This window comes from Roseibium sp. JB4-4 (genome assembly GCF_055693425.1).
On sequence record NZ_CM146333.1, the window covers coordinates 286,655 to 344,325 of the forward strand.

Annotated in this window: 51 protein-coding genes, 1 tRNA gene and 3 pseudogenes (2 of these 55 running past the window's edge); 35 read left to right on the top strand and 20 right to left on the bottom strand. The window is 53.7% G+C overall.

The genetic code is table 11. The features are described from left to right. Both ACZ1HV_RS01360 and ACZ1HV_RS01365 read left to right on the top strand, forming a co-directional pair. Positions 1-724 carry the 3' portion of an efflux RND transporter periplasmic adaptor subunit gene (locus ACZ1HV_RS01360; RefSeq protein WP_298821933.1) on the top strand. 440 nt of this gene lie to the left of the window's left edge, so 724 of the gene's 1,164 nt are visible here — the last part of the coding sequence; its start codon lies off the left edge, out of view; its stop codon occupies positions 722-724. Then, positions 725-3,873, top strand: a pseudogene (locus ACZ1HV_RS01365) (efflux RND transporter permease subunit). Positions 3,874-4,112: 239 nt separating this feature from the next. Here ACZ1HV_RS01365 and ACZ1HV_RS01370 read toward each other — a convergent pair. Beyond that, positions 4,113-4,188, bottom strand: a tRNA-Lys gene (locus tag ACZ1HV_RS01370). A gap of 371 nt (positions 4,189-4,559) precedes the next feature. Here ACZ1HV_RS01370 and ACZ1HV_RS01375 point away from each other — a divergent pair. From ACZ1HV_RS01375 to ACZ1HV_RS01385, 3 genes are all read left to right on the top strand, one after another. Then, positions 4,560-4,853, top strand: coding sequence for a hypothetical protein (locus ACZ1HV_RS01375; protein ID WP_152501642.1), 294 nt, complete (start codon positions 4,560-4,562; stop codon positions 4,851-4,853). 193 nt (positions 4,854-5,046) lie between these two features. After that, the gene (locus tag ACZ1HV_RS01380) at positions 5,047-6,075 is read left to right on the top strand and encodes a TAXI family TRAP transporter solute-binding subunit (protein WP_472717081.1); all 1,029 of its coding nucleotides are present in this window, start codon (positions 5,047-5,049) and stop codon (positions 6,073-6,075) included. Between the two features lie 148 nt (positions 6,076-6,223). Continuing rightward, complete coding sequence (locus tag ACZ1HV_RS01385) at positions 6,224-6,964, top strand: cytochrome c biogenesis CcdA family protein (RefSeq protein WP_298821931.1); 741 nt, start codon at positions 6,224-6,226, stop codon at positions 6,962-6,964. Between the two features lie 83 nt (positions 6,965-7,047). On the opposite strand, the gene ACZ1HV_RS01390 is transcribed toward ACZ1HV_RS01385, so the two are convergent. Both ACZ1HV_RS01390 and ACZ1HV_RS01395 read right to left on the bottom strand, forming a co-directional pair. Further along, a complete protein-coding gene (locus tag ACZ1HV_RS01390; RefSeq protein ID WP_472717082.1) occupies positions 7,048-7,572 on the bottom strand; it encodes a hypothetical protein in 525 nt (174 codons plus the stop codon). Further along, positions 7,517-8,275, bottom strand: a complete 759-nt coding sequence (locus ACZ1HV_RS01395; protein ID WP_472717083.1) for a hypothetical protein — start codon at positions 8,273-8,275, stop codon at positions 7,517-7,519. Before ACZ1HV_RS01395 ends, ACZ1HV_RS01390 begins: the two co-directional genes overlap by 56 nt. Before the next feature lie 182 nt (positions 8,276-8,457). Here ACZ1HV_RS01395 and glmU point away from each other — a divergent pair, with 182 nt between their 5' ends. From glmU to ACZ1HV_RS01410, 3 genes are all read left to right on the top strand, one after another. Further along, the gene (gene glmU, locus ACZ1HV_RS01400) at positions 8,458-9,813 is read left to right on the top strand and encodes a bifunctional UDP-N-acetylglucosamine diphosphorylase/glucosamine-1-phosphate N-acetyltransferase GlmU (protein ID WP_472717084.1); all 1,356 of its coding nucleotides are present in this window, start codon (positions 8,458-8,460) and stop codon (positions 9,811-9,813) included. 120 nt (positions 9,814-9,933) lie between these two features. Continuing rightward, complete coding sequence (gene glmS / locus ACZ1HV_RS01405) at positions 9,934-11,760, top strand: glutamine--fructose-6-phosphate transaminase (isomerizing) (protein ID WP_472717085.1); 1,827 nt, start codon at positions 9,934-9,936, stop codon at positions 11,758-11,760. 3 nt (positions 11,761-11,763) lie between these two features. After that, positions 11,764-12,201: a GNAT family acetyltransferase gene (locus ACZ1HV_RS01410; RefSeq protein ID WP_472717086.1), complete on the top strand. Its 438-nt coding sequence runs from the start codon at positions 11,764-11,766 to the stop codon at positions 12,199-12,201. 6 nt (positions 12,202-12,207) lie between these two features. Here the strand turns inward: ACZ1HV_RS01410 and ACZ1HV_RS01415 are convergent, their stop codons facing one another. Next, positions 12,208-12,603 (bottom strand): YbaN family protein, encoded by a 396-nt coding sequence (locus ACZ1HV_RS01415; protein ID WP_472717087.1) that lies wholly within the window; start codon positions 12,601-12,603, stop codon positions 12,208-12,210. Between the two features lie 142 nt (positions 12,604-12,745). On the opposite strand from ACZ1HV_RS01415, the gene ACZ1HV_RS01420 reads away from it, so the two are divergent. After that, positions 12,746-13,483 carry a DUF502 domain-containing protein gene (locus ACZ1HV_RS01420; protein WP_152501649.1) on the top strand — a complete coding sequence of 246 codons (738 nt, stop codon included), beginning with the start codon at positions 12,746-12,748 and terminating at the stop codon, positions 13,481-13,483. On the opposite strand, the gene recG is transcribed toward ACZ1HV_RS01420, so the two are convergent. Further along, positions 13,484-15,586 carry an ATP-dependent DNA helicase RecG gene (gene recG, locus ACZ1HV_RS01425; RefSeq protein WP_472717088.1) on the bottom strand — a complete coding sequence of 701 codons (2,103 nt, stop codon included), beginning with the start codon at positions 15,584-15,586 and terminating at the stop codon, positions 13,484-13,486. It abuts the gene before it with no gap. 229 nt (positions 15,587-15,815) lie between these two features. Between recG and ACZ1HV_RS01430 the strand changes: the two genes are divergently transcribed. Both ACZ1HV_RS01430 and mfd read left to right on the top strand, forming a co-directional pair. Next, entirely contained in the window at positions 15,816-16,142 is a 327-nt protein-coding gene (locus tag ACZ1HV_RS01430; RefSeq protein WP_472717089.1) for an FAD assembly factor SdhE, read from the top strand. A gap of 19 nt (positions 16,143-16,161) precedes the next feature. Next, positions 16,162-19,647 carry a transcription-repair coupling factor gene (gene mfd / locus ACZ1HV_RS01435; RefSeq protein ID WP_472717090.1) on the top strand — a complete coding sequence of 1,162 codons (3,486 nt, stop codon included), beginning with the start codon at positions 16,162-16,164 and terminating at the stop codon, positions 19,645-19,647. Positions 19,648-19,651: 4 nt separating this feature from the next. Here the strand turns inward: mfd and ACZ1HV_RS01440 are convergent, their stop codons facing one another. Beyond that, positions 19,652-20,305 (bottom strand): protein-L-isoaspartate(D-aspartate) O-methyltransferase, encoded by a 654-nt coding sequence (locus ACZ1HV_RS01440; RefSeq protein WP_472717091.1) that lies wholly within the window; start codon positions 20,303-20,305, stop codon positions 19,652-19,654. A 124-nt stretch (positions 20,306-20,429) separates the two neighbouring features. Here ACZ1HV_RS01440 and ACZ1HV_RS01445 point away from each other — a divergent pair, with 124 nt between their 5' ends. The 11 genes from ACZ1HV_RS01445 to ACZ1HV_RS01495 all read left to right on the top strand — a co-directional run bounded on the left by ACZ1HV_RS01445 (position 20,430) and on the right by ACZ1HV_RS01495 (position 29,464). Continuing rightward, the gene (locus ACZ1HV_RS01445; RefSeq protein ID WP_298963168.1) at positions 20,430-20,771 is read left to right on the top strand and encodes an FtsB family cell division protein; all 342 of its coding nucleotides are present in this window, start codon (positions 20,430-20,432) and stop codon (positions 20,769-20,771) included. A gap of 174 nt (positions 20,772-20,945) precedes the next feature. Continuing rightward, a complete protein-coding gene (gene pdhA, locus ACZ1HV_RS01450) occupies positions 20,946-21,995 on the top strand; it encodes a pyruvate dehydrogenase (acetyl-transferring) E1 component subunit alpha (RefSeq protein WP_472717092.1) in 1,050 nt (349 codons plus the stop codon). A gap of 14 nt (positions 21,996-22,009) precedes the next feature. Beyond that, positions 22,010-23,392, top strand: coding sequence for a pyruvate dehydrogenase complex E1 component subunit beta (locus ACZ1HV_RS01455; protein WP_472717093.1), 1,383 nt, complete (start codon positions 22,010-22,012; stop codon positions 23,390-23,392). Positions 23,393-23,408: 16 nt separating this feature from the next. Then, positions 23,409-24,731: a pyruvate dehydrogenase complex dihydrolipoamide acetyltransferase gene (locus ACZ1HV_RS01460; protein WP_298981647.1), complete on the top strand. Its 1,323-nt coding sequence runs from the start codon at positions 23,409-23,411 to the stop codon at positions 24,729-24,731. A gap of 72 nt (positions 24,732-24,803) precedes the next feature. Then, a complete protein-coding gene (gene lpdA, locus ACZ1HV_RS01465) occupies positions 24,804-26,252 on the top strand; it encodes a dihydrolipoyl dehydrogenase (RefSeq protein ID WP_472717094.1) in 1,449 nt (482 codons plus the stop codon). A 61-nt stretch (positions 26,253-26,313) separates the two neighbouring features. After that, on the top strand, positions 26,314-26,781 hold the full coding sequence (locus ACZ1HV_RS01470; protein ID WP_298821916.1) for a hypothetical protein: 468 nt from the start codon (positions 26,314-26,316) through the stop codon (positions 26,779-26,781). Between the two features lie 15 nt (positions 26,782-26,796). Further along, a complete protein-coding gene (locus ACZ1HV_RS01475) occupies positions 26,797-27,045 on the top strand; it encodes a GlsB/YeaQ/YmgE family stress response membrane protein (RefSeq protein ID WP_298821915.1) in 249 nt (82 codons plus the stop codon). A 22-nt stretch (positions 27,046-27,067) separates the two neighbouring features. Continuing rightward, entirely contained in the window at positions 27,068-27,307 is a 240-nt protein-coding gene (locus tag ACZ1HV_RS01480) for a GlsB/YeaQ/YmgE family stress response membrane protein (protein WP_298821914.1), read from the top strand. Positions 27,308-27,527: 220 nt separating this feature from the next. After that, positions 27,528-27,950, top strand: coding sequence for an acyl-CoA thioesterase (locus ACZ1HV_RS01485; protein WP_298821913.1), 423 nt, complete (start codon positions 27,528-27,530; stop codon positions 27,948-27,950). A 56-nt stretch (positions 27,951-28,006) separates the two neighbouring features. Then, positions 28,007-28,981, top strand: coding sequence for a lipoyl synthase (lipA, locus tag ACZ1HV_RS01490; protein ID WP_298963157.1), 975 nt, complete (start codon positions 28,007-28,009; stop codon positions 28,979-28,981). A 30-nt stretch (positions 28,982-29,011) separates the two neighbouring features. Beyond that, positions 29,012-29,464: a type II toxin-antitoxin system RatA family toxin gene (locus ACZ1HV_RS01495; protein WP_298963154.1), complete on the top strand. Its 453-nt coding sequence runs from the start codon at positions 29,012-29,014 to the stop codon at positions 29,462-29,464. 6 nt (positions 29,465-29,470) lie between these two features. On the opposite strand, the gene ACZ1HV_RS01500 is transcribed toward ACZ1HV_RS01495, so the two are convergent. The 4 genes from ACZ1HV_RS01500 to ACZ1HV_RS01515 all read right to left on the bottom strand — a co-directional run bounded on the left by ACZ1HV_RS01500 (position 29,471) and on the right by ACZ1HV_RS01515 (position 33,015). Beyond that, a complete protein-coding gene (locus tag ACZ1HV_RS01500) occupies positions 29,471-29,905 on the bottom strand; it encodes a hypothetical protein (RefSeq protein ID WP_472717095.1) in 435 nt (144 codons plus the stop codon). A 101-nt stretch (positions 29,906-30,006) separates the two neighbouring features. Continuing rightward, positions 30,007-30,483 carry a hypothetical protein gene (locus ACZ1HV_RS01505; RefSeq protein WP_472717096.1) on the bottom strand — a complete coding sequence of 159 codons (477 nt, stop codon included), beginning with the start codon at positions 30,481-30,483 and terminating at the stop codon, positions 30,007-30,009. Positions 30,484-31,225: 742 nt separating this feature from the next. Next, on the bottom strand, positions 31,226-31,735 hold the full coding sequence (locus tag ACZ1HV_RS01510) for a CinA family protein (RefSeq protein WP_298821909.1): 510 nt from the start codon (positions 31,733-31,735) through the stop codon (positions 31,226-31,228). A gap of 26 nt (positions 31,736-31,761) precedes the next feature. After that, entirely contained in the window at positions 31,762-33,015 is a 1,254-nt protein-coding gene (locus tag ACZ1HV_RS01515) for a bifunctional 2-C-methyl-D-erythritol 4-phosphate cytidylyltransferase/2-C-methyl-D-erythritol 2,4-cyclodiphosphate synthase (RefSeq protein WP_472717097.1), read from the bottom strand. A 168-nt stretch (positions 33,016-33,183) separates the two neighbouring features. Between ACZ1HV_RS01515 and dusB the strand changes: the two genes are divergently transcribed. The 11 genes and pseudogenes from dusB (at position 33,184) to hflX (ending at position 45,018) form a co-directional block, all read left to right on the top strand. Then, positions 33,184-34,191 (top strand): tRNA dihydrouridine synthase DusB, encoded by a 1,008-nt coding sequence (gene dusB / locus ACZ1HV_RS01520; RefSeq protein WP_472718387.1) that lies wholly within the window; start codon positions 33,184-33,186, stop codon positions 34,189-34,191. Beyond that, positions 34,188-35,339: a two-component system sensor histidine kinase NtrB gene (locus ACZ1HV_RS01525; protein ID WP_298821907.1), complete on the top strand. Its 1,152-nt coding sequence runs from the start codon at positions 34,188-34,190 to the stop codon at positions 35,337-35,339. The genes dusB and ACZ1HV_RS01525 overlap by 4 nt, the downstream gene beginning before the upstream one ends. 2 nt (positions 35,340-35,341) lie before the next feature. Then, positions 35,342-36,210 (top strand): annotated as a pseudogene (locus tag ACZ1HV_RS01530) (sigma 54-interacting transcriptional regulator); the annotation flags it as partial. 36 nt (positions 36,211-36,246) lie between these two features. Continuing rightward, a complete protein-coding gene (locus tag ACZ1HV_RS01535; protein ID WP_472718388.1) occupies positions 36,247-36,780 on the top strand; it encodes an AAA-type ATPase lid domain-containing protein in 534 nt (177 codons plus the stop codon). A gap of 342 nt (positions 36,781-37,122) precedes the next feature. Further along, positions 37,123-38,190 (top strand): hypothetical protein, encoded by a 1,068-nt coding sequence (locus tag ACZ1HV_RS01540; RefSeq protein WP_472717098.1) that lies wholly within the window; start codon positions 37,123-37,125, stop codon positions 38,188-38,190. 17 nt (positions 38,191-38,207) lie between these two features. After that, positions 38,208-39,386, top strand: coding sequence for a sensor histidine kinase (locus ACZ1HV_RS01545; protein ID WP_472717099.1), 1,179 nt, complete (start codon positions 38,208-38,210; stop codon positions 39,384-39,386). Then, the gene (gene ntrX, locus ACZ1HV_RS01550; protein ID WP_472717100.1) at positions 39,376-40,743 is read left to right on the top strand and encodes a nitrogen assimilation response regulator NtrX; all 1,368 of its coding nucleotides are present in this window, start codon (positions 39,376-39,378) and stop codon (positions 40,741-40,743) included. Before ACZ1HV_RS01545 ends, ntrX begins: the two co-directional genes overlap by 11 nt. 50 nt (positions 40,744-40,793) lie before the next feature. Beyond that, positions 40,794-42,170, top strand: a complete 1,377-nt coding sequence (gene trkA / locus ACZ1HV_RS01555) for a Trk system potassium transporter TrkA (RefSeq protein ID WP_298821903.1) — start codon at positions 40,794-40,796, stop codon at positions 42,168-42,170. Between the two features lie 102 nt (positions 42,171-42,272). Next, positions 42,273-43,136 (top strand): D-amino-acid transaminase, encoded by an 864-nt coding sequence (locus tag ACZ1HV_RS01560; protein WP_472717101.1) that lies wholly within the window; start codon positions 42,273-42,275, stop codon positions 43,134-43,136. A 187-nt stretch (positions 43,137-43,323) separates the two neighbouring features. Then, positions 43,324-43,581, top strand: a complete 258-nt coding sequence (hfq, locus tag ACZ1HV_RS01565) for an RNA chaperone Hfq (protein WP_173006241.1) — start codon at positions 43,324-43,326, stop codon at positions 43,579-43,581. Next, on the top strand, positions 43,582-45,018 hold the full coding sequence (gene hflX / locus ACZ1HV_RS01570) for a GTPase HflX (protein ID WP_472717102.1): 1,437 nt from the start codon (positions 43,582-43,584) through the stop codon (positions 45,016-45,018). It abuts the gene before it with no gap. Positions 45,019-45,075: 57 nt separating this feature from the next. Here hflX and ACZ1HV_RS01575 read toward each other — a convergent pair whose 3' ends face one another. From ACZ1HV_RS01575 to aptA, 9 genes and pseudogenes are all read right to left on the bottom strand, one after another. Beyond that, the gene (locus ACZ1HV_RS01575) at positions 45,076-46,335 is read right to left on the bottom strand and encodes an MFS transporter (RefSeq protein WP_298963140.1); all 1,260 of its coding nucleotides are present in this window, start codon (positions 46,333-46,335) and stop codon (positions 45,076-45,078) included. Positions 46,336-46,470: 135 nt separating this feature from the next. Continuing rightward, entirely contained in the window at positions 46,471-47,298 is an 828-nt protein-coding gene (gene mazG, locus ACZ1HV_RS01580) for a nucleoside triphosphate pyrophosphohydrolase (protein ID WP_298963138.1), read from the bottom strand. Between the two features lie 76 nt (positions 47,299-47,374). Beyond that, positions 47,375-48,520 (bottom strand): ABC transporter permease, encoded by a 1,146-nt coding sequence (locus ACZ1HV_RS01585; protein WP_472717103.1) that lies wholly within the window; start codon positions 48,518-48,520, stop codon positions 47,375-47,377. Next, complete coding sequence (locus ACZ1HV_RS01590) at positions 48,517-49,440, bottom strand: ABC transporter permease (RefSeq protein WP_472717104.1); 924 nt, start codon at positions 49,438-49,440, stop codon at positions 48,517-48,519. Before ACZ1HV_RS01590 ends, ACZ1HV_RS01585 begins: the two co-directional genes overlap by 4 nt. A gap of 66 nt (positions 49,441-49,506) precedes the next feature. Continuing rightward, positions 49,507-50,346 (bottom strand): ABC transporter ATP-binding protein, encoded by an 840-nt coding sequence (locus ACZ1HV_RS01595; protein ID WP_472717105.1) that lies wholly within the window; start codon positions 50,344-50,346, stop codon positions 49,507-49,509. A 95-nt stretch (positions 50,347-50,441) separates the two neighbouring features. Next, positions 50,442-51,899 carry a dihydropyrimidinase gene (gene hydA / locus ACZ1HV_RS01600; RefSeq protein WP_472717106.1) on the bottom strand — a complete coding sequence of 486 codons (1,458 nt, stop codon included), beginning with the start codon at positions 51,897-51,899 and terminating at the stop codon, positions 50,442-50,444. A gap of 56 nt (positions 51,900-51,955) precedes the next feature. Next, the gene (locus tag ACZ1HV_RS01605; protein ID WP_472717107.1) at positions 51,956-52,714 is read right to left on the bottom strand and encodes an endo alpha-1,4 polygalactosaminidase; all 759 of its coding nucleotides are present in this window, start codon (positions 52,712-52,714) and stop codon (positions 51,956-51,958) included. A 19-nt stretch (positions 52,715-52,733) separates the two neighbouring features. Further along, on the bottom strand, positions 52,734-53,990 hold the full coding sequence (locus tag ACZ1HV_RS01610; protein ID WP_298821891.1) for a Zn-dependent hydrolase: 1,257 nt from the start codon (positions 53,988-53,990) through the stop codon (positions 52,734-52,736). A 48-nt stretch (positions 53,991-54,038) separates the two neighbouring features. Further along, positions 54,039-55,384 (bottom strand): annotated as a pseudogene (gene aptA / locus ACZ1HV_RS01615) (omega-aminotransferase AptA). A 484-nt stretch (positions 55,385-55,868) separates the two neighbouring features. Here aptA and rutR point away from each other — a divergent pair. Both rutR and arfB read left to right on the top strand, forming a co-directional pair. Continuing rightward, positions 55,869-56,549, top strand: a complete 681-nt coding sequence (rutR, locus tag ACZ1HV_RS01620; RefSeq protein WP_298821888.1) for an HTH-type transcriptional regulator RutR — start codon at positions 55,869-55,871, stop codon at positions 56,547-56,549. Further along, positions 56,546-57,007 (top strand): alternative ribosome rescue aminoacyl-tRNA hydrolase ArfB, encoded by a 462-nt coding sequence (gene arfB / locus ACZ1HV_RS01625; protein WP_298821887.1) that lies wholly within the window; start codon positions 56,546-56,548, stop codon positions 57,005-57,007. The genes rutR and arfB overlap by 4 nt, the downstream gene beginning before the upstream one ends. Before the next feature lie 113 nt (positions 57,008-57,120). On the opposite strand, the gene ACZ1HV_RS01630 is transcribed toward arfB, so the two are convergent. After that, positions 57,121-57,671: the end of a helix-turn-helix domain-containing protein gene (locus ACZ1HV_RS01630; RefSeq protein WP_472717108.1), read on the bottom strand. It continues 1,300 nt past the right edge of the window; the window shows 551 of its 1,851 coding nt (coding positions 1,301-1,851); the start codon falls outside the window, past its right edge; it ends in the stop codon at positions 57,121-57,123.

Sequence of the window (57,671 nt, forward strand, 5' to 3'; positions counted from 1 at the left end):
GGCAACACTCGCGCAAAAGCAGCAGGCCGAAGCTTCTGTCGAGGCTGCGCAATCCGCTCTTCAGCAGGCTGAACTCAACCTGAGCTATACCGATGTGTCTGCACCGTTTCCTGGCCAAATCGGTAAATCGACCTACAGCGTTGGGGAAGTCGTTGGTCCGAGCACACAGCCGCTCGCAAAGCTTATCCGGCTTGCGCCTGTCTATGTAAATTTCTCGGTTTCAGAAGCGCAGTATCTGGACGCGGTGAAAACACATGGCATCAAACCGGCAGACATCAGTCCGGAAGAGTCACCCGACATCAATCTGATTCTCCCGAATGGGGAGGCATACGGAGAGAAGGGCAAAATTGTCTATATCGACAATCAGGTAGATCCAACCACGGGCACAATATCCTTTAGAGGCCAATTCCAAAACAAGGATGTGCGCCTGTTGGCGGGTACCTATGTCACCGTTGTGCTTGAGGCTCCCAAAACTGAAACGGCGCTTGTTGTCCCGCAAGCTGCCATTCAGCGCGACCAGCAGGGAGCTTTTGCGCTCGCGGTTACCTCCGACAAGAAGGTCGAGCAAAAATATGTCGAACTCGGACAGCAAATCGAAACGAATTTTGTGGTGACCAAAGGACTGGCGGAAGGCGATGAGGTTATTATCGAAGGCTTGCAGAAAGTCAGGCCTGGTGTCGAAGTAACCCCCGATCTTGCAGCCAAGCCGGCGGAGCAAAGCTAAATGTTTTCAAAATTTTTCATCTACCGGCCAAAATTTGCGCTGGTTATTTCTATTGTGATTACGATCGCAGGGATCCTGGGTTACCTGGCGCTTCCTGTTGAGCAGTTTCCAAATATTACGCCGCCTGTCGTCAACGTATCTGCAACTTATACCGGAGCGAACGCTGAAGTCCTGGAAGAAACAGTAGCTGCTCCGATTGAGGGGCAGGTCAATGGCGTCGACGACATGATCTACATGCAGTCGACGAGCAATGACAGCGGCAACTATTCCTTGAACGTGACATTCAATGTCGGAACGGATCCTGACATTGCGACGGTCAATACCCAGAACCGTGTGAGCCAGGCGACCAGCCAGCTGCCGAGTGAAGTCACCGCAAATGGCGTGACGGTCCAAAAGGCCAGCACCAACATGCTTCTGGTTGTCACGCTTTATTCGCCGAAAGGCACCTATGACGAAGTTTTTCTGTCGAACTATGCCTCGATCAACCTGAAGGATGCGCTCGCGCGCGTTCAAGGTGTTGGCCGCGCCGATGTCATGACCGATTTCGCTTACGGCATGCGGATCTGGCTCGATCCGGATAAGCTGACAAGCCTTGGAATGACTCCAACGGACTTTATCAACGCGGTTCGTGATCAGAACATTCAGGTTGCCGCGGGCCAGATCGGGGCACCGCCGGTCCCTGATGGACAACAGTTCCAGTACACAATCAAAGCCAAGGGCCGGTTGTCGACACCCGAAGAGTTTGAAGAGATTGTACTTCGAACCGGAAGTGATGGGGCCACAGTCACGATTGGTGATGTCGCCCGGGTCGAGCTCGGTGCGCAGTTTTATAATGCATCCGGCGAGTTCAACGGACAGCCGTCAACCGTCCTAGCGATCTACCAGGCCCCAGGCGCAAACGCCTTGCAAGTGGCCGAGGATGTCTTGAAACGTCTGGACAGCCTGTCAGAGACGTTTCCTCCCGACATGGCCTATGGCGTGCCGTTCAACACTACCGACTTTGTTCAGGCATCGCTGGATGACGTGATTGCAACGCTCTTCCTGACCTTTCTGCTGGTTGTCTCGGTCGTGTTTGTGTTCCTTGGCAATTGGCGGGCCACGATCATTCCCACCGTCGCCATCCCGGTCTCGTTGATCGGAACGTTTGCTGTCCTGCTTGCACTCGGCATGTCACTCAATACCATTTCGCTTTTTGCTCTCGTCCTAGCGATTGGTATCGTGGTCGATGATGCGATCGTCGTTGTTGAGAACGTGGAACGCATCATTGCAGATGAAGGATTGCCGCCCAAAGAAGCAACTGCGAAAGCCATGGAACAGATCACCAGTCCGGTGATAGCCACCACCCTGGTTCTGCTTGCTGTTTTTGTACCGACAATCTTCATGCCAGGCATTACTGGGCGGCTCTATTCGCAGTTTGCGGTGACGATTTCCGTGTCGGTGGTGATCTCCTCAATCAACGCCTTGACCCTGTCTCCAGCGCTTTGCGGCCTAATCCTAAAAGCGCGTTCTGGCCCGCCGCGCGGCATCATGGGAATGTTTGATCGCGGCATTACATCGATCAGGGATGGCTATACCGCAGTCGTGCGCAGACTTGTACGTGTTGCATTTGTCGGCGTTGCAATTGTTGCCGGTGTCATAGCTGTGATTGTGACACTCGGTGGGACTTTGCCTCAGGGCTTTCTGCCTTCCGAGGACCAGGGTTACCTCATGGTCGACGTGCAGTTGCCTGACGGTGCCTCGCTCCAGAGGACCGAGAGCGTCACAGAGCGTGTTGTCGAGCTGACTTCAAACACCCCTGGTGTTGAGAACGTCGTTATTGTGAACGGGTTTTCTATTCTGAACGGTGCCACTTCTTCGAATGCGGCGCTTGTGATTGCAACAATGAGCAATTGGGAAGACCGCCAGCAGCCGGACCTCAAGATCGATGCGATCCTTGGAAAGTTCTGGGCGGAGTTTTCAACAATCCCGGGCGCAAATATCATTGCCTTCAACCCGCCGCCGATTCCCGGCCTTGGCACAACAGGCGGCGTCCAATTGATGCTGCAACAGACTGCGGACGGAACTCCGCAGGATCTCGCGTCAGCAGTGGGCTCCATGGTCTACTCTGCCAACCAAAGTGCAGAGATCGCACGTGCCTATTCGACCTTCAGGGCGAACGTTCCTCAGGTGTTTGTTGACCTGGACCGGCAGAAGGCCAAGACCCTCGGGGTCAACGTCTCCGATGTCTTTACGACCTTGCAGGCCTATCTTGGCTCCTACTATATCAACGATTTCAACATATTCGGCCGTGTTTACAAGGTTATGATTCAGGCTGAGGGACAGTTTCGGGATCGTGTTGAAGACATTGGCGCTCTCTATGTCCGGACCGACGATGGAACGATGGTGCCAATGCGCAGCATCCTGACCACTGAGAACGTCCTCGGACCGCAGATCCTGACACGATACAATATGTTCCGCTCGGCTGCCGTAATGGCTGACCCGGCCCCCGGTGCATCGACGGGCGTCGTCATCAACGAGGTACAGACAGCCGCACAGGAAGCCTTGCCGCCCGGATATACCTACGAGTGGACGGGCACTGCACTTCAGCAGCTGGGGTCGGGCAACATTGTGATGTTCATTCTCATGTTGTCGGTGCTTTTCACCTATTTGTTCCTGGTTGCTCAGTACGAGAGCTGGACCATGCCGGTCGCCATTTTGATGTCTGTTTCGTTCGCAATTCTGGGTGCCCTGGTTGCGGTTTTTGTGACGGGGGGGATGTCAATCTCTATACACAGATCGGAATGATCATGCTCGTGGGCATGGGGGCCAAGAACGCGATTCTGATTGTCGAGTTTGCTATGGAACAGCGTGACAGCGGCAAAGGTATTCGCGACGCGGCTGTTGAAGCAGCGCACTTGCGTTTCCGCGCCGTCATGATGACCGCATTGTCATTCCTGCTGGGCGTTGTACCGTTGATGACAGCTTCGAGCGCCGGTGCAGCCAGTCAGAAAGCCATTGGCTTTGCCGTATTCGGAGGCATGCTGTTCGCAACCTCGATTGGTGTTCTCCTGATCCCAATTCTTTATGTGAGCCTTCAGACGCTCCGCGAGAAGGTGAAAGGCCTTTTAGGTGGCGAAACGCACATTCAGAAAGAAAACCCGGTCGGTTAGGGCCGAATTTCAGCTTTCTTGCTTATCGAAGTCTTAAGCAGCCAATACCTGGAAATGACCTAGCAAATGGGTCGGTTCTTAAGGGTTATTGAGAGTGATGAGGGCCGGCGCTTGTTAAAGGGTCGGCTCTTTTTCATTTGCGTTCAACAAACCGCAAAAGGCATCGCGTCAGCGTTCAATCGCCACGCAGATAAATCTCGCTCAAGATTTTGGATGTATCGCTAAGCCTTTGGAAATATTGGTGAGCCGACAGGGGTTCGAACCCTGGACCTACTGATTAAAAGTCAGTTGCTCTACCAGCTGAGCTATCGGCTCTCACCAATTTCCGGTGCAACAACACGGTTCGCTATGGTCGCCACCGCGTTGGTGGCGTGTGTTTAGGCCGACAAAGAGGACATTGCAAGAGGCAATTTCGATTTTTTCAACAGCCTCGAAAAAAACATAACGAATGCTGTTTGAACGCTGAATAAACGCCCATGAGAACTCAAGCGTGAAAGAAAAATCAAATAAAAAAATCTATTAGTAGCGATGAAAAATTGAATATACAGCTATTCATTTCAAATACATTTTAAATGCTAATCAAATAGATTCAAATTTAAGAAAATAATGATCATTCTCCTGCAAAAACTGTCAGGTGGCGCAATAAAGCTTTGTGGGGTAACGTCTTTGGGCACTTGAGAGGTTACATGCAATCAACAACGATGGACACACACACGAGCTCGGTGGAGTTCGATTTCGTGAAAGGGCACATCGCGGCAACGATGACCCTCATTCACGGACTGATTGATCAGGGCTTGATAGACAGGCAACAGCTGGATGCGTTTTTCGCATCCTTCGTGGGTGATCTTCCACATAGCCGTGAGACGCTGGGTTTGAGACTGATACTTGATCAGTGGCGCCAGGGTTTGAGGGACGGTGCCGATCAGGAGACCCTGGAAGGACAGCTGTTCGAAGTCATAAACGGAGGGAAGGCAAACTAGACGTGTGGATATGACCGGCCTTGGGTTGGGGGCCGGAGCATGTTCATTCAGGCAGAAGTCTGAGTTCAAACGGGCGCTTGAGCGCCTTTTTTGTTGTCTGTGACAAACTGCTTCTGTCCAGCGGAACCAGGCAAGGTGAACTGGTCAGAAACCTTTTGATTTGGTATTCGTTGCCCGGCAATACGGTGCGAGCATGTCGAGGAGATGGGTTTATTTTTTTATTTCTTCAAAATCTGGGTCAGGAACGGGATTCCGGTCATCTTGTCTTGCCGTTGTTACACTCGCGCTTGCTTTAAGCACGGCCACTAGCTCCGCCTTGAGCGACGATCAGTATTTCGTCACGATCGGCACGGCCGGAGTAACTGGGGTCTACTACCCTTCTGGTGGAGCGACTTGCAGGATTGTCAATCTGGGCCGACACGATCATGGTGTCAGGTGCTCGGCTGAAACCACGCTTGGGTCTATCTCCAACATTGATCAGTTGAGGGAAGGGAACCTTGATTTTGGCTACGTTCAATCGGATTGGGCACACCACGCCTATCACGGGAGTTCCATCTTCGCGTCATCGGTACCTTTCGATGATCTCCGGACCGTTTTCTCGCTGCATCCGGAAGTCGCCACTGTCGTTGTGAAGCGAAGTTCAGGGTACGAGAAGTTCGATGATCTAAAGGGCGCCCGGATCAATGTCGGAAGCAGCGGATCCGGTTCCGCGGCTTCCTGGTCTGCCATTATTCGCAGGATCGGTTGGACAGATGAAGACCAAGGCAATCTTTCAAACCTGAAGACATCCCAACTGGCCGACGCGCTCTGTTCTGACACCATCGATGCATATTTCGTACTTATCGGTCATCCGGCAGCGTTGATTGAAGAAACGCAGCAGCAATGCGGCGTCAGGCTACTCGGTATTGAGAGTTCTGCAGTCGATGCGATCCTTCAACAGTCTCCATATTACAGAAGGGCCGACATACCTGCTGATACCTATGGCAATGAAACTGCGATCGAATCGTTCGGCGTTGTTGCGACCTTTATGACATCGGCAAAGATGCCGGATGAAATCGTTGAAACTCTTGTGAAGGCGGTTTACGAGAACTTTGAAGGTTTCAAGGAGTTGCACCCGGCACTTGGTGCCTTGAGTTCTGGCAATATGACTGACTTTGGCGCAGCGGCACCGCTACATCCTGGCGCATTGCGCTTTTTTCAGGAACAGGGCTTATTGCCTTGAAAATTGACATCGGCTGACTGAGATGAGGCACCTCGCTAAAAGGTGAGCGGCTTTTGTCTTTTTGCAAGCAGTCAGTGCAGTTAAACAGGTTTGTAGACAACAACCCGGCTACGGTCGGACCTCAATCCAAACTAAGCCGGAAATTTAGATGATCCAGGATGTGACAATTGTTGGCGCCGCATTGGCAGGTGTCCTGTCATTCGTCTCTCCATGCGTGCTGCCTCTGGTGCCTCCTTATCTCGGTTTTCTTGCTGGCGTTTCGCTTGAAGAACTCACAGGCGAGGACGACGACAAGCATGCTGCTACCCGGCGCGTATTCTTCAGCGCGTTGATTTTCGTGCTGGGGTTTTCAACCGTATTTGTCTTGCTGGGTGCAACGGCAAGTTTTCTTGGCCAGTTCATCCGGGCCTATCTTGACTATCTCGGGTACATCGCTGGCGTTGCGATCATCATCATGGGTCTCCACTTTCTCGGGGTGTTTCGAATAGGTCTTCTTTATCGAGAAGCGCGAGTCCACGTCGACAGGAAGCCCGCAGGTCCGTTGGGCGCTTATGTCATCGGCCTTGCTTTCGGATTTGGCTGGACGCCGTGTGTCGGTCCGATCCTTGCTGCGATCCTGTTTGTGGCAGGCACTGAGGATACCGTCGGTCAAGGTGCGCTTCTGCTGAGTGCTTATGCGGTCGGGCTGGGCGTTCCGTTTCTGATTGCAGCCCTTTTCGCGGGTCCGTTCCTGAATTTCATGAAACGTTTCCGCAAGCACATGGGGGCGGTGGAAAAAACCATGGGTGGTGTGCTTGTTTTGACCGGGGTGCTGTTTTTGACCGGGCAAATGGCCGTATTCTCATATTGGCTGCTGGAGACATTTCCAGCGTTCCAGTATATTGGATAGCAAGGCAAAGCATTGGAACTGAGTTAGCGAAGCCGTCAAACCGAGACCGGTACTTGCCGAGGCACAAAGCACACCTGCAGTCTTTAGAATGCGGTGTCCCTGAATTCAGCCGCAGCAATCAAGGGTTCGCCTGCATAAAGGGCAGGGTGGCACAGGCTGGTCACGTCCAGCAGATGCAGGCAGGCAACAGCTGCGTCGGCAGCATTTCCAAAGGGTCCGACGAGAAGGGCGATACCACCCTCAGTGCCTTGCCTGTTCATGAGAAGCGGGCGAAGATCACGCATGCGTTCTTCGTTCTGTTCCTTGAAATCGGCCCAGGCCTTGGCAGCAGAAGCGATGTTTCTGTAGTGACCGATCACGGCCCCAAAATCACTGCGTTTGATCTGATTTTCTCCACCTCCACGCAACCGTCCCGCTGCACTGGAGGGAGAAATGACCGCAGGTTTGGCTCGAGTTTGGGTCGGGTTTGCGTCGAATGGCTCAGCCGGAGGCGTTATTTGCTCCGGCAGTGTGTCAACGGCTTGCGCTGGTATTGAACCCGTCACGATTGGGTCAGGGCCGACCTGAGGCAATTGCACGATCTCGTACAGGTTCCTGGTTTGCTTCATCTGTGACAAATTCGCCGGGCGTTTTGCCTTTGGGGGTGTAGATGGCGATTCTACGCGGCGGGACGTTTTTCTGTGTAGTGTCCCGTTTGTTCCCGGCCAACATTTCTATTCCGGTATTGATTTGTTGGGTGACACTCGGATCGTCTGCGACCGCTGTCTGGGACGCAATTGAGTTTTGCCGGTCAGGTTTCGCTCTGGTAATCACCACACCCGGTGCGGGTTCAATGCTCGCGTCACCTCGCGTTATTGGGTTTGCTGCGTCCGACAGCTTTGCGACCGCCACCTGCTTCTCTAGAGCCGCTATTCGGCGAGAATAGGCCACATTCTGTTCGGTCAATGCACTGAGCCTTCGGCGCAGCCCAACAATTTCGCGTTGAAGAACTTCAATCTGGCTTTGGTTCAGATTGACCGCATCAAAATCCAGTCTGTTGTGCGGTACTTGGAGGATTTCGACGGGGATGCGTCCAGTTGCAGGGGTCGACGCAGTCGTCTCGATATCACCCGCGGGCGGCAAAACCAGGCCGGAAGTTACCAGTGAACCCGAAGAACGATTTGGAGTGTCGCCACCGAATTGGTAGGACGCAACTCCAATTGTTCCCATGATAACTGCAATAAAAGCCCAGGAAAGCAGCCCAACACGAGAAGGCGTGAAGGTTTCACGGATGGTATCCCTGAGTGTTTTTTGTTCCTGAGGCTTTGCCAATTACCCGGTTTCCCGATCGCGAATATCGAATCTCACAGAAGATAGCGTATCAGGTGCTAATTATGGTTAACGGACGGCAAACGGAAATGGGGCTTAAGTCAGATCTTTCAATGTTCTGTGGATCGGGGCATATAAAGACCGATTCCACCTGATCGACACATGCTTTCGAAAATGGAACTTCCATGACAACGCGCAGCTGCCTTTCAATTGTCCTTGCCGCCGGCCTTGGTACACGCATGAAGTCCGATCTGCCAAAAGTGATGCATGAGATCGGCGGCCTGCCGATGGTTGGACATGTCTTGAAGGTGTTGAAACAAGCCGGCTCGGACAGAATTTCGGTGGTCACCGGCCCTGACATGCCGCAGCTTGAGGAGCTTGTTTACCGACTTGCGCCGACAGCGCGTTGTTATGTTCAACATGACAGGCTTGGAACGGCACATGCTGCCTTATCGGCAAAGCCTGCATTGGAGATCGAGGCCGACGATGTAGTGGTCGTATTCGGCGACACACCACTGGTGACAGCTTCGACGATCATGAAAGTCCGTCAGGCTCTGCAATCAGGCGCAGATGTCGCCGTTCTCGGCTTCAGGTCTGCAAATCCATTTGGATATGGCCGTTTGCTCATCAAAGACGGGCAGTTGACTGCCATTCGCGAGGAAAAGGACGCGAGTGAGGAAGAGCGAAAGATCACGGTATGTAACTCAGGCATAATGGGTTTTGCAGGTCAGCATGCCTTGTCTCTGATGGAAGCTATCGGAAACGAAAATGCAAAAAACGAGTTTTACCTCACAGACGCGGTTGAAGTTGCAAACGCGCGCGGTTTGAAAGTTGTGGCGGTGACTGGTTCAGAAACAGAAACACAAGGGATCAACACGCGTCTTCAACTAGCATCTTGCGAAGCCGACTTTCAGAAGAGAATGCGCATGGACGCGCTCGAAAAGGGGTGCACGCTCGTTGCGCCACACACAGTGTTCTTTTCACACGACACGAACCTCGAACCTGGGGTCACGGTGGAACAGAATGTCGTTTTTGCCGCCGGTGTAAAAGTGGCGAAAGGCGCGAAAATCAGGGCATTCAGTCATCTGGAAGGTGCCACCGTGGGAGCTGACAGCATTGTCGGGCCCTATGCTCGCCTGCGTCCCGGAGCTGTGCTTGGATCAGATACGCGTGTCGGAAATTTTGTTGAAGTGAAGAACGCAACATTCGGTTCCGGCGCAAAGGCAAATCACCTCAGTTACATCGGGGATGCCAGTGTCGGATCAAAGTCAAATATAGGCGCTGGTACAATAACGTGTAACTACGATGGTTACCTCAAACACAGAACCGAAGTTGGTGCTGGCAGTTTTGTCGGATCCAACTCAACACTTGTTGCACCAATCAAACTCGGTAACGGAGCTTTTGTGTCGGCTGGAAGCGTGATCACCAACGATGTTTCGAGAGATTCGCTTGTCTTCGGACGGTCGAAGCAAATCGAGAAGACCGGACGAGCGAAGAAGCTTCGAGAAAAATTGCAGGCTGAGAAGGACTCAAAAGCCTGACGTTTTCCAGGCTTTGGGCAAAATCTTGTCACGTTCTGAAACAGGGTTTGATTTCAGTCCCCAAGGCTCTGTCGTCTAAAGCAATGCGATCAGACAAATCAGGTTTTTAAGGCATTCTTCATGTGTGGCATTGTCGGCGTTTTGGGTAATATTGAAGCTGCTCCCAGGATCATTGATTCCCTGAAAAGGCTTGAATATCGCGGCTATGATTCTGCCGGTGTGGCGACGCTGGTCGATGGCAAGATCGTGCGGCGCCGTGCAGAAGGAAAGCTGCGCAATTTGGAAAGCTCTCTCGAAAACGCGCCTCTATCTGGTACGTCCGGGATAGGGCACACGCGTTGGGCAACACATGGAGCGCCAACCGTCTCAAATGCTCATCCCCATCAGGCAGGTTCTGTCACCGTTGTGCACAATGGCATTATTGAAAACTATTTCGACTTGAGGGACGAAATAGTTGGCGCCGGAGCCATTCTGGATACTGAAACCGACACGGAAGTCGTCGCCCACCTTATCAATATTGCAATGGCGAAAGGACTGTCTCCCCAAGACGCCGTTGCTGGCATGCTGCCAAGATTGAAGGGAGCCTTTGCCCTCGCACTTCTTTTTGAAGGTGAAGGGAACCTTATGATTGGTGCGCGCAAAGGATCGCCATTGGCCATTGGCCATGGTGAAGGGGAAATGTTTTTAGGGTCCGACGCGATTGCGCTTTCACCCTTCACAGATCGCATCACTTATCTGGAAGAGGGTGACTGGGCGGTTGTAACCCGTTCCGGTGCCGAGATTTATGACCAGGACAACCACAAAGTTGTTCGCCCTGAAGCCAGGTCTTCAGTGACGTCCAGCCTTATGGACAAGGGAAATTACAAGCATTTTATGGCTAAGGAAATTCACGAACAGCCAGAAGTGCTTGGTCACACATTGTCTCGGTACTTTGATTATTCCGCAAACGCGGCGAAAGTTGACGGTTCGCAAGCACTCAATTTCAAGGATCTTTCCAGGCTCATTGTTACGGCTTGCGGGACCGCATATCTGGCTGGACTTGTTGCCAAATACTGGTTTGAGAAATACGCACGTCTTCCAGTTGAAATCGATATCGCGAGTGAGTTTCGATACCGGGAAACGCCCGTTGGTGCGATGGATACAGCACTCTTCATCTCGCAATCCGGTGAAACGGCCGACACGTTGGCATCGCTGCGTTATTGCAAAGAGCACGGGGCAGCAATCGGTGCAATCGTCAATGTTCCTGAAAGCACGATCGCGCGTGAGGCTGACATGGTTTTCCCGACAATCGCAGGTCCGGAAATTGGCGTGGCGTCGACAAAGGCCTTCACCTGCCAACTTGCAGTTCTTGCCGCGCTCGCACTTCAGGCTGGCCGTGAGCGAGGGGTGCTTTCAGCCGAACGTGAACGTTCACTTGTTGCTGAACTGACGGAGGTGCCAAGCCTGGCACTGAAGGCGCTTGGTTTGGAAGCCGATATTGAGAAGCTCTCGCAACCTCTGTCGAAAGCCAACAACGCGCTCTATCTCGGCCGGGCCACGAATTTCCCTCTTGCGCTGGAAGGCGCGCTCAAACTCAAGGAGCTCTCGTATATCCACGCTGAAGGCTACGCGGCAGGTGAATTGAAGCATGGACCGATCGCGTTGATCGACGAGAATATGCCTGTCTTCGTCATTGCTCCCTATGACGGAATTTACGAGAAAACGGTCTCCAACATGCAGGAAGTTGCCGCGCGGGGCGGCAATATTGTGCTCCTCACAGACCAACGCGGCGCACGGGAATGCGGGAACGCGGCCCAAAACACTGTCGTTCTTCCGGATATGTCGGATATTGTTGCACCAATCATTTATGCCTTGCCTGTTCAGCTTATTGCCTATCACACCGCGGTTTTCATGGGCACGGATGTCGACCAACCTCGAAACCTCGCAAAATCTGTGACCGTGGAATAGCCAATGTCTTCATCTCAAGAACCAAAAATAACCCATTTCGAGGAGCGTTTTCGGCAAGAGGTCATCAGCCTTTGGGAGAAGTGCGGGCTGACGAGGGCCTGGAATGACCCCGACAAAGATATCGACCGGAAGCTGTCTGACCGGAATGGCGCATTTTTCGTGATGCTTTTGGGTGATCAGGTCATCGGTTCCGTGATGGCCAGTTACGATGGTCATCGAGGCTCAATCTATTACCTAAGCGTGGAGCCGGGTCATCAATCCTCTGGTCTCGGCAAATTGCTGATGGAACATTGCGAAGCGTTTTTGGAAGCACTTGGATGCCCGAAAATCAATCTGTTCGTGCGCCGAGGAAACGAGCATGTCCTGAAGTTTTATGAGAAACTTGGATATATTGAAGATAAGGCAGTTCCGCTCGGAAAGCGGCTCATTCCAGACAATTGATTTCATTCATGCTTCTGACTGCTCTTCAACCTGCTGTGGTTTTGGGCCCGAAGGTCGGCTTAGCACATAGGCCGCGCAACCGATCATGAAGAGGCCGACCAGGATTGCCAGCCAGGCCGATGGCTGGGCGGTGTAGAAAAACATGCCATAGCCAAAACTCATGCCTGCAACGGCAATCGCCTTGGATTTACGGCCTATAGCGCCATGTTCCCGCCAGGCAACCACCGGCGGGCCGAAAACCGGATGACTTAAGATCCTGGTTTCAAGCGCGGGAGAGGACCGTGCAAAACAGGCAGCCGCAAGAATAAAGAAGATCGTGCTTGGAAGGAGCGGCAGAAATGCACCGACAATTCCGAGGCCAACACAACCGGTTCCCAAAAGTTTGAACGTGGCTCGCCGCAACGCTGCCTCCGAATTCGGCAATTTTGGCGTATATCGCCGAAAAATAAATCAAGCGAAGCATACCGCCTTGCGATAATGATGCTTATCTAAGTGACGTCACACGGAATGGCGAGCACAAAAGGAAAGTCAGTCGGTTTTATTCATGACCAGGCACAAAGATAATTCAGATGATCCGCACAAGATAGGTCATAGACCAGGTGCGGCAACTCGCCTGCGAAACTACTTCCTGACAGGCCTGGTTATTACAGGACCGATTGGTATCACGCTATGGTTGACCTGGACCTTCATCAAATGGGTCGACGGCTGGGTAAAGCCGTTTGTGCCCAGGATCTACAATCCTGAAACATATCTGCCGTTTCCTGTTCCCGGGTTTGGCCTCATTGTTGCGATTTTCGTCTTGACTATTGTTGGCTTTCTGGCTGCCAATTTTCTTGGGCGCAGTTTGATCTCAGTCGGTGAAAGTCTGCTGGGCCGAATGCCGTTGGTTCGCAATATTTACAGCGGGTTAAAGCAAATTTTTGAGACAGTACTTGATGAGCGTGGAAATAGTTTTACCAAGGCGGCTTTGATCGAATATCCACGTAAGGGACTATGGGCGATCGCGTTTATTTCCACGGAAACCAAGGGTGAAGTTGAAAGGCGGTTGAAAGGCAAGGCCGACACAATGTCAGTCTTCTTGCCGACAACGCCCAATCCGACGTCCGGTTTTCTGCTTTTCGTTCCAAAGGAAGACATTGTCGAGCTGTCCATGAGTGTCGAGGAGGCCGCCAAACTGGTGATATCAGCCGGTCTTGTCAGCCCCGACTATCCTGAAATTCTGGAAGACGTCATTGCAGACCCTGAAAAGTTGAAGCAGATCCGGGAACGGGAGGATGCCTGACTAGCCGGCTCTCAAAAGCCGGATTGCCGCGTCCCTTCCAAAAAGGTAGAGCAGGGCACGCAAGGCTTGGCCACGCGTGGTCTCAAGCTCGGGATCCATTTCAAGAATTAGTCTCGCGTCGTCTCGAGCGACTTCCATCAAATCTGCATGCTCGTCAGCTCTGGCGATCCGGAAGCCAGGCGTTCCGGATTGCCTTGTGCCGAGGATTTCTCCACCACCGCGTAGCTTCAGGTCTTCTTCAGCGATTAGGAAACCATCGTTGGTTTCCCGCATGATGTTGAGCCGTGCACCTGCGGTTTCACCGAGCGGACCTTTATAGAGAAGTACACATGAGGAGGCTTTGTCTCCGCGGCCGACGCGACCTCTGAGCTGGTGCAATTGAGCAAGCCCGAAACGCTCGGCATGTTCAATGACGATAATCGTGGCATCGGGGACATCGACCCCAACCTCTATGACAGTGGTTGCCACGAGTATTTTGGTTGCACCGGATTTGAAATCCGTCATTGCAGCGTCTTTCTCATCCGCTGTCATGCGGCCGTGGACGAGCGACACGCGTTGATTCAGAAAATCCTCCAGAACACGGTGCCTGTCTTCTACGGCAGCCAGGTCGATTTTCTCGGATTCTTCAACAAGCGGACAGACCCAATAGACTTTTTGGCCTTCAGACACAGCAGCGCCGACGCGGCCAATGATTTCATCAAGGCGATCCAGAGAGACAGACACGGTTTTGACCGGTTTTCGGCCTGCTGGTTTGTCCGTCAGTCTTGAGACATCCATGTCACCGAAGCCGGTGAGTACGAGAGTTCTCGGAATGGGTGTCGCGGTCATGACGAGTACATCTACGCCTTGGCCCTTGGCTGACAGGGCTAGTCGCTGATGAACTCCAAAGCGGTGTTGTTCATCAACCACGACCATTCCAAGGTCTTTGAAGGTAACGTTACCCTGGAAAAGGGCATGGGTGCCGACAACAAGATCGATTTCTCCCCGGTCCAGTTGTTCCTGTCTCAGACGTCTTTCTTTCTGACTGTCCTTGCCGGTTATCAGTGCAAGTCGGATCCCGGATTTCTCACACAATGGGGCCATTGAACTGAGATGCTGCCGTGCCAGGATTTCAGTTGGCGCCATGAGAGCACCTTGCGCACCCGTTTCGATAACCTGAGCCAAAGCTGCCAAGGCCACTACAGTCTTGCCGGCACCGACATCACCTTGAAGGAGACGAAGCATTCTTATGGGTTCTGAAAGGTCGGCGTTGATTTCCTTGATAGCCTGTTCCTGGCTGTCGGTTAGTCGGAAAGGCAAAGAACCAATGACGGCGGCCTGCAATCTTCCTTCTGGCATTCGTGAGACGCCGCCGAGCGTACGCATGTGCTTGCGAACCATAGCGAGCGCGAGCTGGCTGGCCAGAAGCTCGTCATAGGCAAGCCTTTGCATATAAGCTGACTGCGGGTCCAGATCCTGCCGCTCTTCAGGTGCGTGAAGAGCCCTGAGCGCATCATTAAAGTCCGGCCAGCCGGTTTTTTGCAAATAGGCTTGGTCAAGCCATTCTGGCAGGTGCGGGACCTTGTCTGTTGCGGCCTTCATTGCTTTTTGAAGCGTTTTCGCGGCGACCCCGGCTGTTAAAGGATAGACTGGCTCAATGGGAGGCATCTGTTCGGCTTCGTCAGGTGCCAGAGAATAGTCGGGGTGGACCATCTGTGGCTTGTCCTGAAACCACTCGACCTTTCCGGATACGATCCGTCTTTCGCCTTCGGGATAGTTCTTTTCCAACCAGTCTCTTCGGGGATGAAAGAAGACGAAGCTGATTTGCCCTGTCGCGTCGAATGCTGTGATCTTGTATGGTGCCTTGGAATGACGGGGCGGTGCTGCATGCCTGCCGATAGTGACGTCCAGCGTAACGATATCTCCATTTTCGGAATAGGCGATTCCGGGCCTGTGGCGTCTGTCTATCAAGCTGTGAGGTATGTGAAACAGGAGGTCTGCAACGGTCGCATCGCGATCCGGCTGTGATCCGACCAATCCGGACAAAAGCTTTGCGATTTTCGGTCCGATGCCAGGCAATGTGGAAACTGGTGCAAATAGTGGGTCGAGAACCGGAGGGCGCATTTTATTGGTCAAATACCTCGTTTGCAGTCGGTCTTTTCGCGACCTGACGACTGTTCTGGCATGAAGGGCGACTGTTTCGCAACAAATAGAACATTCTGAGAACTCAGGCGCTGACAAGTCGCCCCACCAACGTTATATATCCGCGACCAATTTCTTCAGCCCGATGCAATTCAGCAGATCTGCGATGCAACACGGTCCGCAGCACGGATCATTATCTTGAAGGCCAGCCATGACAGACGCTTCCAGCACTCCCGGATCTCAGAGCCCTGCGAAAGGTGTAGTCAGAGATGCCCGCCGCAAGAAGGTTCTATTTCGCTGCTGGCACCGCGGTATGAAAGAGATGGATCTGCTACTCGGAGGCTTTGCGGACGCTGAGATAGACGGTCTCAACGAAAAAGAAATGCTGGAACTGGAACATTTGCTTACAGCACATGATCAAGACCTCTACGCCTGGATGACTGGTCGCAAACCTCTGCCTCAGGAGTGGAATGGACCACTTTATCGCCGAATAATCGCTTATCACAAAAAAGCCGGTCCGGCCGGCTTTTCGAAATAGACTTCTAAGGACAAATGCTGTGTTTGACAGCCTTCTGAAAGACCGGGCCAATGTCACGTTGGCCGGTGTACCCGACGGCGCTGAAAGCTATGCGCTTGCAAAGCTCCTTTCCGAGTGTGAAACCGAAGGACTTTCGCTTGTCTTTGTCGCGCGTGACGCAACACGCATGGCAATGGTCAGTGAAGCGTTGGCCTTCTTTGACCCTTCAGCAAACATCGTTCAGCTGCCCGCATGGGATTGCCTGCCTTACGATCGCGTCTCACCAAATACAGCCATCAGTGCCAGGCGTTTGCTCGCATTGGGTCAGCTCGCACACGGTATTCAGACCAGGCAGAAAACGATCCTGCTCACGACGCTCAATGCTGCTCTCCAGCGTGTGCCGGAGCGTTCGTTCATGGCCGAACAAACCTTTTCAATGGCACCAGGAAATCAGGTCGACATGTCCGCGATTTCCAATTGGCTGGAGATGAATGGGTTTTCGCGTACGCCAACAGTGCGGGAAACAGGTGAATACGCAGTCCGAGGCGGAATTGTAGACTTGTTTGCGCCGGGTTCAGAAGAGCCGGTTCGCCTTGATTTCTTTGGAGATACGCTTGAATCCATTCGATCCTTCAATGCTGAAACACAACGCACGTCCAAACAGCTAAAGCGCCTAGACCTTGTGCCAATGAGCGAGGTTGTCTTGTCGGACGAGGCGATTTCACGGTTCAGGAAATCGTATTTGGCAAGCTTTGGCGCAGCCAGTCGCGAAGATGTTCTTTACCAGTCGATCAGTGACGGTAGGCGTTATGCTGGTATGGAACATTGGTTGCCGCTGTTCCACGACAGTCTTGAAACGATTTTCGACTATGTCGGGGATGCTCCCATTGTACTTGACACCAACACTGCCGATGCGGTGCGTGAACGGGCCGAACAGATCAGCGAACATTATAGAGCCCGTCAGGAAGCGCGTGAGATGGGGGCCGGTGCAGGAACCGTACCCTATATGCCTATCGAACCAAACCGCCTCTATATTTCAGAACAAGAGTGGACCACTGCCATCGCCGACAGGGCGAGCGCCGCGCTGGATGCATTTACGCCGCCACCGGGAAGCGGCAAAACGGTCATTGCGCTTGGCGGCAGGCAAGGTCGCAGCTTTGCCGCAGAGCGGGCCGCCGGAGATGTAAACATCTTCGATGCACTCACAGCTCATGTGCGGGAGTTGCAGGCCTCTGGAAAGCGCACGGTTATTGCCTGCTGGTCGGATGGCTCTCGTGACCGCCTCGGACAGATCCTGGCTGACCATGGACTTGGTTCGGTTCAGGAAGTCGATTCTTTCGAACAGACACAATCTCTGCAAGTGAAGACTTCAGCGCTCTGCGTTCTTGGTATTGAGCATGGCTTCGAGCTTCAGAACATCGCCTTTATCGGCGAACAGGACATTCTTGGCGACCGTCTGGTGCGTAAATCACGCCGAAAAGCCAAGGGTGCCAATGTCATTACAGAAGCAACTGGCCTTTCTGAAGGTGACCTTGTCGTTCACGTCGAGCATGGCATAGGTCGCTTCATCGGTCTGAAAACCATTGAAGCCGTTGGCGCTCCACACGATTGTCTCGAACTGAAATATGCAGGTGGAGACAAACTTTATTTGCCGGTTGAAAACATCGAGCTGTTGTCTCGATACGGCTCGGAGGACCAGGATGCACAACTGGACAAGCTGGGTGGAGGAGCCTGGCAGGCCCGTAAGGCAAAACTCAAGAAACGCATCCTCGAAATTGCCGATGGATTGATCAAGACGGCGGCACAGCGCGCTTTGAAAACAGCGCCAGTCGTCGAAACGCCGGAAGGCGTCTACGACGAATTTGCAACGCGCTTTCCCTACGAGGAAACAGACGACCAGTTGACGGCAATCGACTCCGTGTTCGAGGACCTTTCTTCTGGCCGACCGATGGACCGGCTTGTTTGCGGCGACGTTGGATTTGGAAAAACAGAGGTTGCTCTGCGGGCAGCCTTTATTGCAGCCATGTCAGGGCGCCAGGTTGCAGTTGTGGTGCCAACCACGTTGCTGGCACGCCAACACTTCAAGACCTTCACGGATCGCTTCCATGGTTTGCCGATCAATGTCGCTCACGCGTCGCGACTCGTACCAACCCGTCAGCTGACACAAACAAAAAAGGGGCTTGCAGACGGTTCGATAGATATTGTCGTCGGAACGCATGCGTTGCTCGGTAAATCCGTTCAATTCCGTGACCTCGGGTTGCTCGTCATCGATGAAGAGCAGCATTTCGGTGTGAAGCACAAGGAGCGGCTAAAGGAACTGAAATCGGATGTCCACGTTCTCACGCTTTCTGCGACGCCGATTCCGAGAACATTGCAGCTTGCGTTGACAGGTGTTCGGGAACTTTCCCTCATCGCAACACCGCCTGTTGACCGATTGGCGGTGAGAACATTTGTTTCCCCCTATGACCCTCTGGTGGTTCGCGAAGCCTTGTTGCGTGAGCACTATCGGGGCGGGCAGAGCTTTTATGTCTGTCCGCGTTTGTCCGACCTTGCAGAGCGCATGGCCTTTATGGAAGAGCAAGTTCCTGAACTGAAGGTTGCGGTCGCTCACGGTCAAATGCCGTCCGGCGAACTGGAAGACGTCATGAATGCCTTCTATGAGGGCAAGTACAATGTGCTTCTGTCGACAACGATTGTGGAATCTGGCCTCGATATTCCAACAGCGAATACGCTGATCGTGCACAGAGCCGACATGTTCGGACTTTCACAACTTTACCAGCTGCGCGGCCGCGTGGGCAGATCCAAAACGCGTGCCTATGCGCTTTTCACTGTGCCTGCAAACAAGACGTTGACTGCGACGGCTGAGCGGCGGCTCAAGGTGCTTCAATCTCTGGAGACGCTTGGAGCCGGTTTCCAGTTGGCCAGCCACGATCTGGACATTCGTGGGGCAGGGAATCTGTTGGGAGAAGAGCAATCGGGTCACGTCAAAGAGGTCGGATTTGAACTCTACCAGCAGATGCTGGAAGAAGCCGTGGCGCAATTGAAAGACGGCGGCGCTGATTTTGGTGACGAACAATGGTCTCCTCAGATCAACATCGGTACACCCGTTCTTATTCCCGAAGATTATGTCGCCGACCTTCAGCTCCGTCTGCAGCTCTATCGCCGACTTGGCGATGTAACCGAAGCGGAAGAAATCGATGCGTTTGGTGCTGAAATGATCGACCGGTTCGGACCGTTGCCGGACGAAGTTCAACACCTTCTCAAGATTGTTTTCATCAAAGGGCTTTGCCGTAAGGCCAATGTTGAGAAAGTCGATGCGGGGCCGAAGGGCATAGTTGTCAGTTTCCGCAATTCCGAGTTCGCAAATCCACCAGGTCTCGTGTCTTACATTGCTGAACAGGGTGTCCTGGCCAAAATCCGTCCCGATCAGAAAATTGTGCTCACACGGGATTGGGAAAACACGGATACCCGTCTGAAGGGAACAGCGACTGTCTTAACCAAACTTGCGCGCCTGGCTGCTGCGTGAGCCGTTAGTTTTCTGGCCAGGCATGAGCGCCGACAAAGGGAACAAACGCGACGCCACCCACGTTTTCCGTTTCATAAGCTCCATCAGAAATGCGGCGGACGACGATCAGCTCCTGAAGCCTTCGGGATGGACCGACAGGAACCACGAGGCGACCACCAGGCTTCAGTTGCTCCTTGAGCGGTTCAGGAACAAAGGGGGCTCCGGCAGCGACCGCAATTGCATCGTAAGGGGCTCCCTCGGGATATCCGAGGCTGCCGTCTCCGCAGACAATGTCAATATTTCTGGATCCAGCCGCGATGAGGTTGTTTCTCGCAGTACCCACGAGCTCGGGAAGACGCTCGACACTGGAGACATGGGCACAGAGCTTGGCCAATACGGCTGCCGCATAACCGGACCCAGTTCCGACATCCAGGCAAATACCATCTGCTTTCAACTGCAATAGTTCTGCCATCAGCGCGACGATGTAGGGTTGAGAAATGGTTTGGCAGTGTCCGATTGACAAAGGTCCGTCCCTGTAAGCGACGTGGCGTTGCTCAATAGGTACAAAAAGGTGTCTGGGGACAGACCGCATTGCATCGAGTACTCTGGGGTCTTTGACCCCACGCCTCTCCAGCTGGATCAGAACCATTTCGTCACGTTCTGCATCAAAGGGGGCCATATGTGTGGCTCCAGTCTTTCACAACGAAGACGAGCATTTTTGTCGCGTCTCAAGATTCTATTAAACCTAACGCCTCATAGTACTCAGACAAAGAGACCAGAGTTGAAGCGTTAAGGTCCAAAGAGTGCCCCGAGCAGCTACCCGTCAGCGTAAGCAATCCTTTCTTCGTCGCCTGATAACGCCAGCGATCGCAATCGCAGCGCTTGGCTATTTTGGCTTTCATGCCATGAGCGGCGAGCTCGGGCTGGTTGGCAGAGCCATGATCGAGCGGCAAGTTTCAGAACTTGAGGCAGAGTTGGCCGACTTGTCCGCAGAGCGTCAAGAGCTTGTGGCAAGGGTCAGCCTGCTTCGGCCTGAGAGCCTTGATCCCGATATGCTTGATGAGCGCGCGCGTCTCAATCTTAATCTGGTTCACGAAACCGAGTTGGTTGTGCTTCGTCCTGGGCATCGATACGATGTGAACTAAAAATTGGTTTATTGTTCTTGATTAATCAAATTTCAGTTAAGTGTTATTTTTCTCTTCCAAAGCAATTATTTAAATCAATTCAAGAATCAGAAAACGATGGATTGGATTGACAGAAGGGAGCGGATAAGTTGCTCCTACCTGTCTTAGGGGAAACGTCACGCCGAGAAGAGGGTTATGGCCGCAGCAAGAAAAACCACTTCCGCTAGCTCAAAGAGCACAAGCCGGACCCGCAGCTCCGCCAAAAAGGCGAAGCCTGCGATCGCCGAGTTCGACAAGGACGAAGAACTCCACGCTTACCGCGAAATGCTACTCATTCGCCGATTCGAAGAAAAAGCCGGACAGCTGTACGGCATGGGTTTCATCGGCGGGTTTTGCCATTTGTACATCGGGCAGGAAGCTGTCGTCGTCGGTATGCAGATGGCCAAGAGAGACGGCGATCAGATGATCACCGGCTACCGTGATCACGGGCACATGCTGGCCATGGACCTCGACCCCAGGGGCGTGATGGCGGAACTTACCGGACGCCGCGGCGGCTTGTCGAAAGGCAAGGGCGGTTCAATGCACATGTTCTCCAAGGAAAAGCATTTCTATGGAGGCCACGGGATTGTTGGCGCACAGGTGTCGCTTGGAACGGGCCTGGGCTTTGCCAACAAATATCGGGACAACGGCAATGTTGCGATGGCTTTCTTCGGTGATGGTGCCTCCAATCAGGGGCAGGTCTACGAAAGCTTCAACATGGCCGAGCTTTGGAAGCTCCCCGTTGTTTACGTGATCGAAAACAACAAATACGGCATGGGTACAAGCGTTGCGCGCGCATCCGCAATGACCGACCTCTCCCAGCGTGGTGCCTCCTTCGGCATCCCGGGCGAACAAGTGGACGGCATGGATGTCCGTGCAGTCAAGGCAGCCTCTGAAAAGGCATTGACTTGGTGCCGTGAAGGCAAGGGCCCGTTTATCCTGGAAATGATCACTTATCGCTATCGCGGTCATTCCATGTCCGACCCGGCGAAATACCGCTCCAAGGACGAAGTGCAGAAAATGCGGACCGAACACGATCCGATTGAGCAGGTTCGTGCCCGCCTTCTGGAAAACAAGTGGGCGAGCGAGGACGACCTCAAGGGCATCGACAAGGATGTCCGCGCACGGGTCGCCGAAGCTGCTGAATTTGCTCAGACTGATCCGGAGCCGGATGTGTCTGAACTATACACTGACATTCTGCTTTAACGCCGGGGGAAAACATGCCGATCGACATTTTGATGCCGGCGCTCTCGCCGACAATGGAAGAGGGTAAGCTCGCCAAGTGGCTCAAAGCCGAAGGCGACACGGTATCCGCGGGCGACGTCATCGCGGAAATTGAAACAGACAAGGCAACCATGGAAGTGGAAGCCGTTGATGAAGGAACACTTGGCAAGATCCTTGTTGCCGAGGGAACCGACAATGTGAAGGTCAACGAGAAAATCGCCGTTTTGCTTGGCGAAGGTGAAGATGCCAGCGCGATCGATGCGGCTGCAGCTGCACCCGCTCCTGCTGCGGCACCTGCGGCCGCCGAAAAACCGAGTGCACCGGCAGTTGCCGCCGCACCGCAAGCGCCGGTCGCAGAAGCCGCCGAGGATCCGGAAGTTCCTGCCGGAACACCGATGAAATCATCGACGGTGCGCGAAGCATTGCGCGATGCCATGGCCGAGGAAATGCGCCGGGATCCGGACGTTTTTGTCATGGGTGAAGAGGTGGCCGAATACCAGGGTGCCTACAAGATCACTCAGGGCTTGCTGGATGAGTTCTCAGAAAAGCGCGTTATCGATACTCCGATCACTGAGCACGGCTTTGCCGGCCTCGGCGTTGGGGCGGCAATGGCAGGGCTGAAGCCCATTGTTGAATTCATGACGTTCAATTTCGCCATGCAGGGTATTGACCAGATCATCAACTCTGCGGCCAAGACGCTGTATATGTCCGGCGGCCAAATGGGTGCCCCGATTGTTTTCCGCGGGCCTAATGGTGCTGCGGCGCGTGTTGGTGCACAGCACTCTCAGGACTATGCCTCCTGGTATGCGCATGTTCCTGGTTTGAAGGTTATCCAACCTTACTCTGCGGCTGACGCGAAAGGCCTTTTGAAGGCTGCCATCCGTGATCCCAACCCGGTCATTTTCCTGGAAAACGAAATCCTCTATGGTCATTCGTTTGAAATCCCGGATGTTGACGACTTCGTGCTTCCGATTGGAAAGGCCAAGGTGGAGCGTGGCGGAACCGATGTGACCCTTGTTTCCTGGGGTATCGGCATGACCTATACGCTCAAGGCTGCTGATGAACTTGCCGGGATGGGAATTTCAGCTGAAGTCATCAACCTGCGTACGATCCGTCCCCTGGACATTGACACAGTGCTTGCATCAGTTCGCAAGACAGGGCGCGTGGTGACCATCGAGGAAGCATTCCCGATGTGCTCCGTATCATCGGAAATCGCTTATCAGGTTCAGGAACAGGCGTTCGACTATCTCGATGCGCCGATAACTCGGGTGACCGGCAAGGACGTTCCGATGCCTTATGCCGCAAACCTGGAAAAACTCGCATTGCCGACTGTTTCTGAAGTTATCGAAGCGGTGAAAGCCGTGACCTACACAGCCTGAGGCGGGGGAGACGGACATGCCAATTAATATCACCATGCCGGCCCTCTCTCCGACGATGGAAGAGGGCAACCTTGCCAAATGGTTGGTCAAGGAAGGCGACACGGTATCCGCGGGCGACGTCATCGCGGAAATTGAAACAGACAAGGCAACCATGGAAGTGGAAGCCGTTGATGAAGGTACGGTCGGCAAAATCCTGGTTGCCGAGGGCTCGCAAGGCGTAAAGGTCAACGAGTTGATCGCTGTTTTGCTGGAAGAAGGAGAAGACGCAAGTTCTATCGACACCTCAGGTGCTGCTGCTCCGGCTGCGGCTGTTGGCGAACCGGCACCTGCGGCTGACCCGGCTCCGGCCGCAGCAGCACCCGCTGCAGCTCCTGCAGGACCAGCTCCAGTTGCTTCTGATGGAACGCGCCTTTTTGCTTCACCGCTCGCAAGGCGGCTTGCCAAACTAAATTCGCTTGATCTTAACGCCCTGAAGGGAACCGGACCTCACGGCCGCGTTGTGAAGCGCGACATTGAGGCAGCTCTTGAAGCTGGGACCGGCAAGGTTGCTCCTGCCGCAGAAGCGACCAAAGCAGCTGCTGCAGCTCCGGCAACCGGACCTTCCGCCGATCAGGTGCTGAAACTCTTCGATGACGACAGCTACGAGCTGGTGCCGCATGATGGCATGCGCAAGACGATCGCAAAGCGGCTAACCGAATCCAAACAGACGATTCCGCACTTCTATGTGTCTGTCGACGTGGAATTGGATGCACTGCTGGCATTGCGTGCGCAGCTCAATGGCTCCGCTTCAAAAGACAAGGACGGCAAGCCGGCCTACAAGCTTTCGGTCAACGATATGACGATCAAAGCGCTTGCTCTGGCCCTTCGTGACGTGCCGGATGCGAATGTGTCCTGGACCGACGACAACATGGTCATGCACAAGCATGCTGATGTGGGGGTCGCGGTGTCCATCCCCGGTGGTCTGATTACCCCGATCATCCGTAGCGCTGAAGAGAAGTCGCTGTCCGTCATCTCCAATCAGATGAAGGACCTTGGCAAGCGGGCAAAAGAACGCAAGTTGAAGCCTGAAGAATATCAGGGCGGGACGACGGCTGTGTCCAACATGGGCATGATGGGCGTCAAGAACTTCTCTGCGGTCGTGAACCCTCCGCATGCCACCATTCTTGCGGTTGGGGCAGGTGAAAAACGCCCTGTTGTCAAGGATGGTGAACTTGCAGTTGCCACGGTGATGAGCGTGACGCTGTCCACTGACCACCGTTGTGTGGACGGTGCACTCGGTGCCGAGCTGCTGGCAGCCTTCAAGGGCTACATCGAAAATCCAATGAGCATGCTGGTTTAAGGCCTCAGCTCCGGCGCGGCGGCAACGCCGCGCCGTTTTTCAAATGAAGTTTCATTTGCCGGGGAAAACACCATGGCTGATACCAACTACGACGTCATCATCATCGGCTCCGGGCCAGGTGGATACGTCACTGCTATTCGGTCCGCCCAATTGGGTTTGAAGACCGCAATCGTCGAACGGGAACATCTTGGCGGCATCTGCCTAAACTGGGGTTGCATCCCGACCAAGGCCCTGCTGCGTACTGCAGAAATTCTCGATCATGCCAACCATGCCAAAAGCTTTGGTTTGACGCTTGAAGGTTCAATGAAAGCAGACGTGAAGGACGTTGTTGCCCGTTCGCGCGGTGTTTCGGCTCGTTTGAATGGCGGTGTCGGCTTTCTGATGAAGAAAAACAAGATCGATGTGATCTGGGGTGAAGCAAAACTTACAAAACCCGGGCAGATCGTCGTCGGAAAATCAACCAAACCGGTTGTTGAACCGCAGAATCCCGTGCCAAAAGGCGTAAAAGGTGAGGGCACATATAATGCCAAGCACATCATCGTCGCCACGGGCGCTCGTCCGCGTGCTCTGCCCGGCATCGAACCGGATGGAAAACTCATCTGGACCTATTTCGAGGCCATGAAGCCGGCCAAGATGCCAAAATCGCTGGTCGTCATGGGATCTGGCGCGATTGGCATTGAGTTTGCCTCTTTTTATCTTTCGATGGGTGTCGATGTGACGGTTGTCGAACTGATGGCCAACGTGATGCCCGTAGAGGACGAGGAAATCTCTAAATTTGCGCGCAAAGCCCTGGAAAAACGTGGACTGAAGATCATTACCGAAGCCAAGGTAACGAAAGTCGACAAAGCAGCGAACTCCGTTACTGCACATGTTGAAACCAAAGACGGAAAAGTCAGCCAGATCACAGCTGATCATCTTATTTCCGCAGTTGGGGTCCAAGGCAATATCGAGAATATCGGCCTTGAGGCACTTGGCGTGAAAACCGATCGAGGCTGTGTTGTCATTGACGAATATGGCCGGACCAGTGTTCCGGGTGTCTACGCCATCGGCGACGTTGCCGGTCCGCCGATGCTAGCCCACAAAGCAGAACATGAAGGTGTGATCTGCATTGAAAAGATTGCCGGGGTTCCGGGAGTTCACCCGATGGATCACCGCAAGATTCCGGGTTGTACCTATTGTAACCCGCAGGTCGCTTCCGTTGGACTGACCGAGGCCAAGGCCAAGGAGCTGGGACGCGACATCCGCGTCGGTCGTTACATGTTCAATGCGAACGGTAAGGCCATCGCTCTTGGCGAAGACAACGGCATGATCAAGGTCATTTTCGACAAGAAAACGGGCGAGCTTCTGGGCGCACATATGTGTGGTGCGGAAGTAACCGAGCTTATCCAGGGTTTCATTGTAGCGATGAACCTTGAGACGACCGAAGAAGAGCTGATGCATACGATTTTCCCACATCCGACACTGTCGGAAATGATGAAGGAAGCGGTGCTCGACGCTTACGGCAAAGTTCTCAACGCCTGACCGCGAAGTCTCCGGCCGGACAAGCGGCCGGAGCCACCCAGATGCAGGCAAAGAGGCCGTTATGCTTGCCTATCTTTCTGACGGATTGAGGTTTTTGTTTCGGGAGGGAAGCTGGTCTCTCAAACCTCATGAAGAAAAAACGGTTATTGCTGCTCTGGCGGTACTGCCTGATGACCAGAGAACGTTGGCGACGAAGCAGCTTGGTCAGCGTTTTTTTGTCGAAAGACAGTCCGATGGCCGCATTCCCTGTTTCCGCTATTACGCAGAAAATAGCCTTTCCCGCTTGACCGGCAACTATTCAACTGGCGATCAGTTTATCAGCGTAAAACTACAAGCAGGAGACCGGAAAACTTCAGGCAAATTGGTGCTTCATGACGGGCTCGTGTTCGGTTTGGAGTTTTCCAAACCAAGCAGCTTTTTCAGGCAGGTGTGTGTCGATGTGATATCGGCAAGTTGTGATGATGGTTCGTTTGGTTACACTGCTGTTATCGATCGAGCCGAGCACGGTTCTGACAGAAATCAAACTTAAGGCGAGTGCGCAAAAATGGATATGAAGGCAATTTTGATCTGGGTTGCTATCGGTATTCTTGCTGGTTGGCTGGCGAGCATCGTGGTTGGTGGTGGTGGTCTGATCCGCTATCTGATTACCGGATTGATTGGAGCATTTGTCGGAGGGTTTCTGTTCAAGGTAGCCGGCATCAATCTCAATCTGGGGAACACTTTCGTCAACGAGATCGTTGTTGCTGCGATCGGTGCCGTCGTGGTCGTGTTGCTTGCACGCCTGATCTCGTAGCAAGGGAAGTAGGAGACCCGCGATGGGATGGATCATAACAATCATTATCGGTCTGATCGCGGGTGCTGTCGCACACCGGGTGCTCAATAGCCGGGGAGGATTTCTCGGAAGCCTCATTGTCGGTTTGATAGGCGCGTTGATCGGTGGCGAGCTTGCGTCGATATTAGATCTCAATTTGACGGGAGGCATTCTCGATCGCCTGATCATAGCTGTACTCGGCTCTATCCTGTTCCTGTTTCTTTGGCGAAAAATACGCAGCTGAATTGTCTGAGGTAGCCTGATGCTTCGTGACGAGCGCGGCGTCGATTGAGTATCGCCGAGCTACGGATCGTTTTTACTTGGCCATGGGAAGCTGGCTGATTGGATCCATTTGAGTGAAGTGGATGCTGGCGTGCTGAGGCCGTAGCGGGGCCAGCTCTGGGCTCGGTGCAGAAATCCATTTAAGTGAAGGCATGTGGAGATGCTCAAGGAATGCCGAATTGATGAGACCAACGATCAGTGATTTCCCCCTTCGTGCGATTGACAAACTTCGCTACGCGGATACCGATCGGCAGGGTCACGTCAACAATGCGGTTTTTGCCACATTCCTGGAAACGGGAAGGGTAGAAGTCATTTTTGGTCAAGAGCTGACAGATGCAGATGCATCATTCGTCATTGCACGCCTTGAATTGGATTTTCTGTCGGAAGTGAATTGGCCGGGTGAAGTGGAAATCGGGACGTCTGTCCAGGATATCGGGCGCAGCTCTTTCCGCCTTTTTCAGTTGGTTTTCCAGAATGGTGAACCTGTGGCAAAGGCGGTCACGGTAATCGTTCAGATGAATGAAACGACACGTAAATCTCATCCGCTCACAGAAGAAACCCGGCAAAAGCTGGAGAAACTGACCAGTCCTGCGCTAAACACATAGCTGGCTCAACAGCTTTCCATATTGACCTTTCAAGGGAAAAACGACACTTAAGGCTCATGGTTACGATCGTCGACACGCTAAACCGCCCGAATGAAAAATCCGATGCGCGTCCGCGTCATCCGGAGAAGGCTCATCGTCCCGACAATCCGGTCCAGCGGAAACCCAAATGGATCCGCGTCAAGGCACCAACTTCACCGATTTATCGCGAGACGCAGAATGTTGTGCGCGACAACAATCTGGTGACCGTGTGCGAGGAGGCCGGGTGTCCGAACATAGGTGAATGCTGGTCCAAAAAACACGCAAGTTTCATGATCCTTGGCGACACGTGCACGCGGGCATGCGCCTTCTGCAATGTGCGCACGGGAATGCCGGGCCCGATCGACCCCAAGGAACCTCAGGGTGTTGCAGATGCGGTCGCTGCTATGGGGCTGGAGCATGTGGTCATCACATCTGTTGATCGCGATGATCTGGAGGATGGCGGTGCTCGGCATTTTGCCGACGTTATCAACGCAATCCGCAAAACATCACCAACAACAACGGTCGAAGTGCTGACACCGGACTTTCTGAGAAAAGACGGTGCCGCGGAAATCGTGGTTGATGCAAAACCCGACGTGTTCAATCACAATCTGGAGACTGTCCCCTCCAAGTATCTGACGGTGCGTCCGGGCGCGCGCTATTTCCACTCCATTCGTCTATTGCAAAAGGTGAAAGAGCTCGATGCCGAGATGTTCACTAAGTCAGGCATCATGGTTGGGCTCGGCGAAGAGAGAAATGAAGTTCTTCAGTTAATGGACGATCTGCGCGCTGCCGATGTGGATTTCCTGACGATCGGGCAATATCTGCAGCCGTCAAAGAAGCACCACCCAGTGATTTCGTTTGTCACGCCGGAGGAATTCAAGGGCTATGAGCGCATTGCCTATGCCAAAGGTTTCCTGAAGGTGTCCGCAACGCCATTGACGCGATCTTCCCACCATGCAGGCGAGGACTTCGCTGATCTCAGGGCTGCGCGAAAAGCAAAGCTCGGTCACTGAGCCGGACCTGAACTGGATCTGTTGAGCCGAATGCCGAGTTTTACTTCCAATCACACGGTCAATCACAAGGCGGACGACATGTTCCGCCTCGTCGCAGATGTGGAAAAATACCCGCAATTCGTGCCGCTCTGCCAGGGGCTGCATGTGCGCGGTCGCAAGGAACTTGAAAATGGCAACACGGTTCTGGTTGCCGATATGACTGTCGCCTATAAATTGTTCAAGGAGACATTTACCAGCCGTGTCGAACTTCGCCCCGAAGAACGGACAATACTGGTTGAATACCTGGATGGACCTTTCAAGCACCTGGAGAACACGTGGACCTTTGAGGACACAGGTGAGGGCAAGAGCAAGGTTGGGTTCTTTATCTCCTACGAATTCCGTAGCCGCACGCTCGGTTCGCTCATGGGCGTCATGTTCGACAAGGCGTTCCGGAAGTTTTCCAACGCGTTCGAAGCGCGGGCGGACCAGGTCTACGGTGCCTGACAATGCCTACTTGAACTGGCTGAACGCATCCCTGATTGTCCGCAAACGGCTCGATTTCATGTCGAGTGGTTCGTTTCTGCGCCTGATCTGTTCGATCTCCCGCTTCCTCAAACCTAAATCTTCAAGAGTTGCAAATGCAGAATAGTCGGAGCAGACCACACGGCGCTCTGCGCCGATGTTTTCTTCAACTATGAGGCTTCGGCCTGCCGCAACTTCTTCTTCCGTCCAGACAACTGTCCCGGACGACACCCAGAAGGTACGGTCGCAATAGCGGGCTTCGTGATAGCCTTTTTTGGGTAGTGTGAGGATTTCGTGGGATCCGTTGAACCCGCCGTTCGAATGGTCGGAACGGATATAGAAATCACCCTGCGCATACGCAGCTCCCGCCATGTAGACAGCGGATATCGTTGATAACGTCAGGAACGCAAGGGTGCGTTTCATGCGGTTAATCCTTTTTGCTCGGCCCCCTTATTGCCTGCAACGTCTAAGTCTACCTGTATTGTTGTTACCCGAGCCTTACCATTGGCAGCTCGTTTGTCACACTAGTTGCCTCGCAGCGTGTTCGCAGCATCCTCGACCGTGGTTGGGCGGAAAGATTCTCTAATTGCCGCGAACCTGTTTACCGATTTCACAGTTGACCCGTCGTTTTGAACAATCACGCGGGGATCGTCGTAAATCCCCAAGTCTTCCAGGGTGACTTGCTCTTCAGGATGCGCGCAGATCGGCCGCCAGCCTTTGCCCCAGTTGTACTCAACGCGGACAATGTAGTTTTGTTCCACTTCTAGTTCGGTCCAGGCCACCGTCGCGTAGCGAACCCAGTACTTGCGTCCGCAATACTCGACTTGAACCAGTCCGTCCGACATCCTGCTGTAGATGCGGTGAGATCCACGAAACGCACTATAGTCGTCGCGTGACACGATATAGGTGTCTCCGACAGATTGAAGTTCGCCATCCGCTTTTGCAATTGCTTCGCTTGCAACCAGTATTCCAGCTGCAAGAAGCATATGTGCGACAGTCATTTACTCTTTCCCGTTTCGCAATTTTGATTGCGTCTTGGTTCTTGCCGAGCGTGACCATAAGGGAAGTGGTTGTAAAACCAGTTGCTACCGACAATTGAAGTTGATTAAAAATTTAGAGGTCAGATGATCTTTGGTGAATGACTGTGTTTTCTAGACTAGGGATACAGGAATTCGGTCTGATACCCCGGGTTAGAACTTGCTCATATGCTTGAGGGCCGCCTCGGTTTGTAGCCTGCGGATATAGTTGACAGACGGCTTTGAGGATTGTTGCCAGGAATAAGCCGGGCAAGATCATTTTCGACACATTCTGCGATCCCAAGAGGTATGAGTGTCACCTGATGCGCTGGTTCATCGCAAATATTGCGCCTGCCAAAACTGAAATTGTATTCAAGACGAACAGTGTCGCCACAACCGGTTTCAACCTCTGCTCTGGCAACTGAGTGGCTCCGCACGATCTAGGTCCGATCACAATAGGAACCTTCTCAAGGACGCAGCCTTTTGAGAAACAAAACGTGACAACAACCGAACAAGCCAAAAGTGTCACGTGAAAACAGGAAGGGCCGGCATGCGGCACAGTACTCTCCACAAGAGTTGCACTTGCGAGAATGACCTACGAGGTGATTAACACTGAAGTTCGTTTCATGGTGACCGGAATTATCGCTCAAGAGGGTTCAACGACTTGGACCACAACCAGTGTACGTTCAGCCAGCCTGGATTTGGACCTGCCTTGACACCTATTTACTCAGGCGACCGCATTTAGAATAGACGTTAAGGCGGTCTGCACGGTTTCAAGTCTGATCGACTGGCGGCCACGGTCCGCGAACCAGCAATGCATATGCTGCGTTGTTCCTCCCCGCACCGCGACGGCAACATGAACTGTCCCAACAGGCTTGTCTTCACTGCCGCCGTCGGGGCCGGCAATACCTGTCACGGAGACGGTTACATCCGCGTTGGAGTTTTTCAATGCGCCTTCCGCCATTGCCATCGCAACCTCCTTGCTGACGGCACCGACCTTTTGAATGAGATCCCGCGAAACGCCAAGCATTTCGGCCTTGGCTTCATTGGAGTAAGTGACAAACGAACGATCAACGACGGCCGAGGACCCGGCAATTTCAGTCAAAACACCGCTGATCAGGCCGCCTGTACACGATTCCGCTGTCGCGAGCATCAAGCCCTTGGCTTTCATGGCATCCAACACGTCGGTCGCCAGTGGAATGAGATCGTCCAGATTGCGTGGTGCAGAGCTGCTCATTTGGGTTTTCATCGGGGCTGAACTTTTTACTCGTCGTCATTGAAGGGGAGGCGCACAGTAACACTTGCAAGCGCTGCAATACCTTCTTTTCGGCCAGTAAACCCCAGTTTCTCTGACGTCGTCGCCTTCACAGAGACGCGTGCAAGCGGGAGTTCGCAGATACGTGCAACAGATGCACGAACTTTGTCACGGTGGGGTCCGACTTTGGGTTCCTCACAAACTATCGTCAGGTCGATATGTGCTATGCGGCCCCCAAGGGCGGCAAGTCTCCTGACGGCGTATTGCTGGAACTGATCCGAAGACGCTCCTTTCCACTCAGGGTCAGATGGCGGGAAATGCTGACCGATGTCTCCGTCTCCAATAGCGCCAAGTGTTGCGTCGGTAATGGCATGAAGCGCAACATCGGCATCCGAGTGTCCTTTCAGACGCTTGGAATAAGGTATCGATACGCCTCCGAGAATGACTGCTTCACCGGCTTCAAAGGCATGAACGTCATAGCCGATGCCCACCCGAACGTCTGTCAATTTGCTAAGTGGGATCAGTGCTGCGGTTTCAGCTGTCATCTTTGAATAAGTTGCCTGTTTTGCAGCGCGCTCTAGGTCGGCGCCGGTTGTGATCTTGAAATTGGCCGGATCGCCGTCAGAAAGGGAAATGGTCATGCCATTCCACTCCGCAAGACCTGTGTCGTCCGTGAAGGATGTTTCTCCCGCATCTTGCGCCCGTTTGTGAGCTGCGAGGATCTTGTTGAACGGAAATCCCTGGGGGGTCTGGGCCGCCCACAGGCCAGTTCTGTCAACGGTTTCCAGACTGCCGTCAGATTGACCTGCCTTCTTGAGCGTGTCGGCAACTGGAACTGCGGCCAGTGCTCCCTCAACACCCTGGTCAAGCTTTTGAAGCAACCGGTCAACGATACCCGTGTCGACAAAAGGACGTGCGGCATCGTGAATGAGGACGTAGTCGCACGACAACTCCTCAAGCGCCTTCAGTCCCTCAAAAACCGATTTTTGCCTTGTCGCGCCACCTAAAACAGCCCTGCAAAGCTTTTGTTTGATCGGCTTTTCGATCGCGGATATCGCCTCTGAATAGAGATCCGCATCGTCTGGGTGAATGACGGTCACGATATGTGTGATCCGCGGATGATTTCCCAAAGCGTTCAGTGTATGGCTCAGAACAGGACTGTTCGCGAGGAGCTTATACTGCTTCGGCCGGGCGTCGGTTGCGTCTGCCAGGCGCGTTCCACGCCCAGCGGCAACGATCAGGGCTGCCGCGGATTTTGCCATGATCGCTTTCTCCAGGCTTTCCAAAAAATTCAAACTGACAGGCCGTCTTTAACTAAGAACCTGTTCAGACCGCAAATTATGTCTTGTTGCATTGCATTAATTGTCTACAATATAGGCAAATAAGAAAGTGCACAGGCATTAAGCAAAAATGAGAATCGCGTGTTACCTGTGGTGAAGACACTTAAGATTGGCAAGCACGAAGTGCCCAACAGGGCTGTGCTTGCACCGATGTCCGGCGTAACCGATCTGCCTTTTCGGCGGATCGCAGCGCGTTTTGGTGCAGGTATGGTTGTCAGTGAAATGGTCGCAAGCGAGTCCTTTGTAAAGGGTGACGCGGAAACGCAGATGCGTGCCGAGGCCCATGACCAGGGCTTGCACGTCGTCCAGCTTGCAGGGCGAGAAGTCCGCTGGATGGGGGAGGCGGCCAAGGTCATAGCCGATCTTGGTGCTGATATAATCGATATAAACATGGGGTGCCCAGCGAAGAAGGTCACCTCAGGCTATTCCGGCTCTGCTCTCATGCGCGATCTTGATCACGCATTGATGCTGATCGACGCAACCGTCGCAGCTGTTGATGTGCCGGTGACCTTGAAAATGCGTCTCGGGTGGGACGAGCAGTCTATCAATGCACCTGAGCTTGCCCGACGTGCCGAAGCTGCCGGTGTGAAACTCATCACGGTTCATGGTCGAACCCGGAACCAATTCTATAAGGGTGCAGCCAACTGGTCGGCTATTTCGCGGGTGAGAGCAGCCACTTCTCTTCCATTGGTCGCAAACGGTGACTGTAAAAGCAGTGCCGATGCACTGAACATGCTTGAAGCCTCTGGGGCCGACGCGGTCATGATCGGACGGGGAGCTTATGGCCGACCGTGGCTTCCGGGTTTCGTCGGACACTATCTTGCGACCGGTGAGCGGCTGCCTGAGCCAGCGGGGAACGACCTCGCGGATCTGGTGATCGAACACTATGAGAGCATTCTGAGCCACTATGGCGAAGGCAAGGGTGTTCGTATCGCCAGAAAACATGTCGGCTGGTATCTGGAACAATCCGTAGCGCTCGGGGCAATGCCAATGCCTGCTGCGCTCAAATCAAGTCTTATGTCATCCCAAAATCCCAAAGAAGTGACCCGCATTGCTTATGACTGGATCTCTTCAGCAAATGAACGGACAGCTGCGTGAGCGATCTCAAGTCTGAAACGGGACGAACGGCCGCTTTGGCCAGCGATGGACCGATTATACTGGATGCATTGCCGCATCCTGTTTTGCTCGTGGCTCCGGACGGAGTGATCGAGTCTGCAAATATGGCCGCAGAAATTTTTATGCGATCTAGCGTATCTGTACTGCGCCGACATCCAATCAGCGAATTTGTACCTTTCGGCAGCCCACTTCTGACACTTATCGATCAAGTGCGAGAGCGTGCGGCACCGGTCAATGAGTACAAGGTCGACATTGGCTCGCCTCGAATTGGTGCTCCCAGGGTTGTGGACATAAATGCGGCTCCCGTCTCCGATCGGCCAGGTGCCGTGGTGTTGATGTTTCAGGAACGCACGATGGCTGAAAAGATCGACCGCCAGCTGACGTCGCGCGGCGCGGCACGCACGGTCACGGGTCTTGCAGCCATGCTGGCTCATGAGATCAAGAACCCTCTCTCCGGCATACGCGGCGCAGCCCAGCTGATGGAACAATCTGTACCTAGCGAAGACCGGGCCCTTGCCAGGCTGATTATGGATGAGACTGACCGGATCGTGAAACTGGTCGACAGGATGGAAGTCTTTTCCGATGAGCGCCCAATCGAGCGCGAGCCTGTCAACATCCACGTGGTGCTGGACCATGTGAAACGTCTTTCCGACAGCGGTTTTGCAAGAGACAAGCGTATTGTTGAGATTTACGACCCGTCTTTGCCACCCGTTTATGCAAATAAGGACCAGCTCATTCAGGTGTTCCTGAACCTCATCAAGAACGCCAGTGAAGCTATAGGCGATGACCCCGATGGAGAAATTCGTGTTTCCACGGCCTTCAGGCCCGGTGTCAGACTGTCTGTGCCAGGAACGGATGAAAAGGTGAGCCTACCGCTCGAATTTTGTGTTCAGGACAATGGGCCCGGTGTTCCAGACGACCTGTTACCGCACCTATTCGAACCATTCATAACGACGAAAACCAACGGATCCGGACTTGGACTTGCGCTGGTTGCAAAGATCATCGGCGACCACGGCGGTGTGATTGAATGCGACAGTCAGCGACACAAAACAGTCTTCCGTATCCTCATGCCCGCTTTTTCCGGCGAAGGAGCCTCCCACTCCCAAAAGCCGAACGAAGGGAATAGCTGACCATGCCGACCGGCACGATCCTAGTTGCAGACGACGACGCGGCCATTCGCACAGTTCTCAATCAGGCCCTTTCCAGGGCCGGGTACACTGTCCGGCTGACCTCCAACGCTTCGACCTTGTGGCGTTGGGTATCTTCAGGCGACGGAGATCTGGTTATCACTGATGTTGTGATGCCGGACGAGAATATTTTTGACGTGCTGCCACGCATGAAAAAAATGCGTCCCGAGTTGCCAGTTCTTGTCATGAGTGCCCAGAACACATTCATGACGGCGATCAAGGCGTCCGAGAAAGGCGCTTATGAATATCTTCCCAAGCCGTTTGACCTCAAAGAGCTGACCAGCATTGTTCAACGTGCATTGGAAGAGCCGAAAAAGCGGCCTTCCCTGGATCTGGATGATGCCGGCGAGGGAATGCCTCTTGTCGGCCGGTCCCCGGCGATGCAGGAGATCTACCGCGTTCTGGCGCGTCTTATGCAAACCGACCTGACAGTCATGATCAACGGCGAGTCGGGAACGGGCAAGGAACTCGTTGCCCGAGCCCTTCATGACTACGGCAAAAGGCGGAATGGACCTTTTGTTGCAATCAACATGGCTGCCATCCCGAGAGACTTGATCGAAGCCGAACTCTTCGGCCACGAAAAGGAGCGTTTACAGGCGCTCAAAATCGCAGTTCTGGCCGGTTCGAGCAGGCCGACGGCGGTACGCTCTTTCTAGATGAAATTGGCGACATGCCCATGGAAGCACAGACCCGTCTGTTGAGGGTTTTGCAACAAGGCGAATACACGACGGTTGGTGGGCGAACTCCGATCAAGACGGATGTCCGCATTATTGCCGCCACCAACAAGGATCTCAGGCACCTGATCAATCAAGGGCTTTTCCGCGAGGACCTCTATTTCCGTCTCAACGTGGTGCCTATAAGATTGCCACCGCTTCGCGAACGGATCGAAGACATTCCGGATCTCGTTAGACACTTCTTCTCACTGGTTGAGAAGGAGGGTTTGCCGGCCAAACAGATCGACCAGGAAGCGCTCAATCTTCTGCGACGGTATCGCTGGCCGGGGAACGTTCGCGAGCTTGAAAATCTCGTTCGCCGACTGGCAGCACTTTATCCTCAGGATGTCATAAGTGAAAACTTGCTGGAGCAGGAGCTCAGCCATCCTTCTGTTGCATCGGTTGAAGAGGAAACAACTGAGAACATCAATCTCGGCGGCTCTGTTGAACGCTATCTGGCGGGCTACTTCGATACTTTCGGAGACGCGTTGCCGCCTCCAGGGCTTTATCATCGCATTCTGCGTGAAGTCGAATATCCACTGATCAGTGCCGCATTGGCAGCAACGCGCGGCAATCAGATCAAGGCGGCAGAACTCCTCGGCGTCAATCGAAACACTTTGAGGAAGAAGATCCGGGATCTGGACATTCAGGTTATGCGTTCGGTTCGTTGATTGCCGGTGAGCGTTTGTCGCTGTCTTGTCAGATTATCCTTTGATGACGGAACAATGAGACCCCGCGCCCTGAGTGCGGCGCGGGAGCATATTTGTACACTCAGATCTGTCGCCGGCCCGAATAAGGGGTCCGATGTGCACTGCGATTGAACGTTTGACAAAGACTTGATCTTGAATAAAGTTATATAAAACAAGTGTCTAAGCCTGTTCATGCAGTCTTCCACCGCATTTTTTCAGTGATGCTTCCACCCTGTCGCAATTTCGCAACATTGTGTGATAAGTTTGCCGCATAAAACAATACTGGATGCGGCCGGAATATTGTGGCCGCCGTGCTGAGGCTTAATGATACTGGAAGCGGAACAGCGATCGGCAGCGCAGTCGAGTGCGGCAGGGAAACTCTGGCGCCGCGCAGGCCTCGCGATCATGGTTGTCGCCCTGATTTCGATTGGCGTGACATTTGCCATTCTGATGGGCCTGACGGCCATCGACCCGACCCGGGAAGTCATTGTCACCGCAATGACGATCAATGGCGCGCTCGCCGCAGTATTGCTCGGTGTCATTTCCGTTGAAATTCTGAAGCTCTGGCAGGCGCGAAGGCGCGGCCGTGCCGCGGCGCGTCTTCACGTTCGCGTCGTTGCCCTTTTCAGTGTCGTTGCAGCCGTACCAGCGATCCTCATGGCTATTCTTGCAGCTATTACGCTGGACCGGGGCCTTGATCGCTGGTTTGAAGAGCGAACGCGCCAGATCATCGATAATGCTCTCACGGTCGCGCAGGCCTATCTGCAGGAACATGCGCGCGTGTTGCGTGGCGATCTGATCGCCATGACAAATGATATCGATCGCGCCAAGGCCGTTTACGACTTCGAACCCACACGATTCGACCAGTTTTTCGCTACCCAGGTCTCTTTGCGCGGGATTCTGGCCGCGTTTATTCTGGATAGCGAAGGCAAGGTGGTGACGCGTGTCGTGCTGGATCCAAACGCCGATGTTCCGCTGCCACCGGCTGACAGTTTTTTCAAGGCAAAGTCCGGCGATCCGATCCTGATTGCACCCGGCAGTTCCAACATCGTCGGCGGCATCATGAAGTTGTCCGCATACGATAATTTCTATCTTTACGCTGTACGTGCCATCGATCCCCGTGTTGTTGAGTACTTGCGCCTGGCGGAGACTGGGGCCTCCCAATACCAGCAGATGGAAAGCAGCAGGTTCGGAGTACAGGTCGCCTTTGCTCTTGTTTATCTTGGCGTGGCGCTGGTTCTTCTCTTGTCAGCTATCTGGATAGGTTTTGGTTTCGCCAATCGGCTTGTGTCGCCAATCAGAACCTTGATTTCGGCTGCTGACGAAGTTGCCAAAGGCAACCTCGCAGTGAAGGTTCGAACGGAAAAGTCGGGGGAGACCTCGCAAATCTAGGGACCACCTTTAACAAGATGACCGGGCAATTGCTCGGCCAGCGCGATGCCTTGCTTGCGGCCAATGAACAGATCGACCGGCGACGGCGGTTTAATGAGGCCGTTTTGTCTGGGGTCTCAACGGGTGTGATCGGGATAGACGATGAAGCGTCCATCATGTTGATCAACCGGTCTGCGTTGGAGCTTCTGCAGCTTGATGAGATTCAGATCCTGAACAAGCCCTTGATGGAGGTTGTTCCAGAACTGGACGAGTGTATCGGCGAGCTCCTGGAAAATGATGGTGACCGGCTGCCTGAGCGACAGATTGAGATTGCGCGCGGCGGCCGTCTCAGGACAATCAACGTTCGCATCACGACCGAACAGTCGACCCGCCGCGAACACGGATTTGTGGTGACCCTGGACGACATCACGGATCTTGTGTCGGCCCAGCGCAATTCGGCCTGGGCGGACGTTGCACGCAGAATTGCTCATGAAATCAAGAATCCTCTGACACCGATCCAGCTGTCGGCAGAACGAATCCGGAGACGATATGGCAAACGGATTGAGGAAGATCGTCAGGTTTTCGACCAATGCATCGATACGATCGTCCGGCAGGTGGGCGATATTGGTCAGATGGTTGATGAGTTCTCGTCCTTTGCCCGTATGCGCAAGCCCAACAAGTCATCGGGAGATCTTCGGGAAGCCGTGAGAGATGCCGCCTTCATGCAGTCTGTTGCCAATCCGGATATCAGCGTAACAGCAGATGTTCCTGACACTCCGGTCAAGGCTGTGTTTGACGCGAGGCTTATCGGGCAGGCGTTGACCAATGTCGTCAAGAACGCGACCGAAGCCGTATCAGCCCGCGAAGGTGAAGACGCGCCGAAGGGCACAGTCGAGGTTCGTCTGTCAGGAGAAGGGCCGGACCAATCGGGCCGCATCGTCATCGATGTGATCGACAACGGAGTTGGCTTGCCTGAGCAAAATCGCAGCCGCTTGCTGGAGCCTTATATGACAACGCGTGAGAAGGGGACCGGTTTGGGTCTCGCAATCGTACGCAAGATTTTGGAAGACCACGGGGGCGGTATTGAATTGCTCGACGCGCCCAAAGACGATCCTTCAGACACGGGAACTCTTGTTCGACTGACTTTGGCCGCCAAAGCCGAGATTGAGCTGGAACCCGAGCAACAACAAGAAGCAGCGACTGCTCATGGCACATGATATTTTAGTTATAGACGATGAAACCGACATTCGTGAAATGATTGCCGGTATTCTGGACGATGATGGTTACGGTACCAGGACAGCGCACGATTCAGACAGCGCTCTCGCTGCGGTGAAAGAGCGTAAACCGTCGCTTGTCATTCTCGACATCTGGCTGCAGGGAAGCCGGCTTGACGGTTTGGCGCTTCTGGATCTGTTCAAGGAATCCAACCCGGACATGCCGGTTGTCATCATATCCGGTCATGGCAACATCGAAACGGCTGTCTCGGCAATCAAGCGCGGCGCATATGACTACATTGAGAAACCATTCAAGGCAGATCGCCTTATTCACATCGTAGAACGTGCACTGGAAGCCTCTAGTCTTAAACGTGAGATCCGGGATCTCAAGCAACGTAGCGGCGAAACCAGTGATATCATCGGAAACTCTTCTGCAGCACATGGTCTCAGACAGACCATTCAGAAGATTGCCGGTACCAATAGCCGTATCCTGATCGTCGGTCCTTCGGGGGCCGGCAAGGAACGTGCGGCCCGAATGATTCATGATTTGTCGCCCCGGATCAAAAGCCCGTTCGTGGTGCTCAATGCGGCCACCATCACGCCTGCGCGAATGGAAGAAGAGCTGTTCGGTATCGAGGACGAGAACGGAAATCTGCGCAAGATCGGTGCGCTTGAGGAAGCCCATGGCGGCACACTGTATCTCGATGAAGTTGCCGATATGCCTGCTGAAACTCAAGGCAAGATCCTAAGGGTGCTTGTCGAGCAGAGCTTTTCACGTGTCGGCGGAACGCAGAAAGTACAAGTTGATATCCGTATCCTGTCTTCAACGTCGAAGAACCTTGAAGAGCATATCGCTTCCGGACTCTTCAGACAGGATCTTTATCACCGGTTGAGCGTTGTCCCTCTCAGGGTGCCAGGGCTCGCTGAAAGGCGTGAAGACATCCCGGTTCTCGTACACCATTTCATGGAGCAGATTTCCGGTGCCTCGGGTATACCGCTTCGCCCGATTGGCGACGATGCGATGGCGGTCCTGCAAACTCATGACTGGCCAGGCAATGTTCGCCAGCTGCGAAACAATGTTGAGCGACTGATGATCCTTAGCCGTGGCGATCCGGACAGCACTATCACAGCGGATTTGTTGCCTGCCGAAATTGGCGAAACCTTGCCGAGCCTGCCGAGCTCAGGAACGGGGGAGCATCTCATGTCCGTTCCGTTGCGCGAAGCGCGAGAGATTTTCGAGCGTGAATATCTCCAGGCTCAAATCAAGAGATTTGACGGGAACATCTCGCGGACTGCAGAATTTGTCGGTATGGAACGGTCTGCGCTTCACCGGAAACTGAAGACCCTGGGTATGACCTGACGCCCGGTGAACATCGGAACTAGTCAGCAGAGTAGGGAAGGGTTCTTTCCATGAAAATCGTGATTTGCGGCGCAGGTCAGGTCGGGTACGGCATTGCCGAACGATTGGCCGCCGAACAGAACGATGTGTCCGTGATCGACTCCGCGCCAGAGTTGATCAATGCCATTGGCGATCAGCTCGATGTCCGCGGCTTTGTCGGCCATGGTGCGCATCCGGATGTTCTCGCGCAGGCCGGCGCTGAGGAAGCCGACATGATTGTCGCCGTCACGCTCTATGACGAAGTCAACATGGTGGCCTGTCAGGTTGCGCATTCGCTGTTCAACGTGCCGACAAAGGTGGCCCGGATCCGCGCGCAGTCCTATCTGCAGGGCCGTTGGCGCAATCTTTTTTCGCGCGACAACATGCCGATCGACGTGATCATTTCGCCGGAAATCGAAGTCGGCGAAATGGTGCTGCGACGCCTGGCATTGCCCGGTGCTGTTGAAACGGTGCGGTTCGCCGATGATCAAATAGTCGTCGTCGGCATCATGTGCGAAGATGATTGCCCGGTCATCGACACGCCGCTGCGTCAGCTAACCGAGCTATTTCCAGATCTCGGGGCCGTTGTGGTCGGGCTCTATCGAAACAATCGCCTTTTTGTGCCAAAGAGCAGCGACTCTATTCTGACCGGTGATCTTGCCTATGTGGTTGCCCGCAGGGATCAGGTCAGGCGCACACTCAGCATTTTCGGACATGAGGAGCCGGAAGCGGCCAAGGTAATTATTGCCGGAGGCGGGAACATTGGTCTTTATGTCGCCAAGGCACTGGAACAGCGCCAGTCCGGAACAAAAATCAAACTGATTGAAGCCTCGCGAGAACGTGCGATTACCGTGGCGGATGACCTTAAGAGATCGGTCATTCTTCATGGTAGTGCACTCGATCAAAAGATCCTCAATGAAGCGGACGCAGGCGACGCCGACACCATGGTCGCTCTGACCAATGAGGACGAGGTCAATATCCTGTCGTCGGTGATGGCCAAAAAGCTCGGTTGCAAGCGATCATTGTCCTTGTTGAACAATCCGAGTTATCCCGCCTTTGCCAATGCGCTCGGCATCGACGCTTTCATCAATCCGAGAGCGGTGACGATCTCGCGCATTCTACAGCACGTCCGGCGCGGCCGTATCAGAGGGGTTCACTCTCTGCAAAACGGTGCTGCCGAGATTGTCGAGGCTGAGGCACTGGATACTTCACCTCTTGTCGGCAAACCTCTGAGGGTGATTGATCTGCCATCAGGTATCCGCGTCGGTGCAGTTTTCCGTGAGGGTAAGGTCCTGACACCAAATGGCGATCTGCAGATCCAGGCGCAGGACCGCATCGTGATCTTCGCCGTCGCCAACAGAGTGCGCCAGGTGGAACAAATGTTCCGAGTCAGTCTCGACTTCTTCTGATCGACTGCCGATTTTCTAGTCTTGCAATTGCCTGACCGAAAGGTCAAAAATGACCTCAATACCGATTGGTTTGAATAGATCCGGTCCCCGAACGGAGGAAGCATGAGCCGAATTGCCTATGTCAACGGTCAATATGTCCGTCATGCGGACGCTGCGGTCCATGTGGAGGATCGTGGGTACCAGTTCGCTGACGGCGTATATGAGGTCTGCGAGGTCTGGCAAGGCAAGATAGTCGATGTTCCTCGTCATCTTGACCGGCTCGACCGCTCCTTGAACGAGCTGCGCATTGATTGGCCAATGGCGCGCAACGCTGTCCAATTTGTGCTTCATCAGGTTGTCAGGCGCAACAAAGTACGCAATGGCCTCGTCTATATTCAGGTCACACGCGGCGTTGCCAAACGGGATCACTTTTTCCCACCCGAAGACGTCGCACCATCCATTGTCGTGACGGCCCGCTCCAGTGATCCTGCTGCTGCACAAACTTCGGTCGACGAGGGTATCGGCGTCGTCAGCTATCCTGAAAACCGTTGGCCAAGAGTGGACATCAAGACGGTTGCGTTGCTTCCCAATGTTCTGGCCAAACAGAACGCCAAGGAACACGGCGGTAAAGAAGCCTGGTATATCGACAAGGACGGCAACGTGACCGAGGGTGGGTCGACGAATGCCTGGATTGTCACCAAGCAGGGCGTTCTGGTTACCCGGCCGGCGGAAAGCGGCATATTGCGTGGTATAACCCGAGCTGTCGTACTGGAACTTGTTCAAAAAGACGGGATGACCTTTGAAGAAAGGCCATTTAGTCTGGAAGAGGCATTCGAGGCCAAGGAGGCTTTTGTCACCGCGGCAACCACTGTGGTGATGCCTGTGACACGTCTTGATGGCCGGGTTATCGGAAATGGCCATCCGGGATCTGTTGCAACCCGATTGCGCGAATTGTTCCATACTGCTACTGATTTGCAGGCGGTATGATTCGATTGGCCTTGTTGGGCGGCGAATTCGAAACAATATAGAGCTGGGGCAGACAGCTCTTCTGGTGGGCAATGCAAAAAGCGAGCGGTTGTCAAACCTTAGCGTTTGAACTTGAACGTCTTTTGACGGTAAGCTGCTGTGGAACGCCGGATGCTCGGCCGCATCCGGGACAAATAGGATAAAAAGACTGATGGCTGAGCGCGCACAAAATCTCCAAGACACTTTCCTCAATCACGTTCGCAAGCAAAAAACTCCTCTGACAATTTTCCTGATCAACGGTGTAAAATTGCAGGGTGTCGTAACCTGGTTCGACAATTTCTGTGTCCTGCTTCGTCGCGACGGGCATTCTCAGCTTGTCTACAAGCACGCGATTTCCACAATTATGCCAAACGGGCCTGTTCAGTTGTTCGATCAGGCAGAGGAAAACGCTGAAAAGGCAAGCTGATTGAAACCGAAGTCTCGGGCAGACGATTTTTCAAAATCAAACGGTACTGAAGAGCCGGGCCAGAAATCACTTCGCGTGAAAGACACTGGGGTAGATCGTCTGCCTCAGCCTTTTCGTGCGATCATCCTAGAGCCAGTCCTCCAATTGCGGGCGGAGGGTTCCGGCGAACTGCGTGGCAATAGAAGCCCTGAGGCACGGCTTGGAGAAGCTGTTGGCCTAAGCGCTGCCATTAACCTCGACATCGTTCACTCAGGCGTTGTTCGGGTCAACAATCCCAAGCCAGCGACGCTCTTTGGTGAAGGCAAGGTAGCCGAACTTGCGGGTATTGTTGCCAGCGAAGATCTCGACCTTGTCGTCATCGACCATCCATTGACGCCTGTTCAGCAACGTAATCTTGAACGACGCCTTAAGACAAAGGTGATTGATCGTACCGGACTCATTCTGGAAATCTTTGGCGACCGGGCACGGACCAAGGAAGGCAAGTTGCAGGTCGATCTTGCACATCTTACATGGCAAAAGAGCCGATTGGTCAGGTCCTGGACCCACCTAGAGCGGCAGCGGGGCGGTGCCGGCTTTATGGGGGGGCCGGGTGAAACGCAGATCGAGGCAGACCGTCGCCAGATACAAGAGCGCATCATTGCGCTGCAGAAGCAGCTGGAAAGCGTCCGTCGAACACGTGATCTCCACCGTAAGAAACGCAAGAAGATACCGCAGCCTGTTGTGGCGCTTGTCGGCTACACCAACGCCGGAAAGTCTACACTTTTCAATCGGTTGACCGAGGCAGATGTCTTTGCCAAAGATCTCTTGTTTGCAACTCTTGACCCGACGTTGCGCAAGATAAAGCTGCCACATGGCAGGGAAGTTATCCTGTCGGATACGGTTGGCTTCATTTCCGATTTGCCGACCCATCTTGTTGCTGCTTTCCGGGCAACACTGGAAGAGGTGCTGGAGGCCGACCTTATTCTGCACGTCCGTGATATTTCGCACCCGGATACGGATGCGCAGGCGGAGGATGTCAAAAAGACCTTGAACGATCTCGGCGTTGACGCCCAAAACGGCGCTCCGGTCGTTGAAGTATGGAACAAGATCGACTGCCTTGATCCGGCGCTTCGGGAAAAATTACTCGAGGATGTCGGCCATGATGGGCCTGTTTCTCTGTCGGCTTTGACGGGTGAGGGTATCGATGGCTTGTCTGATCGCATCGACGCGTTCATGGCAAAGCACGACGATATCTTCTCCATTCAGATACCGGTTGCGGAAGGCGCTCTTCTGGCAAAGCTTTACCAGATGTCTGAAGTGCTGGAACGCTCAGATGCGGAAGACTTCGTGACGGCTGAGGTGCGTGTTTCCGACAAACAACGTGGGCCCTTCCGGGACTTGTTTTCGGAATATCTTGTCGATCTCGCTGGCCAGTTGGACACGGGCTCCGAAGACTGACGTTTCCAAAATGGCACCTGTGTGGAAGATCGCTTGATTGTGCGCATCGAGTCTAAGCTAATTTTCGAATTTCCTGGCGAAGAAGTAGCTAATTGTGGCCGTTACGAAGCTCACAAAGGCAATGAAGAAGATTGCCCAAACGGTTTCCTGCAGGTGGACAACGGCTGCCAAAAGCGCTGAAAGGCAAATCATCGTAAGTCTGCTAAACGATCTTGCCACCGCAATTCCTTTGACGCGCTGACCCTTTGGCGCAATTTCCATAAAATAGACTTGCAAGACCGCTACTATTCCGCGGACTGCCAAAGTGACCACGAAGATTGCGATGGCATGTATTCTCAAATCGTGTTGCAGGTTCAACATATGAAGTGTTGCCAGAATGGAACCGCAAAAGCCGACCAGAAGTGAACAGGTTATCATTACCATCCGGTGTGAAACGTTATTCAAGGTACCCCAAAGCGGACCTGCCACGATGTAGCCTAAGGCATAGGAGGTGACCATTGCCGTCAGCCCCTTGCTCGTCGTGTGGTGGGTCTCTGCAGCAATAAGGGCGAAGAACGGAACGGCGAGTATCACAGCTGAAAACACTGTCGTGATGACCACATACTGGCGAAACCATGATTGATTCATCATGGCCAGCACGTTGAGATAGTAGTTTCTGGCCAATCTAAGCGGAGACCGCGTTGCCGATGGCCGTGCTGCGTTGGTTGGAGCACTGTCTTCCACGGCCAATATTGTAAGTGCTGATAGAGCGAAACAGGCGATGCCGATCGTAACCACAATGGAGTGCCGACTAAGTGGGGGCAATTCCAGTGTGAGCTCATGCGCGATCCAGGCCAAGGCAACGCCAAATCCGCCACCAATCGCCATCTGCGTGTATTGAAGCAACAAACGCGATTTTGATTGCAAGTTGTCTGCCAGAAAGTCAGTCATCAGCAAATGCTGAAATTCGTCGGCGACTCCCATTGTGAAAATGCAGACAACAAAGACGATACTTGTCTGGGTCTGAGTTCCGAAAAGCACAGAGACAATCGTAGCGCCAAAGCAGAGCGCTAAGATCATGTCACACAGAGACAACGCCAACTTTCGATTTCTGATCTTGGCAATTCTCTCAAAAAGAAAGATGTCGGTCAGCGAGCTGGCAAGTTGTCGAACAGACACGAGGGCACCAACCAAAAAGACTGGCATTCCGACTGATACCGCCAGAAACGTGATGACAATCGACGGGCTCGCCATTGTCCAGGCTGTTTGTGCCAGACTTGTTTGCCCGGCCAGCAAAGACAAAGTTCGTCTTTCCGCTGAAGATGCAATGACGGCCAATTGTCACAAGCTCCGGATCGAAAATCACGTCTTACAATTGAAGGATATCTTGTCGTCGGCACGGAAAAAAGCAATTCGAATTTCAAGAACCAGGTTAGCCAAGCTGAATAGGAGACCATCCTGGGGTTCTAAAGTTCATGACTGTCTCTGCTTTGCTTCTTGCCAAGCCGCTTCCATTTCTTCGAGTGTCATGTCCTGAAGCGTGGTGCCAGTTCGGCTTGCCACGTCTTCAATTGCGGCAAACCGGGTACGGAATTTTCTGTTTGTCCGGCGCAAGGCTTCTTCGGGATCAATGTCGAGGTGACGAGCGAGGTTGGCGAGTGCAAACAGGGTGTCACCAAGTTCGTCGCTCATGCGGTCCTTATCAGGGTCACCTTTGGCAAGTTCTGCATCCAGCTCGTGCGTTTCTTCCCGGATTTTGTCCAGCACGAGCCTGGCATCATTCCAGTCGAAACCGACTTTGGAGGCCCGGCGCTGCAGTTTGTCGGCTTCCTGTAGGGCTGGAAAAGCGGTTGGAACATCGTCAAGATAGCCTTTGCTCGGCTCAGCAAGTCCGCGAGCTTCGCGTTCGGCCTGCTTTTCAGCCCGCTCTTCTGCTTTGATCCGCTCCCAGATACCTTTGACGTGTTCCGCCTTTTCACCGTTTTCATCGCCGAAAACATGAGGATGGCGACGGATCAGTTTTTTGGTGATGCCTTCAACGACGTCGCCGAAATCAAAGTGCTCGTCTTCCTCGGCCATGCGCGCGTGATAGACCACTTGGAGCAACAAGTCGCCGAGCTCTTCTCGCAATTCCAGAAGGTCATTTTTTGCGATTGCATCTGCAACTTCGTAAGCCTCTTCGAGCGTATAGGGAGCAATAGTCGAAAAGTTTTGCTCCAGATCCCAGGGACATCCGGTTACGGGCGTTCTCAGGGCCGCCATGATTTCGATGAGGCGGGAAATGTTGCGGCTGGGTGTCATTGGCAAACCTATAAACAATGAGAGGCACCAAAATAGGTGCCTCTGATTTGCACACTTAAAGCCGGCTCACAAGGACTTAACCCCTTATGGACGGATGCCAGAACGTTACGGCCCGCTCTATCAGAGCCACAGCGCCGTAGAACAAAGATCCTGCAAGAGCGGCAACGGCGATTTCCGCCCACACCATATCAACATTCATGCGGCCGACTTCCGTTGAGATCCGGAACCCCATGCCAACGATCGGTGTGCCGAAAAATTCGGCCACGATTGCTCCGATCAAGGCAAGGGTCGAATTGATCTTCAACGCGTTGAAGATGAACGGCATAGCCATGGGCAGGCGCAGTTTGAAGAGAGTTTGCCAGTAGTTGGAGGCATAGGTGCGCATCAAGTCCCGCTGCATGGCATCCGACGCAGCAAGGCCTGCTACCGTGTTCACGAGCATTGGGAAGAACGTCATGATGATGACGACGGCGGCCTTGGATGGCCAGTCGAAGCCGAACCACATCACCATGATCGGTGCAACACCGATGATAGGAAGGGCCGATACCAGATTGCCAATGGGCAAGAGACCCCTTCTAAGAAACGGAACCCGGTCAACGAGGATTGCAATCAGGAACGCTGAGCCGCAGCCGATGATGTAGCCTGCGAGAACCGCTTTCAGGAAGGTTTGCTGGAAATCGGCCCATAGCGTTGGCACTGAATTGATGAGCCGCAACCAGATTTCAGATGGAGCAGGCAACAGCACTTTCGGCACGCCTGCACCAGTTACCACGAGTTGCCAAAGAACTAGTAGCGTAATGCCGAAAATGGCTGGTATCGCCAAATTCACTATACGGGCCAAGCTCTGCGAGCGGCTTTTCCAGAGCGCCAGTCTTTCTACAAAAAGCCAGGAGGCGGCCCAGGTCGCGACAACCAGCGCCCAAAAACCCAGTTTTGCTTCCCCGACATGTTGCGACACCGTTGAAACCAATAGCCAGGCTGAAGTCGCCGCGACCAGCCCGAGTATGAGATCTCCTATCAAGTTGCGCATGAAGCCGAGTTCATACCGGACACCGGCAATCGCAAGGATCACGAGGCAAACAGCCAGGCTCGGAACGTCCATGACACCGTAGTCAGGGCCGAATATGGGGCTGAAAAGCCCGACAATCACCATGAGCACAACAAACCAGGCAAGAAGGGCTGGCATATCAATTCTGCGCTTGGCGGCCGTTTGTGTGCTCATCTTACCATCCCCATGCGCTTGAGGGTTTGTTTTTCCAGAACGCCGATCAGCGCGACAAGAGAACCGGCAAGGAAGGCCGCCATGAGCAAGGCGGACCAAATCTGAATGGTTTGGCCGTAGTAGGAACCAGCAAGAAGTCTTGCCCCAAGCCCTGCAACAGCGCCGGTCGGCAGTTCACCAACGATGGCTCCAACCAGTGAAGCAGCCATGCCGATCTTCATGGACGTGAAAAGGAACGGCACTGCATAGGGAAGGCGGAGCTTCCAGAAGGCCTGAACGCGGGAGGCAGAATAGGTGTGCATCAGATCCATGTGGATCACTTCAGGTGACCGCAACCCCTTCACCATGCCGACTGCGACAGGAAAGAAGGACAGGTAGGTTGAGATAAGAGCCTTGGGCAGCAATCCGGATATCCCGACGGCATTCAAAACGACGATGATCATCGGTGCGATGGCAAGGATCGGAATTGTTTGCGAAGATATGATCCAGGGCATCAGAGATTTGTCGAGAACCCGGGAATGAACGATGCCGATCGCAAGCAAAATGCCGAGAGTCGTTCCGATCAGAAAGCCCAACAGGGTCGAAGAAAGAGTGATGCCACTGTGAAAGATCAGGGATCGTTTGGACGTGATCTTTTTTTCGACTGTCGTGTTCCAGATTTCAACGACAACCTGGTGAGGCGCAGGCAGTACAGGCCGTTCCTGGGCAAGCGTGTCGGTGACCAGCTGACTGAGAGGAACATCAGTCTGGCTTGCGCGCTCATAGATCTCTTGCTGAAAGGGCGTGTTGAGTGCCACGGCGGCCATGTACCAGATCGCTAGAATAGCAGAGACGACAACTACAACAGGGCCAACGGTTCCGGACATCAGGCCGGCAAAGGGGTTGCTGCTGCGGGTGGTAGGAAGAGACACGTCGGTCATTGGTTCGCTCCGCAGGCGGTCATGTCTTCTTCAAGCGTGCCTATTGTCTCGTCAGCCATGGTTGCTTCAGTCTTCATAGGAATGACCGGCACGTAGGCCGTCGCGCACCCGGTGAGCGATCTTCAGGAATTCGGGCGTTTCGCGAATGTCCAGATTTCTTTCGCGCGGCAAATCACTGTCTATAACGTCATAGATGCGGCCGGGGCGGGGGCAGAGCACGACGATTTTGCTCGAGAGAAAAACGGCTTCCGGGATTGAGTGAGTCACAAAAACGACTGTCTTGTTGGTTTTAGCCCACAACTGAAGCAATTGTTCATTCAGGTGATCGCGCACGATCTCATCCAGGGCACCGAATGGCTCGTCCATAAGGAGCAGATCAGGTTCAACGGCCAATGCGCGTGCAATGGAGGCACGCTGTTGCATTCCGCCGGAGAGTTGCCAGGGAAACTTCTTTTCAAATCCGGAAAGGTTCACCAGATCCATGTTCCGGGCGATGCGCTCCTGCTGCTCGGCTTTGGGCAGTCCCATGATTTCAAGAGGCAGAGCGACATTCTTGGCGATCGTGCGCCAGGGATAGAGAGCTGCGGCCTGAAAGACATAGCCATAGGCGCGGTTCAAGCGCGCCTCTTCCGGTGAAACGCCGTTGACTGTGATTGATCCTGCCGTTGGTCGTTCAAGATCGGCGATCACGCGCAACAACGTGGTCTTGCCGCAACCGGATGGACCGATAAACGAAACGAAATCGCCTTCATCGATTTTGAGGTCGATGTCGGCAAGGGCGTGAACCGGCCCGTCATTGGTTTCGAACGTAAGCGACAGATTGTCGATGTCGATAACGCGTTTCGGGCTGGCGCTGGTCGTCTGTTCCACCGTTCCGGTGTCCTTTGCGCTGGCAAGAGCAGTCATTCATTTCCTCGCTTACGAGCCATTGGGCAATTTGCCGGAAAACCGGCTTTCCCCTATCCCGGCTCCCTCCCCAATCGGGGAGGGAAAGTCTTCAGTCAAACACCGCTGGCCGGAATGCCCGTGCGTTCCACTTTGCGCGGAGCGGTAAGTTCTTTCCACGTGGAAAGTGCTTTGTTCACAGCCTGGAATGGTTCGCGGGCAACAAATTCACCATGACCCTGCTTGTGGTTGACCGTGCCGTCTTCGACCGCAACACGTCCACGTGTGAGAGTGTAACGCGGAAGCCCTTTGACGGCCTTGCCTTCAAAGACATTGTAGTCAATGGCCGACTGCTGGTTGGCAGCCGTGATTGTTTTTGCCTTGTTCGGATCCCAAACCACAAGGTCAGCGTCTGCTCCTACCAAAACTGCGCCTTTTTTCGGATAGATATTCAGGATTTTTGCAATATTGGTTGAAGTTACCGCGACAAATTCGTTTGGAGTCAAACGCCCGGTTCCAACGCCGTAAGTCCAAAGCATTGGCATGCGGTCTTCCAAGCCGCCGGTCCCGTTCGGGATCTTTGTGAAATCACCTACGCCGGTTCGTTTCTGGTCGGTTGTAAAAGCGCAGTGGTCGGTCGCAACAACTTGAAGGGACCCGGAGGCCAAGCCCGCCCAAAGGCTGTCCTGGTGCTTCTTGTCGCGGAACGGTGGCGACATGACGCGCCGCGCGGCGTGATCCCAGTCTGCGTGCTTGTATTCGCCATCATCAAGGGTCAGGTGCTGGATCAGCGGTTCACCATAAGCGCGAATGCCGTTCTGACGCGCCCTGCGGATCGCTTCGTGCGCCTGCTCTGAGGAGGTGTGCACGATATAGACGGGTACGCCCGCCATGTCGGCGATCATGATGGCGCGATTGGTTGCTTCGCCTTCCACTTCAGGTGGACGTGAGTAGGCATGCGCTTCCGGTCCGTTGTTGCCTTCCGCCAGCAGTTTTTGCTGAAGCGTTGCGACCACGTCGCCGTTTTCGGCATGGACCAGCGGCAGTGCGCCAAGTTCCGCACAGCGTTGGAAGGAGGCGAACATTTCATCATCGTTCACCATCAGAGCGCCTTTGTACGCCATGAAGTGCTTGAACGTGTTGATGCCCTTTTTCTGGACCACTTCCTGCATGTCATTGAAGACCTGCTCACCCCACCAGGTGATGGCCATGTGGAAGGAATAGTCGCAATGCGCCATTGTGGACTTGTTGTCCCACATCTGCAGCGCTTCGAGCAGCGACTGACCAGGTGAGGGCAGGGCGAAGTCGACGACCATTGTCGTACCGCCGGAAAGGGCCGCCCGGGTTCCACTGTCGAAATTGTCTGATGAGAAGGTACCCATGAAGGGCATTTCCAGATGCGTGTGCGGGTCAATGCCGCCCGGCATGATGTAGCAACCGATCGCGTCCAGAGTTTCGTCTCCAGAAAGGTTCGGGCCTATTTCGGCAATACGGCCGTCTTCGATCTTCACGTCGGCTTCATAGGACAGGTCGGCAGTGACAACCGTGCCACCTTTGATCACTTTGCTTGCCATCGTCGTTTCCCTCTCGTTCACATCCGTTTCACCGGCAAGTTTGCCTGGTTGGTCATTCAATTGGTTTCAGGGCACCAAAGTGCCGGGGCCGTCAGGTCGCGGTCTTTGAGGACCATCGAGATACCGTATTTTTCGGCAATGACGCACGCTTTGGTGAAGTGTATCGGCTTGTCGATGTATTCCGCATCAAAGATGGCTTTGCCGGCGTCATTGTAGGCTGCGTAAGCCTTGCAAGTTCGGTCCTGATAACAGCTTTCCGCGATGGCAAAGTCGAGCACGTCAATCAGTTTCTCAGTCAGGTCTGGCACATTTTTCTGTCCGATTTTCAAGCCGAGACCGCGTGCCGTGCCGGCAAGCAAGCGAATATAGGCCACCGTGTGTTCCTCTGTAATCGGGAACCCGCTGTCATTGTCATGGACATCCATGTTGTCCGGCTCAATCGCATCGAAACCCATAGCCTTGCAACTTTCAAAGCGAGCTGCCATCAGCGGCAACAGGACATCGAGCCGACGAATGTCGAGAAAGCGTTCATCGGGCCAGTCGTCATAAGTGTTGCCGATGATTTCCGACGGAAAATTTGCTCTGTCGGGTGATGTTCTTTCAAGCGTACCGACACTGACATAGCAAATCGTCTTGATGCCTTTGGATTTCAGAGCGGCCAAGTCTTCAGGCGATACGATTGACGGATGCAGATCCAGCACCTTGACGGGCCTGTTGAGATCAGCCGGTTCCGTCAACTGCCAATCCCAGCTGTCGCCGGCGGAAAAGCCGAAGGCAGGCAGGGACAGCATGAGAACGCTGCCTGCCAGTGCCATTGCTTTTCCAAAAATCGCATTATTCGACGATCTCCGCCGTTTCGACCACGGCATGGAAAAGAACATCCGCACCAGCTTTTGCCCAGTCCTTGGAGATCTCTTCAGCTTCATTGTGCGACAATCCATCAACACAAGGACACATGATCATTGCTGTCGGAGCGACTTTGTTGATCCAGCAAGCATCATGTCCAGCGCCGGAAATGATGTTCTGGTGAGAATAGCCAAGCCGTTCGGCGGCGTTTCTGACTGCGTCGACACAGCCTTGATCGAACTCAACCGGATCAAAACCGCCGACTTTTTCAAACTCGACTTCAAGTCCCATCTCGTCGCAGATTTTCTTGCCGCCGATTTTCAGGCGATCTTCCATATCCTTGATGACGGCGATATCAGGTGACCGGAAATCGATGGTGAACACCGCTTTGCCGGGGATCACGTTGCGTGAGTTCGGATAGACGTCGATGTGCCCGGCCGCGCCGACAGCATGAGGAGCGTGAGACCAGGCGATTTCGTCGACCAATTCCAAAATGTGCGCCATGGCAAGGCCTGCATTCTTGCGCATCGGCATCGGAGTCGAGCCGGTGTGGCTGTCTTTTCCGGTTACGGTCACTTGCGTCCAGGAAAGGCCCTGACCGTGTGTCACAACGCCGATGTCCTTGCCTTCAGCTTCGAGGATCGGACCCTGCTCAATGTGAAGTTCGAACATGGCGTGCATCTTGTCCTTGCGAGCGCCGACTTCTTCGTCGCCCACCCATCCGATGCGCTTCAATTCATCACCGAACTTCTTGCCTTCCGCATCTTCGCGGTCATAGGCCCAGTTCTGGGTGTGAACACCTGCAAAGACACCGGAAGCTAACATGGCAGGCGCAAAACGCGTGCCTTCCTCGTTGGTCCAGTTGGTGACGACGATCGGATGTTTGGTCTTGAGACCAAGGTCGTTCATAGTGCGCACAAGTTCCAACCCGCCCAGAACTCCGAGGATACCGTCGTATTTACCTCCGGTGGGCTGGGTATCGAGGTGAGAGCCTACATAGACCGGCAGAGCATCGGGATCCGTTCCTGGCCGGGTCATAAACATGTTGCCCATAGTATCAACGGCCATGGAAAGTCCGGCCTCTTCACACCATTTCTGAAAAAGTTTCCGGCCTTCCGAATCTTCATCGGTCAACGTTTGCCGGTTGTTTCCGCCAGCAACACCCGGACCGATCTTTGCCATCTCCATCAAGCTGTCCCAGAGCCTGTCCGGATTGATCTTCAAATTTTCGCCTGGAGCGGCCATATGCATGCCTCCTAGAAATATATCGGTGTCGCGTTCACTGCCTGCCGTTCAGTCTATCACATTCAAAACGCTGCGCAATTTGCTGAACAACTCGTCTATCTGGCCCTTGGAGATGATCAAGGGTGGTGACAGGGCAATGATATCGCCGGTGGTGCGGATCAGGATACCGTCGTCATACGCCTTCAGGAAAGCTGAGAATGCTCTTTTGGTTGGCTCTCCGGCAATCGGTTCAAGTTCAACTGCGCCAATCAGACCAAGACTGCGGATGTCGATGACATGCGGGCAGTCCCTTAATGCATGCAATCCGTCTTCCCAGTGCTGGGCAAGCTCCGCTGCACGCGTCAGAAGGCCTTCTTCTTCATATGTGTCAAGGGTCGCAAGAGCCGCAGCGCAGGCGACCGGGTGAGCGGAATATGTGTAGCCATGGAACAGTTCGATCATGTGTTCCGGGCCCGTCATGAAAGCGTTGTAGATATCTGCAGAGCAGAATACAGCGCCCATGGGCACAACACCTGAGGTCAGACCCTTGGCGGTCGTGACCAGATCAGGTGTTACCCCGAAAAAGTCTGTCGCGAAGGGAGAGCCAAGCCTGCCGAATCCGGTGATAACTTCGTCAAAAATCAGCAAAATGCCATGTTGGGTACATATTTCGCGAAGCCGTTCCAGATAGCCCTTAGGCGGTATCAGTACTCCTGTTGAACCCGCCACGGGTTCAACGATCACGGCCGCAATCGTGGACGGGTCGTGTAACTGAATGATGCGGATGAGATCCTCCGCGTATTCCGCGCCATTTTCAGGCATTCCCCGTGAAAATGCGTTGCGGTCCGGGTCGTGCGTGTGGCGCATATGATCGACACCCGCCAGCATGGTGCCAAATGTCTTACGGTTCGCGACGATGCCACCAACGGAGATGCCGCCAAAGCCCACACCGTGATAGCCGCGCTCACGCCCGATCAGACGTGTTCGCGTGCCCTGACCGATGGAACGCTGGTAGGCCAAGGCGATCTTCAGTGCTGTGTCGACGCTCTCCGAGCCGGAGTTCGTGAAAAAGACGTGATCGAGGGGGAGAGCATCATCGCGGCCAAGCGGGCAGCAAGCTCAAATGCTTTCGGATGGCCCATCTGAAAGGCAGGCGCATAGTCGAGTGTCGCAATTTGTTTTTGCACGGCTTCAACGACCCTGGGTCGTGAGTGGCCTGCGTTGCAGCACCAAAGACCGGCAGTACCGTCAAGCACCTGACGTCCTTCTGCGGTCGTATAGTGCATATCCTTGGCCGAAACGAACATGCGCGGCGTTTGCTTGAACTGACGATTTGCCGTGAACGGCATCCAGAATGCTTCAAGATTGTTTGTGGCAGCGTGGCTCGATGCTGCCGGAGATGCCGGTGATGACATGCGTCCTCCTTGCGACCCATTGCTGCGCTCAAGGTCGACTGTTGATCTCAAAAAGAAAGGATGATGAGCAACGGCGCATTTGTGGCAATGCAACGCCGATCAGATCCTCTCCCCACACTGTCCCTCAAGATCCTCGGGCGGGCTCTTGCCTCTTCCTGACGATCCTTCTTTCTGGATGGCCCATGGCCAGTCACGGCTTGCCGCCGGATCACGACCATGATGGTCAGATGCTGCCGAACGTTCAAGAGTTGCCCATTGCGGGCGCTTTTGTGATCGACTAGCCTTCTGACCATCTGGTCAATTTACCCTAGGAGGGATTTGACCAAATGGTCAAGATGCAAATCCATTCGACATGACCAATTTGTGGTCACATGCCGATGCGAGGCGCAGCACCAGGTCCATACAGGCTGCTTCCAAGTGAGGAATCAGCTTACTTTGCGGATATCTAGAAGAGCGCCCACAAGGGCCGAAACGGACGAATTTGATGACAGGTCTGAGCGGGCAGGATACGGCATCACTGAAACCGGGTGGCATGAGCCGCATTCAGGAAAAGAACAGAACATTGATACTGGAAGCTGCGCTCAGTGAGTTTTCCAGAAAAGGGTTTTCGGGCGCTACCGTGGAGCGAATTGCAGCGGAAGCGGGCATGTCCAAATCCAACCTTCTTTATTATTTTTCTTCTAAGGAAGCGATCTACAGCGCGACATTGGCACATATTCTGGAAGTGTGGCTCGCACCGCTGAAGACGTTGAAACCTGATGGTGAACCTGCTTCGGAACTTGCCGACTATATTCGGCAAAAAATTGAAATGTCGGCGAGATTTCCAGAGGCTTCGCGACTCTTTGCCAATGAAGTGATGCAGGGCGCCCCACAGATCCTCCCAATTCTGGAAACGGATTTGAAGCGTCTTGTGGAAGAAAAGAGCCAGGTGATCGAGAACTGGATTTCTGCCGGAAAAATGCGAAAGGTCAATCCGCTTCACCTGATTTTCACTATCTGGGCAACCACTCAACACTATGCGGATTTTTCCGTTCAGATCAGAGCGTTGACCGGCAAAGACTTGAGCGATCCCGAATTTCATATGGAAACGGTTCAGGCCGTTACAACTCTGATCCTGAACGGTGTCGGGTTGGCCTTGCCGGATGCAAACGATCAAAGCCAATGACAGATGAACCTTCAGATCTGCCCGACAGTTCACGGATCGCTGTGACAAGTCGATACCATATATTGAAGGAAGATCTGTCGGAGGATTTCATCAGGGCCTCTGGGCCCGGTGGTCAGAATGTCAACAAGGTATCGACCGCTGTGCAGCTGCGCTTTGACCTGGCTGGAAACGAGACACTGCCGCAGGATATCAAATCGCGCGCTGCAAGGTTGGCCGGGAGCCGTCTGACACTAAGTGGCGAAATCGTGCTGCGGGCAGACAGATACAGAACCCGGGAGCGCAATCGTGAAGACGCTTTGGAGCGCCTGCTGGAATTGTTGCGAAAATCGACCGAAAGGCAAAAGCCGCGCAAGGCGACCAGGCCAACCCTGGCGTCCAAGAAGCGCCGCCTGGAAGCAAAGAAACAACGGGGCAATATCAAGAAGATGCGGGGCCGGGCTGGACGGCAGGATGACTAAGTGTTCAGTCTGCTCATCGCTTCAGTTACCTCGTCACGCTTGATCGCAATGCAGCTGGGAGCAAAGCGCTTTTCAAACAATTATTTCGATTTGGAGATCTGACAGGTCGACGGTCATTTTTGAGGATCGGCCGTTGCATTTTTCAGCGCGTCACCGGGAGATTCGTTGAACGCCTGACGATACATTTTCGAAAAATGGCTGACGCTCGAAAATCCGGATGCATGGGCGATTTCCGCTATTGTGTTGTGTTGACGCATAAGGATCAGATCCCGAGCTTGTTTTAAACGTACCGATCGAATGAAGGCTGCTGATGTCAAACCGTTGACCTTCTTTATTCGCCTGCCCAGTGTCTTTTCACTCGTAGCCAGAGCCGCTGCCAGTTCTTTGACGCCGAAATTCTCGTCTTTGATATGATCCTGAACACAATCTGTAGCCTGTTCGAGAAATCGTTTTTCCGCAGGCGCCAGCAGATTGTTGTTCGGATCCTCCGTCAAAATCGTTTCCAATGCGTCTATACGTGCACCGGTGTCTTTAAGGGCCGCTGCCTGCACGGTTACATCGCTCCGCAATAGGTTGGCTTCCATGATCGCAGCATGCTTTTGGCTCTGCATGGTTTTGACCATGACAGAAATCGCAATTAGCATGAATGTCGTTTCCCCAACGA

What these genes read in the sequence shown, in the direction of transcription:
- hydA (WP_472717106.1), bottom strand. Translation starts at nt 51,899, where the DNA reads ATGGCAAGCAAAGTGATCAAAGGTGGCACGGTTGTCACTGCCGACCTG.
- ACZ1HV_RS01440 (WP_472717091.1), bottom strand. Translation starts at nt 20,305, where the DNA reads ATGGCCCCCTTTGATGCAGAACGTGACGAAATGGTTCTGATCCAGCTG.
- ACZ1HV_RS01460 (WP_298981647.1), top strand. Translation starts at nt 23,409, where the DNA reads ATGCCAATTAATATCACCATGCCGGCCCTCTCTCCGACGATGGAAGAG.
- ACZ1HV_RS01510 (WP_298821909.1), bottom strand. Translation starts at nt 31,735, where the DNA reads ATGAGCAGCTCTGCACCACGCAATCTGGACGATCTCATTCCACTGGCG.
- ACZ1HV_RS01605 (WP_472717107.1), bottom strand. Translation starts at nt 52,714, where the DNA reads ATGGCACTGGCAGGCAGCGTTCTCATGCTGTCCCTGCCTGCCTTCGGC.
- ACZ1HV_RS01410 (WP_472717086.1), top strand. Translation starts at nt 11,764, where the DNA reads ATGTCTTCATCTCAAGAACCAAAAATAACCCATTTCGAGGAGCGTTTT.
- ntrX (WP_472717100.1), top strand. Translation starts at nt 39,376, where the DNA reads ATGGCACATGATATTTTAGTTATAGACGATGAAACCGACATTCGTGAA.
- pdhA (WP_472717092.1), top strand. Translation starts at nt 20,946, where the DNA reads ATGGCCGCAGCAAGAAAAACCACTTCCGCTAGCTCAAAGAGCACAAGC.
- ACZ1HV_RS01495 (WP_298963154.1), top strand. Translation starts at nt 29,012, where the DNA reads ATGCCGAGTTTTACTTCCAATCACACGGTCAATCACAAGGCGGACGAC.
- ACZ1HV_RS01590 (WP_472717104.1), bottom strand. Translation starts at nt 49,440, where the DNA reads ATGACCGACGTGTCTCTTCCTACCACCCGCAGCAGCAACCCCTTTGCC.
- glmS (WP_472717085.1), top strand. Translation starts at nt 9,934, where the DNA reads ATGTGTGGCATTGTCGGCGTTTTGGGTAATATTGAAGCTGCTCCCAGG.
- ACZ1HV_RS01455 (WP_472717093.1), top strand. Translation starts at nt 22,010, where the DNA reads ATGCCGATCGACATTTTGATGCCGGCGCTCTCGCCGACAATGGAAGAG.
- ACZ1HV_RS01380 (WP_472717081.1), top strand. Translation starts at nt 5,047, where the DNA reads ATGTCGAGGAGATGGGTTTATTTTTTTATTTCTTCAAAATCTGGGTCA.
- rutR (WP_298821888.1), top strand. Translation starts at nt 55,869, where the DNA reads ATGACAGGTCTGAGCGGGCAGGATACGGCATCACTGAAACCGGGTGGC.
- mazG (WP_298963138.1), bottom strand. Translation starts at nt 47,298, where the DNA reads ATGACACCCAGCCGCAACATTTCCCGCCTCATCGAAATCATGGCGGCC.
- lipA (WP_298963157.1), top strand. Translation starts at nt 28,007, where the DNA reads ATGGTTACGATCGTCGACACGCTAAACCGCCCGAATGAAAAATCCGAT.
- ACZ1HV_RS01420 (WP_152501649.1), top strand. Translation starts at nt 12,746, where the DNA reads ATGACCAGGCACAAAGATAATTCAGATGATCCGCACAAGATAGGTCAT.
- ACZ1HV_RS01470 (WP_298821916.1), top strand. Translation starts at nt 26,314, where the DNA reads ATGCTTGCCTATCTTTCTGACGGATTGAGGTTTTTGTTTCGGGAGGGA.
- recG (WP_472717088.1), bottom strand. Translation starts at nt 15,586, where the DNA reads ATGCGCCCTCCGGTTCTCGACCCACTATTTGCACCAGTTTCCACATTG.
- ACZ1HV_RS01375 (WP_152501642.1), top strand. Translation starts at nt 4,560, where the DNA reads ATGCAATCAACAACGATGGACACACACACGAGCTCGGTGGAGTTCGAT.
- ACZ1HV_RS01610 (WP_298821891.1), bottom strand. Translation starts at nt 53,990, where the DNA reads ATGGCCGCTCCAGGCGAAAATTTGAAGATCAATCCGGACAGGCTCTGG.
- ACZ1HV_RS01560 (WP_472717101.1), top strand. Translation starts at nt 42,273, where the DNA reads ATGAGCCGAATTGCCTATGTCAACGGTCAATATGTCCGTCATGCGGAC.
- ACZ1HV_RS01505 (WP_472717096.1), bottom strand. Translation starts at nt 30,483, where the DNA reads ATGACTGTCGCACATATGCTTCTTGCAGCTGGAATACTGGTTGCAAGC.
- ACZ1HV_RS01485 (WP_298821913.1), top strand. Translation starts at nt 27,528, where the DNA reads ATGAGACCAACGATCAGTGATTTCCCCCTTCGTGCGATTGACAAACTT.
- ACZ1HV_RS01430 (WP_472717089.1), top strand. Translation starts at nt 15,816, where the DNA reads ATGACAGACGCTTCCAGCACTCCCGGATCTCAGAGCCCTGCGAAAGGT.
- ACZ1HV_RS01385 (WP_298821931.1), top strand. Translation starts at nt 6,224, where the DNA reads ATGATCCAGGATGTGACAATTGTTGGCGCCGCATTGGCAGGTGTCCTG.
- lpdA (WP_472717094.1), top strand. Translation starts at nt 24,804, where the DNA reads ATGGCTGATACCAACTACGACGTCATCATCATCGGCTCCGGGCCAGGT.
- ACZ1HV_RS01545 (WP_472717099.1), top strand. Translation starts at nt 38,208, where the DNA reads ATGACCGGGCAATTGCTCGGCCAGCGCGATGCCTTGCTTGCGGCCAAT.
- ACZ1HV_RS01595 (WP_472717105.1), bottom strand. Translation starts at nt 50,346, where the DNA reads ATGACTGCTCTTGCCAGCGCAAAGGACACCGGAACGGTGGAACAGACG.
- ACZ1HV_RS01540 (WP_472717098.1), top strand. Translation starts at nt 37,123, where the DNA reads ATGATACTGGAAGCGGAACAGCGATCGGCAGCGCAGTCGAGTGCGGCA.
- ACZ1HV_RS01480 (WP_298821914.1), top strand. Translation starts at nt 27,068, where the DNA reads ATGGGATGGATCATAACAATCATTATCGGTCTGATCGCGGGTGCTGTC.
- ACZ1HV_RS01515 (WP_472717097.1), bottom strand. Translation starts at nt 33,015, where the DNA reads ATGGCAAAATCCGCGGCAGCCCTGATCGTTGCCGCTGGGCGTGGAACG.
- ACZ1HV_RS01475 (WP_298821915.1), top strand. Translation starts at nt 26,797, where the DNA reads ATGGATATGAAGGCAATTTTGATCTGGGTTGCTATCGGTATTCTTGCT.
- glmU (WP_472717084.1), top strand. Translation starts at nt 8,458, where the DNA reads ATGACAACGCGCAGCTGCCTTTCAATTGTCCTTGCCGCCGGCCTTGGT.
- trkA (WP_298821903.1), top strand. Translation starts at nt 40,794, where the DNA reads ATGAAAATCGTGATTTGCGGCGCAGGTCAGGTCGGGTACGGCATTGCC.
- ACZ1HV_RS01585 (WP_472717103.1), bottom strand. Translation starts at nt 48,520, where the DNA reads ATGAGCACACAAACGGCCGCCAAGCGCAGAATTGATATGCCAGCCCTT.
- ACZ1HV_RS01390 (WP_472717082.1), bottom strand. Translation starts at nt 7,572, where the DNA reads ATGAAGCAAACCAGGAACCTGTACGAGATCGTGCAATTGCCTCAGGTC.
- ACZ1HV_RS01500 (WP_472717095.1), bottom strand. Translation starts at nt 29,905, where the DNA reads ATGAAACGCACCCTTGCGTTCCTGACGTTATCAACGATATCCGCTGTC.
- arfB (WP_298821887.1), top strand. Translation starts at nt 56,546, where the DNA reads ATGACAGATGAACCTTCAGATCTGCCCGACAGTTCACGGATCGCTGTG.